The 57,671-nt window shown below is 66.9% G+C and carries 48 protein-coding genes and 1 pseudogene (1 of these 49 running past the window's edge); 29 read left to right on the top strand and 20 right to left on the bottom strand.

The annotated features are described in order from the left end of the window. Positions 1-314, top strand: the final stretch of a protein-coding gene (locus AB0M15_RS28100) for an endonuclease/exonuclease/phosphatase family protein (protein WP_363824451.1). Its footprint begins 709 nt before the window's first position; the window shows 314 of its 1,023 coding nt (coding positions 710-1,023); its start codon lies off the left edge, out of view; the stop codon is at positions 312-314. A 119-nt stretch (positions 315-433) separates the two neighbouring features. On the opposite strand, the gene AB0M15_RS28095 is transcribed toward AB0M15_RS28100, so the two are convergent. Both AB0M15_RS28095 and AB0M15_RS28090 read right to left on the bottom strand, forming a co-directional pair. Then, positions 434-1,078 carry a response regulator transcription factor gene (locus AB0M15_RS28095; RefSeq protein ID WP_363824450.1) on the bottom strand — a complete coding sequence of 215 codons (645 nt, stop codon included), beginning with the start codon at positions 1,076-1,078 and terminating at the stop codon, positions 434-436. Positions 1,079-1,104: 26 nt separating this feature from the next. Then, on the bottom strand, positions 1,105-2,235 hold the full coding sequence (locus tag AB0M15_RS28090; protein WP_363824449.1) for a histidine kinase: 1,131 nt from the start codon (positions 2,233-2,235) through the stop codon (positions 1,105-1,107). 167 nt (positions 2,236-2,402) lie between these two features. On the opposite strand from AB0M15_RS28090, the gene AB0M15_RS28085 reads away from it, so the two are divergent. The 7 genes from AB0M15_RS28085 to AB0M15_RS28055 all read left to right on the top strand — a co-directional run bounded on the left by AB0M15_RS28085 (position 2,403) and on the right by AB0M15_RS28055 (position 10,383). After that, positions 2,403-4,085 (top strand): sodium:solute symporter family protein, encoded by a 1,683-nt coding sequence (locus tag AB0M15_RS28085; RefSeq protein WP_363824448.1) that lies wholly within the window; start codon positions 2,403-2,405, stop codon positions 4,083-4,085. A gap of 12 nt (positions 4,086-4,097) precedes the next feature. Further along, the gene (locus AB0M15_RS28080; RefSeq protein WP_363824447.1) at positions 4,098-4,346 is read left to right on the top strand and encodes a hypothetical protein; all 249 of its coding nucleotides are present in this window, start codon (positions 4,098-4,100) and stop codon (positions 4,344-4,346) included. 100 nt (positions 4,347-4,446) lie between these two features. After that, positions 4,447-5,340 (top strand): hypothetical protein, encoded by an 894-nt coding sequence (locus AB0M15_RS28075; RefSeq protein ID WP_363824446.1) that lies wholly within the window; start codon positions 4,447-4,449, stop codon positions 5,338-5,340. After that, on the top strand, positions 5,340-7,115 hold the full coding sequence (locus AB0M15_RS28070; RefSeq protein ID WP_363824445.1) for a GMC family oxidoreductase N-terminal domain-containing protein: 1,776 nt from the start codon (positions 5,340-5,342) through the stop codon (positions 7,113-7,115). Before AB0M15_RS28075 ends, AB0M15_RS28070 begins: the two co-directional genes overlap by 1 nt. A gap of 80 nt (positions 7,116-7,195) precedes the next feature. Next, positions 7,196-8,596 carry a CHRD domain-containing protein gene (locus tag AB0M15_RS28065; RefSeq protein ID WP_363824444.1) on the top strand — a complete coding sequence of 467 codons (1,401 nt, stop codon included), beginning with the start codon at positions 7,196-7,198 and terminating at the stop codon, positions 8,594-8,596. 97 nt (positions 8,597-8,693) lie between these two features. Continuing rightward, complete coding sequence (locus AB0M15_RS28060) at positions 8,694-9,461, top strand: phytanoyl-CoA dioxygenase family protein (protein ID WP_363824443.1); 768 nt, start codon at positions 8,694-8,696, stop codon at positions 9,459-9,461. A gap of 25 nt (positions 9,462-9,486) precedes the next feature. Continuing rightward, on the top strand, positions 9,487-10,383 hold the full coding sequence (locus AB0M15_RS28055) for an AraC family transcriptional regulator (RefSeq protein ID WP_363824442.1): 897 nt from the start codon (positions 9,487-9,489) through the stop codon (positions 10,381-10,383). On the opposite strand, the gene AB0M15_RS28050 is transcribed toward AB0M15_RS28055, so the two are convergent. After that, positions 10,380-10,682 carry a DUF3574 domain-containing protein gene (locus AB0M15_RS28050; protein WP_363824874.1) on the bottom strand — a complete coding sequence of 101 codons (303 nt, stop codon included), beginning with the start codon at positions 10,680-10,682 and terminating at the stop codon, positions 10,380-10,382. The two genes, AB0M15_RS28055 and AB0M15_RS28050, sit on opposite strands and share 4 nt — an antisense overlap. A gap of 243 nt (positions 10,683-10,925) precedes the next feature. On the opposite strand from AB0M15_RS28050, the gene leuS reads away from it, so the two are divergent. From leuS to AB0M15_RS28030, 4 genes are all read left to right on the top strand, one after another. Continuing rightward, positions 10,926-13,412 (top strand): leucine--tRNA ligase, encoded by a 2,487-nt coding sequence (gene leuS, locus AB0M15_RS28045; protein WP_363824441.1) that lies wholly within the window; start codon positions 10,926-10,928, stop codon positions 13,410-13,412. Positions 13,413-13,424: 12 nt separating this feature from the next. Further along, positions 13,425-13,844: a YjbQ family protein gene (locus tag AB0M15_RS28040; RefSeq protein ID WP_363824440.1), complete on the top strand. Its 420-nt coding sequence runs from the start codon at positions 13,425-13,427 to the stop codon at positions 13,842-13,844. A gap of 96 nt (positions 13,845-13,940) precedes the next feature. Then, positions 13,941-14,147 carry a hypothetical protein gene (locus tag AB0M15_RS28035; RefSeq protein WP_363824439.1) on the top strand — a complete coding sequence of 69 codons (207 nt, stop codon included), beginning with the start codon at positions 13,941-13,943 and terminating at the stop codon, positions 14,145-14,147. Positions 14,148-14,322: 175 nt separating this feature from the next. Next, a complete protein-coding gene (locus tag AB0M15_RS28030; protein WP_363824438.1) occupies positions 14,323-16,833 on the top strand; it encodes a helix-turn-helix domain-containing protein in 2,511 nt (836 codons plus the stop codon). 862 nt (positions 16,834-17,695) lie between these two features. Here the strand turns inward: AB0M15_RS28030 and AB0M15_RS28025 are convergent. Continuing rightward, positions 17,696-18,205: a pyridoxamine 5'-phosphate oxidase family protein gene (locus AB0M15_RS28025; protein ID WP_363824437.1), complete on the bottom strand. Its 510-nt coding sequence runs from the start codon at positions 18,203-18,205 to the stop codon at positions 17,696-17,698. A gap of 52 nt (positions 18,206-18,257) precedes the next feature. On the opposite strand from AB0M15_RS28025, the gene AB0M15_RS28020 reads away from it, so the two are divergent. From AB0M15_RS28020 to holA, 5 genes are all read left to right on the top strand, one after another. Next, the gene (locus AB0M15_RS28020) at positions 18,258-19,100 is read left to right on the top strand and encodes a DegV family protein (protein ID WP_363824436.1); all 843 of its coding nucleotides are present in this window, start codon (positions 18,258-18,260) and stop codon (positions 19,098-19,100) included. Positions 19,101-19,243: 143 nt separating this feature from the next. After that, positions 19,244-20,416 carry a VOC family protein gene (locus tag AB0M15_RS28015; protein ID WP_363824435.1) on the top strand — a complete coding sequence of 391 codons (1,173 nt, stop codon included), beginning with the start codon at positions 19,244-19,246 and terminating at the stop codon, positions 20,414-20,416. 65 nt (positions 20,417-20,481) lie between these two features. Continuing rightward, positions 20,482-21,288 (top strand): ComEA family DNA-binding protein, encoded by an 807-nt coding sequence (locus tag AB0M15_RS28010; RefSeq protein ID WP_363824434.1) that lies wholly within the window; start codon positions 20,482-20,484, stop codon positions 21,286-21,288. 142 nt (positions 21,289-21,430) lie between these two features. Continuing rightward, the gene (locus AB0M15_RS28005; protein WP_363824872.1) at positions 21,431-23,764 is read left to right on the top strand and encodes a ComEC/Rec2 family competence protein; all 2,334 of its coding nucleotides are present in this window, start codon (positions 21,431-21,433) and stop codon (positions 23,762-23,764) included. Between the two features lie 50 nt (positions 23,765-23,814). After that, complete coding sequence (holA, locus tag AB0M15_RS28000; RefSeq protein WP_363824433.1) at positions 23,815-24,807, top strand: DNA polymerase III subunit delta; 993 nt, start codon at positions 23,815-23,817, stop codon at positions 24,805-24,807. Positions 24,808-24,909: 102 nt separating this feature from the next. Here the strand turns inward: holA and rpsT are convergent, their stop codons facing one another. The 6 genes from rpsT to AB0M15_RS27970 form a co-directional block, all read right to left on the bottom strand. Beyond that, entirely contained in the window at positions 24,910-25,170 is a 261-nt protein-coding gene (rpsT, locus tag AB0M15_RS27995; protein ID WP_328321396.1) for a 30S ribosomal protein S20, read from the bottom strand. 167 nt (positions 25,171-25,337) lie between these two features. Then, the gene (locus tag AB0M15_RS27990; RefSeq protein ID WP_363824432.1) at positions 25,338-25,790 is read right to left on the bottom strand and encodes an SRPBCC family protein; all 453 of its coding nucleotides are present in this window, start codon (positions 25,788-25,790) and stop codon (positions 25,338-25,340) included. 17 nt (positions 25,791-25,807) lie between these two features. Next, positions 25,808-27,055, bottom strand: coding sequence for a hypothetical protein (locus tag AB0M15_RS27985; RefSeq protein ID WP_363824431.1), 1,248 nt, complete (start codon positions 27,053-27,055; stop codon positions 25,808-25,810). After that, positions 27,052-27,597, bottom strand: coding sequence for a SigE family RNA polymerase sigma factor (locus AB0M15_RS27980; RefSeq protein WP_363824430.1), 546 nt, complete (start codon positions 27,595-27,597; stop codon positions 27,052-27,054). The genes AB0M15_RS27985 and AB0M15_RS27980 overlap by 4 nt, the downstream gene beginning before the upstream one ends. A gap of 76 nt (positions 27,598-27,673) precedes the next feature. After that, positions 27,674-28,825, bottom strand: a complete 1,152-nt coding sequence (locus tag AB0M15_RS27975; protein WP_363824429.1) for a hypothetical protein — start codon at positions 28,823-28,825, stop codon at positions 27,674-27,676. Beyond that, entirely contained in the window at positions 28,822-29,361 is a 540-nt protein-coding gene (locus AB0M15_RS27970; protein ID WP_363824428.1) for a SigE family RNA polymerase sigma factor, read from the bottom strand. The genes AB0M15_RS27975 and AB0M15_RS27970 overlap by 4 nt, the downstream gene beginning before the upstream one ends. Before the next feature lie 156 nt (positions 29,362-29,517). On the opposite strand from AB0M15_RS27970, the gene lepA reads away from it, so the two are divergent. The 3 genes from lepA to AB0M15_RS27955 are packed head-to-tail and all read left to right on the top strand — an operon-like array spanning position 29,518 to position 33,016. After that, the gene (gene lepA, locus AB0M15_RS27965) at positions 29,518-31,404 is read left to right on the top strand and encodes a translation elongation factor 4 (RefSeq protein ID WP_328321404.1); all 1,887 of its coding nucleotides are present in this window, start codon (positions 29,518-29,520) and stop codon (positions 31,402-31,404) included. After that, on the top strand, positions 31,404-32,315 hold the full coding sequence (locus AB0M15_RS27960; RefSeq protein WP_363824427.1) for an aminoglycoside phosphotransferase family protein: 912 nt from the start codon (positions 31,404-31,406) through the stop codon (positions 32,313-32,315). The genes lepA and AB0M15_RS27960 overlap by 1 nt, the downstream gene beginning before the upstream one ends. Positions 32,316-32,356: 41 nt before the next feature. After that, positions 32,357-33,016 carry an MOSC domain-containing protein gene (locus tag AB0M15_RS27955; protein WP_363824426.1) on the top strand — a complete coding sequence of 220 codons (660 nt, stop codon included), beginning with the start codon at positions 32,357-32,359 and terminating at the stop codon, positions 33,014-33,016. Between the two features lie 39 nt (positions 33,017-33,055). Here AB0M15_RS27955 and AB0M15_RS27950 read toward each other — a convergent pair whose 3' ends face one another. The 4 genes from AB0M15_RS27950 to kduI all read right to left on the bottom strand — a co-directional run bounded on the left by AB0M15_RS27950 (position 33,056) and on the right by kduI (position 38,612). After that, a complete protein-coding gene (locus tag AB0M15_RS27950; RefSeq protein ID WP_363824425.1) occupies positions 33,056-36,112 on the bottom strand; it encodes a CBM35 domain-containing protein in 3,057 nt (1,018 codons plus the stop codon). Between the two features lie 117 nt (positions 36,113-36,229). Beyond that, positions 36,230-36,985, bottom strand: coding sequence for an IclR family transcriptional regulator (locus AB0M15_RS27945; protein WP_363824424.1), 756 nt, complete (start codon positions 36,983-36,985; stop codon positions 36,230-36,232). Positions 36,986-37,005: 20 nt separating this feature from the next. Continuing rightward, on the bottom strand, positions 37,006-37,785 hold the full coding sequence (locus AB0M15_RS27940; protein ID WP_363824423.1) for an SDR family oxidoreductase: 780 nt from the start codon (positions 37,783-37,785) through the stop codon (positions 37,006-37,008). Beyond that, positions 37,782-38,612 (bottom strand): 5-dehydro-4-deoxy-D-glucuronate isomerase, encoded by an 831-nt coding sequence (gene kduI / locus AB0M15_RS27935; protein WP_363824422.1) that lies wholly within the window; start codon positions 38,610-38,612, stop codon positions 37,782-37,784. The genes AB0M15_RS27940 and kduI overlap by 4 nt, the downstream gene beginning before the upstream one ends. 103 nt (positions 38,613-38,715) lie before the next feature. Here kduI and AB0M15_RS27930 point away from each other — a divergent pair, with 103 nt between their 5' ends. Together AB0M15_RS27930 and AB0M15_RS27925 are read left to right on the top strand one after the other, a co-directional pair. Further along, on the top strand, positions 38,716-40,230 hold the full coding sequence (locus AB0M15_RS27930; RefSeq protein ID WP_363824421.1) for a sodium:solute symporter family protein: 1,515 nt from the start codon (positions 38,716-38,718) through the stop codon (positions 40,228-40,230). A 41-nt stretch (positions 40,231-40,271) separates the two neighbouring features. After that, the gene (locus tag AB0M15_RS27925; RefSeq protein ID WP_132194310.1) at positions 40,272-40,457 is read left to right on the top strand and encodes a tautomerase family protein; all 186 of its coding nucleotides are present in this window, start codon (positions 40,272-40,274) and stop codon (positions 40,455-40,457) included. Positions 40,458-40,580: 123 nt separating this feature from the next. On the opposite strand, the gene add is transcribed toward AB0M15_RS27925, so the two are convergent. Next, entirely contained in the window at positions 40,581-41,558 is a 978-nt protein-coding gene (add, locus tag AB0M15_RS27920; protein ID WP_363824420.1) for an adenosine deaminase, read from the bottom strand. A 308-nt stretch (positions 41,559-41,866) separates the two neighbouring features. On the opposite strand from add, the gene AB0M15_RS27915 reads away from it, so the two are divergent. The 6 genes and pseudogenes from AB0M15_RS27915 to AB0M15_RS27890 all read left to right on the top strand — a co-directional run bounded on the left by AB0M15_RS27915 (position 41,867) and on the right by AB0M15_RS27890 (position 49,111). After that, positions 41,867-42,133, top strand: coding sequence for a hypothetical protein (locus AB0M15_RS27915; protein WP_363824419.1), 267 nt, complete (start codon positions 41,867-41,869; stop codon positions 42,131-42,133). A gap of 3 nt (positions 42,134-42,136) precedes the next feature. Beyond that, complete coding sequence (locus AB0M15_RS27910) at positions 42,137-43,342, top strand: FxsB family cyclophane-forming radical SAM/SPASM peptide maturase (RefSeq protein WP_363824418.1); 1,206 nt, start codon at positions 42,137-42,139, stop codon at positions 43,340-43,342. Next, a complete protein-coding gene (locus tag AB0M15_RS27905; protein WP_363824417.1) occupies positions 43,339-44,655 on the top strand; it encodes a class I SAM-dependent methyltransferase in 1,317 nt (438 codons plus the stop codon). Before AB0M15_RS27910 ends, AB0M15_RS27905 begins: the two co-directional genes overlap by 4 nt. Continuing rightward, positions 44,655-46,358 (top strand): HEXXH motif-containing putative peptide modification protein, encoded by a 1,704-nt coding sequence (locus AB0M15_RS27900; protein WP_363824416.1) that lies wholly within the window; start codon positions 44,655-44,657, stop codon positions 46,356-46,358. The genes AB0M15_RS27905 and AB0M15_RS27900 overlap by 1 nt, the downstream gene beginning before the upstream one ends. Further along, positions 46,351-48,063, top strand: coding sequence for a hypothetical protein (locus AB0M15_RS27895; protein ID WP_363824415.1), 1,713 nt, complete (start codon positions 46,351-46,353; stop codon positions 48,061-48,063). The genes AB0M15_RS27900 and AB0M15_RS27895 overlap by 8 nt, the downstream gene beginning before the upstream one ends. Before the next feature lie 20 nt (positions 48,064-48,083). Continuing rightward, a pseudogene (locus AB0M15_RS27890) lies at positions 48,084-49,111 on the top strand (aspartate-semialdehyde dehydrogenase). A 2-nt stretch (positions 49,112-49,113) separates the two neighbouring features. Here AB0M15_RS27890 and AB0M15_RS27885 read toward each other — a convergent pair. After that, a complete protein-coding gene (locus tag AB0M15_RS27885; RefSeq protein ID WP_363824414.1) occupies positions 49,114-50,739 on the bottom strand; it encodes a peptide-N4-asparagine amidase in 1,626 nt (541 codons plus the stop codon). 107 nt (positions 50,740-50,846) lie between these two features. Between AB0M15_RS27885 and AB0M15_RS27880 the strand changes: the two genes are divergently transcribed. Further along, positions 50,847-52,685 (top strand): long-chain fatty acid--CoA ligase, encoded by a 1,839-nt coding sequence (locus tag AB0M15_RS27880; protein WP_363824413.1) that lies wholly within the window; start codon positions 50,847-50,849, stop codon positions 52,683-52,685. 476 nt (positions 52,686-53,161) lie between these two features. Here the strand turns inward: AB0M15_RS27880 and AB0M15_RS27875 are convergent, their stop codons facing one another. From AB0M15_RS27875 to AB0M15_RS27860, 4 genes are all read right to left on the bottom strand, one after another. Further along, positions 53,162-54,925 carry a M36 family metallopeptidase gene (locus AB0M15_RS27875; RefSeq protein WP_363824412.1) on the bottom strand — a complete coding sequence of 588 codons (1,764 nt, stop codon included), beginning with the start codon at positions 54,923-54,925 and terminating at the stop codon, positions 53,162-53,164. Continuing rightward, positions 54,862-56,061: a hypothetical protein gene (locus AB0M15_RS27870; RefSeq protein WP_363824411.1), complete on the bottom strand. Its 1,200-nt coding sequence runs from the start codon at positions 56,059-56,061 to the stop codon at positions 54,862-54,864. Before AB0M15_RS27870 ends, AB0M15_RS27875 begins: the two co-directional genes overlap by 64 nt. Before the next feature lie 2 nt (positions 56,062-56,063). Further along, positions 56,064-56,534 carry a hypothetical protein gene (locus AB0M15_RS27865; RefSeq protein ID WP_363824410.1) on the bottom strand — a complete coding sequence of 157 codons (471 nt, stop codon included), beginning with the start codon at positions 56,532-56,534 and terminating at the stop codon, positions 56,064-56,066. Positions 56,535-56,582: 48 nt separating this feature from the next. Further along, a partial coding sequence (locus AB0M15_RS27860) for a redoxin domain-containing protein (protein ID WP_363824409.1) occupies positions 56,583-57,671 on the bottom strand: 1,089 nt, incomplete at its 5' end.

The following is a 57,671-nucleotide window of genomic DNA, read 5'->3' as shown; positions in this document are numbered from 1 at the left end:
GGTTCACGTCAGACCAGCGCAACAACACCATCAAGCAACTGGGCCAGCAGATCGCCCAGGAGAAGGTCGCCGGTGTGATCGTGATGGGCGACTTCAACGGCACCGCCAACGACCGCAGCCTGGCGCCCCTCACCTACGGCCTCCGCTCAGCCCAAGGAGCCGCCGGCTTCGGCTTCGGCTTCACCTGGCCCGCAAAGTTCCCGATGGCCCGAATCGACCACATCCTCGTCCGAGGAGTCACACCTACGAAGGCGTGGGTCATGGACTCGACGGGCAGCGACCACCGCCCGGTGGTAGCCGAACTCCGCATCTGACGCGCGGTGGGGTGGCTCGGCGCGGGGGTTCCCGGCCGGCCGGCCCAGCCGGGCTGGCAGGTTTTGGTGCCGCTGGCGTGATGCAGCGCGCCAGCGGCGCGATAACCCGCTAGTGCTCGTCAGGAGTCGGCGAGGCCGTGGCGGTAGGCGTAGCGAACTGCCTCGGCTCGGTGGCGGGCGCCTATTTTGGCGAAGGTGTTGTTGATGTGGGTTTTGACGGTGGTTTCGCCGATGAAGAGTTGTTCGGCGATCTCGGTGTTGCTGAGGCCGCGGGCGATGAGTTTCAGGACTTCGCTTTCGCGGGCGGTCAGGCCGTCGTTGCGGGGGACCGGCGTCGGGTTGAGGCCGGCGATCAGTTTGCGGGATACCTCCGGGTCGAAGGTCGACTGGCCCGCGGCCGTCGCATGCAGCGCGGCTCCGATTTCCACCCGACCTGCGTCCTTGGTCAGGTAGCCGCGCGCTCCAGCTCGCAACGCCAGCGCGATCGACTCGTCGTCCGCATAGGTCGTCAACACCAGCACCGCAACCTCCGGGTACTCCGCGGTGATCCGCGCCGTCGCCTTCACCCCGTCGAGCACCGGCATTCGCAGATCCATCAACACCACATCCACGTTGCCACCAGCAACAATCTCGATCGCCTGCACCCCGTTGCCGGCCGCGCCAACCACCTCGACCCCATCGATCAACCCGAGCAACGCCACCAACCCTTCCCGCACCACCTGCTGATCATCCGCTACCACCACCCGCACCAACTGCTCAGGCATCCGCAACCACCACCCGCACCAACTGCTCAGGCATCCGCCACCTCCGCGATGACCAGCCAGCCGTCGCCGTCCGGTCCGGCCTCCAGGCTGCCACCGACCAGGGCCAGCCGCTCCCGCATCCCAGCCAACCCGAACCCGGCCGGCCCAGCAGTACGGGAACCTTGTCCCACGGCAGCCGGGTTGCGGATGGCCAGTCGGATCGTGTCGTCGTAGGTCAGCCTGACATCGATCGGTTGGCTGGGAGCGTGTTTGCCAGCGTTGGTGAGCGCCTCTCGAGCAGCGCCCAGGAGCGCGACGGTGATACCCGAGGCGATCGGGCGGGGAGTACCGGATGTCGTCACAGTCACCTTTGTCTGGTGGTCCTTTTCGTGCTGGTCGGCTTGAGCGCCCAAGGCTTCGGGGAGGGCGGGCGCTTCATCGGAGCGGAGAGCGGCGACAGCGGATCGCGCTTCGACCAGGCCTTGGACGGCCAGGCGGCGGGAGCGGCGTACTCGGTCCAGAGCACCGGCGGTGTCGTTGCGATCGGCAAGGAGGGCTTCGGCCAGCTCCAGTTGGACTGACAGGGCACCCAGCGAGTGGGCCAGTACGTCGTGGAGATCACGGGCGATTCGACCGCGTTCGTCGAGGGCCGCGGCCCGGGCGTGTTCCTGTTGGGCCAGCTGGGTCTGCACGAGCAGCTGAGCAGTCTGACGAGCCTGTACTTCGTACTGCCGGCGATTGAGCCCGAACGCGACCAGGATCGCGATCCACATCAGCTGCGTCAGGTACCAGCTGGTCGAGCGGTCCCACCACCAGGCGGAGACGGCGACCGCCCCGGCGCAGCTGAGTCCGACGGCGATGATAGGCCGGTTGCGCCAGGGATGCGCCATCACGGCGACGTCGGTGAGCGGGACGAGTACCAGTACGAGCGCGTTGGACCCGGAGACTCCAGTGACGAGTGCCGAGCTGATCGAGGCATACGCGAGGAACCCGAGCGCCCAGTGCGGCCGCCAGTTCATCAGAAAGGTACCGGCGAGGAAGGCGACCAACCCGGCTCCGAGCACCACCCAAACCCACCGCTGCTCAGGCCGCGCCGTCGCCAGCACTCCGATCGACACGGCCGACGTCATCGCCCGCCCGAGCCACCCGGTCTCCCCGAAGATCGCCCTCGTGTTCACCACCCCGAGGGTAGGAGACGGCGGCGACGTTTCGATCCATCCTGGGATGGACATCGGGATGGAGACCTCGCCCGGCGCGGTCGGGTGGGCTTGTGTCGGTGCGGCGGGGTAACGTTCCTCACCGGTAGCGTCACTAAGCGTCATGACGACGATGCGGAGGCCGGCTTGTGTTAGCGCAAGACTCGATCCTGCGGCTGGATGCCACAGCGATCGACTACATCATCATCGCGTTGTACTTCACCTTCGTCCTCGGCATCGGATACCTCGCCAAACGCGCGGTCTCGAACAGCCTCGACTTCTTCCTCTCCGGGCGATCACTGCCCGCCTGGGTGACCGGCCTGGCGTTCATCTCGGCCAACCTGGGCGCGATCGAGATCATGGGCATGTCGGCCAACGGCGCGCAGTACGGGATGCCGACCGTGCACTACTTCTGGATCGGCGCCATCCCGGCGATGCTGTTCCTCGGCGTCGTGATGATGCCGTTCTACTACGGCTCCAAGGTGCGCAGCGTGCCGGAGTTCATGCTGCGCCGGTTCGGTAAACCCGCCCACCTGGTGAACGCGATCAGCTTCGCCCTCGCGCAGGTGCTGATCGCGGGCGTGAACCTGTTCCTGCTCGCGACGATCGTCAACGTGCTGCTCGGCTGGCCGATCTGGCTGTCGACGATCCTCGCCGCCGTGATCGTGCTCAGCTACATCACCCTGGGCGGGCTGTCGGCCGCCATCTACAACGAGGTGCTGCAGTTCTTCGTGATCGTGGCCGCGCTGCTGCCGCTGACCATCATCGGCCTGCACAAGGTCGGTGGCTGGCAAGGGCTGGTCGACAAGGTCACGGCCGCACCGAAGGGTGGCTCCGAGCAGATTCACGCCTGGCCGGGCAACCAGCTGAGCGGCTTCACCCAGGACTGGCTGTCCGTGGTCGGGCTGGTGTTCGGTCTCGGTTTCGTCCTGTCCTTCGGATACTGGACGACGAACTTCGTCGAGGTCCAGCGGGCGCTCGCGAGCAAGAACATGTCGGCCGCCCGGCGGACCCCGATCATCGGCTCGTTCCCGAAGATGTTCATCCCGTTCATCGTCATCATCCCCGGCATGATCGCCGCGGTCTCGGTGCCGGAGCTGCAGCAGTTCAAGCTCGACGGCAGCGGGTCGGTGACCTACAACGACGCCCTGCTGCTGCTGATGCGCGACCTGCTGCCGAACGGCATGCTCGGGCTGGCGATCACCGGTCTGCTGGCCTCGTTCATGGCCGGGATGGCGGCGAACCTGAGCTCGTTCAACACGGTCTTCACCTACGACCTGGTCGAGCGGTACATCCTCAAGGACCGCGACGACGCGTTCTACCTGCGCCTCGGCCGCTGGGCGACCGTCGGCGGCACCATCGTGGCGGTCGGCACGGCCGCGATCGCGTCCGGCTACAGCAACCTGATGGACTACCTGCAACAGCTGTTCTCGTTCTTCAACGCGCCGCTGTTCGCCACCTTCATCCTCGGTATGTTCTGGAAACGGATGACGGCGACGGCCGGCTGGGTCGGCCTGGTCTCGGGGACGTCGACGGCGATCCTGGTCTTCATCCTGTCCGAGAACGGCGTGATCAACCTGCCCGGCCAGGGTGCGAGCTTCGTCGGGGCCGGTGCGGCCTTCGTCGTCGACATCCTGGTCAGCGTCGTGGTCAGCCTGGTGACGAGACCGAAGACCGACGCCGAGCTGAAGGGGCTGGTCTATTCGCTGACCCCGAAGGAGGACCGGACCGAGGTCGCGCAGGAAGGCGATCACGGCTGGTACCGCAAGCCGACCGTACTGGCCGGCATCTCGCTGGCGCTGGTCGTCGTCCTCAACGTCGTCTTCGGATAGGAGCAGCTCGAGATGGCAGAGAAGAAGAAGGCCGGAGCCTTCGACATCCGGATCGTGATCGCGGCGCTGATCGCGATCTACGGCGTGCTGCTGACGATCCTCGGCATCATCGCGAAGCAGTCGGAGGTCGACAAGGCCGACGGCATCAACATCAACCTGTGGGGCGGCCTCGCGATGCTCGTCTTCGCAGGCATCTTCATCCTGTGGGCGAGGCTGCGGCCGATCGTCGTACCGGTGGAGAAGGCCGAAACAAGCGAGTGACCTGTCGGCACCACTGGTCGTTGTAGGACCAGTGGTGCCGGTGGTCCTTCCCTGAAGTGGGCTTCCGGCGTGACCCCCATTTCACTGCGAAGGACCCCGTATGCCTGCTGCAGTTCCTCTTGCCCGAAGGGCCTTCCTGGCCCGGATCGGCGTCCTCGGCGCGGCACTGGGTGGGGGCGGACTGCTGACCCGCAGCCTGCTCAACCCCGCCGACGCCGCGACGAACCCGCTCCTCCCGCCCGCGGTCGACCTCGTCCGCCCTGTCCTCGCGGCGCTCGCCCGCGACACCCTCAACGGCCTGACCGCCTTCTGCCTGCCCGGCCCGGACCAGTACTCCCGGACCCAGCGCGCCTCCAGCAGTACTCCGGGTGCGATGGAGGCCGGCGCGACCGACTTCATGATCGCCGCGCTCGACAACTTCGTCCCGTTCCCCGACGCGCTCGCCCAGCCGATCAGTGCCGCTCTGGTGACGGGACTGGCCGACACGGGCATCAGCCTGCCGGGTCTCGAAGTGCTCCCTGCCGAGCTGCGTAGTCTCGACCGGGCGTTCGCCGCGATCCTGCAGAGTGACGAGGCGATCCCGTTGTCGTTCCCGATCGCCGGCCTGCTCAACCTGATGGCGACCCAGGTCAATCCGGCCGCGGTCAACGGCCCGCACCTGTCACCGTTCGCGCGACTCACGTACGCCGAGAAGGCGAAGGCGTTCGAGCTGATCGAGAAGACCGACTCGGACCTGGTCGCGTTGCTGGACGTGCAGTTCCCCGAGCCGTTGAAGGAGTCCGTGTCGGGGCTGCTCAAGTTCGTCGGCGGCGCGCTGATCGAGTTCGGCACCTTCGGCGCGTACGGCGAGTTCGCAGTACTGGACCGGAAGACCAAGACGCTGCGCAAGCGGCCGGTCGGCTGGACTCTCACCGGTTACCAGCCGCACGGGCCCGTCGAGGGCTGGGACGACTTCATCGGCTACTACCAAGGGCGTAAAGAGGTGCACGACTGATGCGCGACGTGATCATCATCGGAGCCGGCGGTGGTGGACCGGTGGTCGCCAAGGAGCTGGCCGCGAAGGGGCTCGACGTCCTGCTGCTCGAGGCCGGACCGCGGCACGCGAAGCCGCGCGAGGAGTGGTCGACGTTCGAGGAGGACGCGAACAACCCGCTCACCGGGTACTTCCGGCTCGGCCCGACCGACCGGTCCAAGCCGGCCTGGTACCGGGAATGGCCGCAGAACTCGTTCGTCTGGCAGCTGTCCGGGGTCGGCGGCACGACCCAGCACTTCTACGGCAACTACCCGCGCGCATACCCCGGGGTCTTCAAGGGGTATGACGGCGCCGACCGCAACGAGTACGACGTGAACCACCGGTTCCCGTTCACGTACTCGGAGATGGTCCCGTACTTCGAATGGGTCGAGGCGATCATGCCCGTCCAGACGGCCGCGATGGGACACAAGGAGCAGCTGTTCTTCAAGGGCGCCGAGACCCTCGGGCTGCCCGTCCAGACCACGAAGACGACGCTCAGGCAGTCGTACCGCCCGCAGGAGAACGCGATCCTGCAACCCGGTGGCACGGCCGGCAAGACGACGGACAAGAACCTTCTCAACTACCCGCAGGCGACCGGTTGCACCTTCTGCGGCTACTGCTTCCAGGGCTGCATGCGGCCGAATGGTGCCCCACGCAACCAATTCGCCAAGCGGTCGACGGACAACAGCTACGTCCCGATGGCGCTGACCGCCGAGGTCTGGTCGCGGGGCGGCAAGCCGGTGGAGTTGATCGCCGACGCGTACGTGACCAGGGTGCACACGGAGTCGCGGCACGGAGTACTGACCGCGTCCGGTGTGACGTGGCGGGACAACGTGACGGGTGACGAGCACCGTGAGGACGCGAAGGTCGTCGTGATGTCCGGTGGGTGCACCGAGAATCCACGGCTTTGGTTCAACAGCGGGCTGCCGAACCAGAACGGCTGGGTCGGGCGCGGGTACACCGATCACTTCTTCGACTGGATGATCGGGTCGTTCGACGACTACACCGGCAACCCCAAGGGCGTCGGGTCGAGCGCGCGGCTGGACTACCCGCCGTATGGGGGTCTGGAGAACGTCGGGCTGCCGCCGGCGCTGAACGCGTTCGCCGGCACGCTGTCGGACAGCGGGATCCGCGGACAGTACAAGAACGGCCGTGGGCAGACCGGGCCGTGGGACGGACCGGCCGGACGGCTGATGGGGCCGGAGCTCAAGGAGGTGCTGGCCGGTGGCATCGACAAGCTGCTCACCGTGCTGGTGATCACCGACGACGACGTCGAGGCGCAGAACCGGGTCACCACGTCGGCGCTGCCGGCCGACGAGAACGGGCCGATCCCGAAGGTCACCTTCCAGCAGCGCAAGCGCACCAAGCGGACCCTGAACAACCGCGAGGTGATGGCCCGCAAGGCCGCCGAGCTGCTGCGCGGGGCCGGCGCGAAGAAGGTCTACCGGATCGATTGGGCGCCGCTCATCCTGCACGTCCAGTCGTCGATGCGGATGGGTGAGTCCGAGCAGAACTCGGTCCTCGACTCCCGCGGCGAGACGCGCGCGGTCAAGCGCCTCTTCATCGCCGACAACTCAGCCCTGTCCAACGGCCTCGGCGGCCCCAACCCAACCCTCACCAGCCAGGCCCTGGCGACGCGGACCGCCGAGAAGATCTTCGAGACGTACTTCGACGGCGACCCGTGGGTCCGCACGGAGTCTCCGGTGGTCTCGACGGATCCGCGGATCAGCGTCCGGCTGGGCCAACTGGGGTTGTAGAAAGTTGATTTGAACCGATCCAGAAAACCTTACGTGCTGTTGGTCGAGGGCACTGAAGACCAACTACGAAAGGCTTTCCGATGTCTGTTCGCAAGTACGTCCTGCCTGCTGTCGTCACGGGTGTGGCGGCGTCGACGATCGTCGCCGGCGTCGCCTTCGCCCACGACGGCCACCCTGCTCAGGACGCTGTCGCCGCCCACAACAGTCACCAAGCAGCCGACGCCGGACCGCCGGCGTACGAGACGACCAGCAAGGCGCCGGCGGTGTACTTCGCAGCCGGGCTGAGCGGGCGCAACGAAGTACCGGTCACGGGCGGCCCGGCCGTCGACGACCCGGACGGGCGGGCGACCGCCGTCGTCCGGATCAAGGGCGACCAGGTCTCGTACGCCGTGCGCTGGCAGAACATCACCGCGCCGCAGGCGTTCCACATCCATCAGGGCGCGGCCGGTACGAACGGCGGCGTGAAGATCGACTTCCTCGGCTCGGACATTCCGGCTGGAGCCTCAGCCGTCACCGGCAGCGTGAAGGTGACCGACAAGGCGCTGCTCGACTCGATCCGCGCCAACCCGGCCGGCTTCTACCTGAACCTGCACACCGCCGAGTTCCCGGGTGGCGCAGTCCGCGGTCAGACCCACGCGCTGAGCCGCGCGGTCGACCTCAACGGAGTACTGAACGGAGCGGTGGCGGACAACCTGCAGGCCGTTGCTGATGGCAAGCAGGAGGTGCCGGGCCCGAAACCGTCCGGCGACAAGGATGGCCGGGCCGAGTGGTTGCTGCGGGCAAGCGGTGACAAGGTCTCGTACGCGGCTGTCTGGAGTGGTATCGGTGCGCCGACCAACGGGCACATCCACTCCGGCGCCAAGGGTGTCAACGGCGGCGTGGCGGCCGACCTGTTCGCCGACGCGGACGGCCTGCCGGCCTCAGTGACCGGTATCGCCGGTACTGCGACGGTTGGCGCCGACCTGGCGGGGCGGCTCGCGAAGAACCCGGCCGCGTTCTACACCAACCTGCACACCGCCGAGTTCAGCGGTGGCGCCGTGCGGGGACAGTTGGCGAAGAACACCCACGGACAGCCGCGTGCGCTCCAAGCGGCGGTCGTCGGTGGGTCGCAGATCTACCAGTGCGTCGCGCAGCCCGGTGGTGGCTTCGCCTACGGCCAGTTCGGCGTCGCCGCGGTACTGCGGGAAGGCATCTTGCACTCGTTCTCGAAGCCGGTCGACGGCCCGCCGCAGTGGATCGCGCCGGACGGCACCGCGGTCACCGGCAAGCTGATCACCAAGTCGGCCAACGGCCAGGGCAACATCCCGGAACTGCTGCTGGACGCCACCCGGACCGGCGGCCGGTTCGGCATCCTCGCCGACACCACCCAGATCCTGCGGCTGAACACGGTCGGCGGCGTCGCCCCGGCCGGTAGCTGCGACCCGGAGAAGGACACCATCGCGACGGTTCCCTACCAGGCGGACTACCTCTTCCTCGGGTAACCGTGTCCGTTTCGCGAACATCGGCGTCCGGGTAGGTCCTGCTACCCGGACGCCGCTGTTCGTAGGCTCGGTACTACCCGAACAGGAGGAATCCGAGATGACGATCACGCAGAGCCGGCCGGATCTGCCGGCCCTGGCCAGCCAGTACGCCGAGCAGGGGTTCGTACTGGTGAAAGGCCTGCTCAGCAAGGAAGAAGCGGCTGCCTATCGGTCGGCCAGCCATGCGTTGCTGGCTCGGTTGAACCGGGATGACGACCCGACCTGGCAGTCGGCGATGGGGATGTCGAGCGCGAAGACGCGGCTGCAGCATCTGCATGATGCGCAGTTCTACGACGCGGCCTTCTCGAAGCTGTTGGTGGACCCGCGGTTCACCGACGTGGCCGCTGCGGTGATGGGGGTGGAGGACGTCCAGCTGCACCACACCAAGCTGTTCGTGAAGCCGCCGGAGAACGGGTCGCCGTTCCCGTTGCACCAGGACTATCCGTTCTTCCCGCACAAGTACCACCGGGTCGGCGCCGCGATCTTCCACTTCGACGACGCGCCGGAGGAGAAGGGGTGCGTGCGGGTGATCCCGGGCAGCCACCTCGCCGGGCCTCGTGAGCACGACCCCGAGGGGGCGTTCCACCTTCCCGACGTACCGTTCGACGACGCCGTTCCGCAGCCCGCCGAGGCCGGCGATGTCCTCTTCTTCACCTACCTGACCGTCCACGGCTCCGGCGTCAACGTCAGCAGCGAACCGCGGACGACCTGGCTGGTCCAGTACCGCGACCCGTCCGACCCGCCGGCCGTGAAGACCCACGATCACTCCCTCGGGCAGGGCATGATCCTGAGAGGGATAGACCCCACTGGGCGCGGTTCCGTCTAGTCGGGGTTCGGTCTGGGAGGTTTGCTTGAGCCTGGCAACGGTCGGGGCGGCGGAGCGGTTCGTCGACCTCTGGGGGCTTTTGGAGTCCTGCGAGGTCGGCGAGTTCCGTGCTGACTTCGTGAGCTGGGGGCATTACCGGCCGGAGTACTGGCGCAACTACTGGCACAGCCACTCGTTCTACGAGGTGTGTCTGGCCTACTCCGGTGAAGGGCGGTTCAACTGCGGCTCGGCGGAGTACGACGTCAGCGCGGGGGACCTGTTCCTGGCGCGGCCGGGCGACGTGCACGAGATCGAGTCCAGTCGGTCGTCGCCGTTGGGGATCGCCTTCTGGGGGTTCACCTTCCGGCCGACGTCGGTTGTCTCCGGTACCGGCTGGTGGTCGGGGCTGAATCGGCCTGACGGGCCAGTGATGTCGCGCGAGCTGGGTGGGCTGCCTGCTGTCGTCACTGCTCTTGCAGCGGAGGCTGCGGAGCCGCGGTCCGGGTACGGCGAGGCAGTGGCTGCTCTGGGGTCCGCATTGGTGCTGGACACGGCGCGGGCGTTCGCGCTCGACCAGGATCTCTCGGTGGCTCCCGTCGTACGGGAGAGAGGGCTAGTGGTGGTCGAGGCGATGCAGCGGCATCTGCTGGACAACCTGGCTCGCCCGGTGACCGTGCGGGAGGTGGCGGCCGCAGTACACCTGTCCGAGCGGCATGCGGAGCGGCTCTTCCGGCAGGTGATCGGGGCGTCGATGATGTCGACGCTGCGACGGATGCGGCTGGAGCTCGCCGCGCAGCTACTGCTGGAACCTACTCGCAGCATCACCCAGATAGCGCACGCCTGCGGCTACTCCGACGTACGGCCGTTCTCAACCGCGTTCAAGCGGCAATACGGCCGTACACCGGGAGAGTTCCGGCGCACCGGCGGCACGTCCTTCGTCTAGAAGGAGACGTGCTCCGTGCTGTCGGTGCGCAGTACGGACTCCTGTAGGAACTTCTTCTCGTACTGGTCGCGGATCTCCTCGATCTTCTTGTTGCTGTCCTGCTCCCCGTCCTTGGGGTAGAGCAGGACGACGATCTTGGAGCGCTCCTTGACGATCTTGCCGTTGTCGTCCTTCCACTGCCCGCTGCCGGCCAGCACGGTCAGCCCGTCCGGGAAGCGCGGCGTGACCACGTCGTTGACGAACCGCTCGAACTGGTGATCCGTCACATCCGGCCCCGGCTTGTCGGTCCCGAAGAACAGCTCGGTCCGGTTCCAGGCGTCGTCGTCGCTACTCTGGATGCTGGCCTGGTGGCCCTGGGAGTGTGCCCGTTCGGCCTGCCCGCAGGGATGCGGTAATCTGGTGGTATGCGAGTGACCCTGCTCCTTATTTAGCCGTACTGGCGCCTTCTGAGCGCTGACCAGTACGGCGTCCCCTCCTGTGTGAGGGGTTTTTTCATTTAAAGCAGGGTTCCCATGACATCTCTAGGACGCAGGAGTACGACGGTGAGCGAGCACGAGCACGAGCCGGACGACGCTATCGACCGCGGCGGCTACGACTTCAATGCCATGCAGGCCAAGTGGCGGCCGGTGTGGGAGAAGCTCGACCCGTTCAAGGCGCGCGACGACGGCAAGTCCGAGCGCCGGTACGCGCTGACGATGTTCTCCTACCCGTCCGGCGACCTGCACATGGGCCACGGCGAGGTGTTCGCGCTGCACGACGTGCTGTCCCGGTTCTGGTTCCAGCAGGGCTACGACGTGCTGAACCCGATCGGCTGGGACTCCTTCGGGCTGCCCGCCGAGAACGCGGCGATCAAGCGCAACGAGCACCCGGCGACGTACACGTACGCCAACATCGAGACCCAGGCGGAGTCGATCCGGCGGTACGCGCTGAGCTTCGACTGGTCGCGGCGGCTGCACACCTCCGACCCGGAGTACTACCGCTGGACCCAGTGGCTGTTCCTGCGGTTCTTCGAGAAGGGGCTGGCCTACCGCAAGGCGTCGTACGTGAACTGGTGCCCCAACGACCAGACCGTGCTGGCCAACGAGCAGGTCGTCCAGGGCCGCTGCGAGCGCTGCGGCTTCGAGGTGACCAAGCGCGAGCTGACCCAGTGGTACTTCAAGACCACCGACTACGCCCAGCGGCTGCTGGACGACATGGACCAACTGCAGTGGCCGGAGGAGATCCTGCTGCAGCAGCGGAACTGGATCGGACGCTCCGAGGGCGCCTTCACCGGCTTCCAGGTCGAGGGCCGCGAAGAGCCGATCAAGGTCTTCACCACCCGTCCGGACACCCTGTTCGGGGCGACCTTCCTGGTCGTCGCGCCGGATTCCAAGCTGGCCGCGGATCTGGTCACGCCGGATCAGCAGGAGGCCTTCGACGAGTACCTGAAGGCCGTCAAGGCGTCGACCGAGATCGAGCGGCTGAGCACCGACCGGGAGAAGACCGGCGTCTTCCTGGGGTCGTACGCGACCAACCCGGTGACCGGCGAGCGGATCCCGATCTGGGCGGCCGACTACGTGCTGTCCGACTACGGCACCGGCGCGATCATGGCCGTACCCGGCCAGGACTCGCGTGACTGGGAGTTCGCCGAGAAGTTCGGCCTGCCGATCGTCCGTACCGTCCAGCCGGAAGAGGGCTTCGACGGCAAGGCGTTCACCGGCGAGGGCCCGGCGATCAACAGCTCCAACGCCGAGATCAGCCTGGACGGGCTGGGCGTCACCGAGGCCAAGTCGACGATCATCGACTGGCTGGAGGACAAGGGCCTGGGCGAGCGGACGATCAACTACCGGCTGCGCGACTGGCTGCTGAGCCGGCAGCGCTACTGGGGTGCGCCGATCCCGATCATCCACTGCCCGGTCGACGGCGAAGTACCGGTACCTGACGACCAGCTGCCGGTCGAGCTGCCGGACCTGCGCGGTGCGGCTCTCGCTCCCCGGGGTACCTCGCCGCTGGCGTCGGCCCGCGACTGGGTCGAGGTCGCCTGCCCGAAGTGTGGCGGTCCGGCCGAGCGGGACACCGACACGATGGACACCTTCGTCGACTCGTCCTGGTACTTCCTGCGCTACACCTCGCCGGACTACACCGAGGGCCCGTTCGACCGGGACGCGGTGGACCGGTGGATGCCGACGTACCAGTACGTCGGTGGCAAGGAGCACGCCGTCCTGCACCTGCTGTACGCGCGCTTCTTCGTCAAGGCGCTGAACGACATGGGGCTGCTGTCGGCGACCGAGCCCTTCACCCGGCTGATGAACCAGGGCCAGGTGATCAACGAGGGCAAGTCGATGAGCAAGTCGCTGGGCAACGGGGTGAACCTGGGCGAGCAGCTGGACGAGTTCGGTGTCGACGCCATCCGGCTGACGATGGTCTTCGCCGGTCCGCCCGGGGACGACATCGACTGGGCCGACCTGTCGCCCGGTGGCTCGCTGAAGTTCCTGCAGCGGGCCTGGCGGCTGAGCGGGTCGGTCGAGTCCGAGGTCGGGGTCGACTTCACCAAGGGCGACCTGGCGCTGCGCAAGCTGACCCACAAGACGGTCCACGACGCGGCCGAGCTGATCGACTCGTACCGGTTCAACGTGATGGTCGCCCGGGTGATGGAGCTGGTGAACGCCACCCGCAAGGCGATCGACTCCGGACCGGGTGCGGCCGACCCGGCCGTCCGCGAGGCGGTCGAGACGGTGGCGATCCTGCTGAGCCTGGTGACGCCGTACACGGCCGAGGACATGTGGGAGAACCTGGGCCACGAGCCCACGGTCGCCCGGGCCGGCTGGCCGAAGGTCGACCCGGCGCTGCTGGTCGAGGACTCGGTCATCGCGATCGTCCAGATCGCCGGCAAGGTGAAGGACCGGCTGGAGGTGTCGCCCGACATCTCCGACGCCGACCTGGAGCAGCTGGCACTGGCGTCCGAGGCGGTCCAGAAGGCGCTGGACGGCCGCGGAACCCGCAAGGTCATCGTCCGCGCGCCGAAGCTGGTCAACATCGTCCCTGCCTGAGACGCTGCACGGATGCGTTCAGAGCTGATCGACATCCCGACCGGCGGCCGCGAGGTCGTGTTCGATCTGACGAGCAGGTGTGAGCAGTTCGTCGCCGCTGAGGCCCACCAGGCCCAGGGCGACGGACTGCTCCATCTGTTCGTGCCGCACGCGACCGCCGGGATCGCGATCCTGGAGACGGGTGCGGGCAGCGACACGGACCTGCTCGCGGTACTGGAGGAGCTGCTGCCCCGCGACTTCCGCTGGCAGCACCGGCACGGTACGCCGGGGCACGGGCGCGATCACGTGCTGCCCGCGCTGATCCCGCCGTACGCGTCGATCCCGGTGATCGGCGGCCGGCTCACGCTCGGCACCTGGCAGTCGATCTGTCTGGTCGACACCAATGTGGACAATCCGCAACGGCAGGTACGGCTTTCCTGGTTGCCGAGTTAGCTGTTTTTTCAATGGTTTCGCGGATTGTTCGTGACTTATTGCGATGTTGCCGAATGCGTTACGTATGCGAAACACGTCTCCGCTTGAATACTCGGCATGGCGGCCCTGGAGAACCTGCGTGAGCACTGGCTCGTGGTTGGTACCGAGCTCCTGGTCCGCGCGACCCGGGGCATTTGCGACGGCAGTCTGCTGAATGCGGAAACCGGGCGGACCGATACCCGGGCGCGGATCGAGGAATGGTCCTCGGTGCTGGCTTTGTATACACCGGTGAATGAATCGGATTCAGTTCGCGTCAGTGCCTGACGCGGCAATCAATCGCTTGTCTTGGCTCTGTCCCAAACCCTGGTCACTGGGTGCGTACGGCGCCCACGCCCCTGTCACGCTATGTTGTGGGGGGACTGTGAGGCTCTGAATGGGGTGACGGGCTTTGTCGGACGCGGATGGCCGGGCTGAGGGAAGGCGTGGTTTTGCCGATCTCTTGCTTGACCTGAGGGTCCAGGCAGGGCTGTCGCAGGAGGAGCTGGCCGACAAGGCCGGGCTCAGCGTGAGGACCATCCGCGAGCTCGAGGCCGGCCGGGTCGCACGGCCGCGGAAGGACTCTGTACGGCTGCTGGCCGAAGGTCTTGGGCTGCGTGACGGGGATGCGTTGCAGTTCTTGGCCGCTGCCGGTCACGCGACTGTGCGGCCGGTGATCGCGGTGGCCGATGCTGCGCCGACCGGGTTGCGATGGCGAGGGACCAGGCCGATTCCCGATGGTCTCGTCGGGCGCGATGACGAGCTGGCGGAGATCGAGACGCTGCTCCGGCAGAACCGGCTGGTGACGCTGGTCGGGCCGGGTGGCGTCGGCAAGACGGAGCTGGCGCTGGCCGCTGCCGATCGGGTCTCGTCGGTGGACACGGCCGTGGTGGTCGTCGACCTCACGACGGTGCAGCGCGATGCCGCAGTACCGTCGGCGATTCTCGATGCGTTCGGGACGGCTCCGGGGACTTCGGATCTGGATGACGTGCTGTCCGGGCGCAAGCCGGGTGACTTGGTGATCGTCGAGGACAACGCCGAGCACGTGCTCGACGGGGTCGCGACCGTGGCCAACCGGATGGTGCGGAGCTTCCCGGGAATCGGCGTACTGGTGACTTCGCGGATTCCGCTGGGGTTGCCGGATGAGGTGGTGCGTCGAGTGCAGGTGCTCGGCGTACCGGCCAATGACAAGGATCTGGACGAGATCGCGGCGTCGCCCGCGGTGGAGATGTTCTGCCGGCGGGCGGCTCGGGTGCGGCCTGACTTCGCACTGACTGCTGAGAACGCTGCGACTGTGGCTCGGCTCTGCCAACGACTTGATGGGCTGCCGTTGGCTTTGGAGCTGGCGGCCGCGCGGGCTGGGTCGTTGTCGGTGGAGACGATTCTGGCGGCGCTGGATGATCGGTTCCGGCTGTTGTCGGGGCCGCGGCGTTTCGGGGCGCCGCACCAGCGGACGTTGGCGGACACGATCGCGTGGAGTGTCGACGCGCTGTCGGATCCTGCGCGGCAGTTGCTGTATCGCGCGTCGATGCTGGGGTCGCCGTTCACGTTGGATGCGGTGGTGGGGGTGTGCACCGGGGATCCGATCGATCCGCTGGACGTGCCGATGCTGCTCGCCGAGTTGGTGGACAAGTCGCTGCTGCAGCCGGTGCACGAGTTCGAGGCGTTGTACGGCGCTCGGTACAAGATGCTCGAGACGATCCGTGAGCACGCCTATGCGGGGTTGTCGTCGCAGGGGACCGATCTGGTCGAATTCAAGGATCGGACGGTCGCGTGGTGCTCGACGTACGTCGAGGGGCTGGACGGCGCTTGGTCGAGTCCGGACCGGGATCGGCGCTATCGGGCGGCCAATGCGAACTCGGCAACCTTCGAGGTGGCGCTCGAGCGTGCTTCGGCGCTGGGGGACTGGGACACGGCTGCGGCCGTCGTGCTCGGGTTCCGGATCGCGTGGCAGTACCAGGCGAGCCTGGCCGAGAGTGGGATCCAGTGGGCGAGCCTGTGCGCTGAGAACGTCCAGGACAAGGAGGTCAGCGGGCGGCTGCTCGCCATCGCCGGGCGGCTCTCCAACCTGACCGGTGACGTCCGCGCTGCCCGCCGGTACTACGGGGAGGCGCGGAATCTCATCTCGCCGTCCTCGGAGATGGGGCTGATGGCTCGTGGCGGGTGGGTGTCCTCCGGGTCACTGCTGCTCGACACGCTGAGCTTGGCGGAGATACCGGCCCTGGTTGACGACGCTTTGAAGCATGGCGACGTGCAGAGGTCTGCGACTGTGCAGGCGATCTGTGGGCTGGCACTGGCTCGCTGGGGGCGGCTGCCTGAGGCCAAGGAGCTGCTGCTCGCCTGGGAGGCTGCGCTGGTCAATCCGGGGGTGTATCCGGATGAGATCGCGTATATGGCTTTGAGCCGGGTCGAGCTGGAGCTGGGGAACCTGTCGGAGGCCCGGCGATGGGCTGAGCTGGCGCGTGACAGCCAGGCGTCCGATGACCCGGAGCGGACCAAGGTGGCTGGGTGCCTGGCGATGGTCGAGTTCCAGGCTGGGCGGTTCGAGCTGGCTCAGGCGCTGATCGATGAGGCCGATGCGGACATCCGGGGGCACCGGGGGTACTTCGACTACCTGGTGATGCTCTACCGGAGCCGGCTGGCCCGGCGTACCGGGGATCTGGAGCAGGCCAGGTCATCCATCCGCGACGCCGTGAACCGCTTGCTGGTCGAGGGCCGAGTCGTCTACCTCCTGGACGTCATGCCCGAGGCCGTGGCTGTCCTGCATGCACTCGGCCAGCACGAGCAGGCCGACGCCCTCTGCGGCCAGCTACTGGCCTGGCAACGAACGATGGACCCACCGATGCTCCCTACGGCGTGGGCAGTACTACAGGAGTCCTGCGAGAGCGCCCCGATGGCGAACGGCTGGCCCCTACCCGACCCCGCCGAAGCAGTCCGCCAAATGGCCGACGACCTCCTCACCGCCCTGTCATAACCCGCACCCCTCGCCGCACCCCGCACCCCGCACCTGCGCTCCGCGCCCCCGCGGTCCCTCCCCGCCCCACGCCAGCGCCTGCCGACCGTTCCTCCTCCCTTCGCCTTCCTTCCCTTGCGTGGCTCGACGGGTGCTGGCGTCTGACGAGTTGTGGGCGGATTCGTGACGCGGATCGGTGGAAGCTGCCGGGGAACTGCCGGTGCTTCTGCCTCGTCCGGACCTGCTCGCCGGAACCAGAATTACAGCCGTAGGACAGGTTCCACGAGACAGAGATCCGAGACCGGGATTCGAGCGATACGGAAGGAGGCGATGACCATGAAGAGGCAACCATGGCTCGCCGGACTACCGGGCAGCTCTTCGAACCCGGAGCAGGCGACGCGGAGGACCTCCGGCAGTCGGACGGTGGGGGCGCCGAACAACTGCCGAGATCTCCGGAGTGCTGGCTCGTGCGGAGCTGTCCTACCTCACACCGGGGGCCGTGCACCGTCAGGGCACGTGACCCGGGGTGGAGTCCCAGCAGCGACCAGGCACACGACACAGGGGACGAGTGCCGGTCCGGTCGACACGGGGAAGCCGGCGGGTTTGGTCACCCGCCGGTGGGTCGACCGCTGGGGCTCCCCGGGGGATTGCGGTGAGACGCACAGGGGACGGCTCACCGCACAGCCGGTACCACGCCAAGTGAGCTGACACCGAGGGGGAGTCAGCTCAACCGCGAGGTGGAGGACCACACAGGGGATGGTCCCTCCACCTCGCCGCGGCGTCCAGAAGCAGCCCAGCCGGCCACCACCAGTCGACTGGGCTCGTGACGCTCGGCGTCACACCCAGGCGGGTTGGCCGGTGCAACGGCCAACCCGCTGGTGTCTTATTTGCCGAGTACTGCCGACTTGTCGAAGGCGTAGCCGACCATCCAGTGGGGTTGGAGGCGGCAGTACGCGATCTCGGCGGCCCAGCTGGAGGGGGAGCTGCCGTAGTGGGCCACCAGATGCGCCTCGATCTCGGCGAAGTCGGGGTGGTCGGTGGTGAGGAACTCGACCTGGCCGTGGCTGAAGACGCCGAGTCGCTCGCCGTCGACGTACGAGATGCTTGCGGCCGGTCTGGCCTTCAGTTGGCGTGCCTTGGCCGCCTGCATCGAGGTCGTGAACACCCAGCGGGCGTGCAGGAAGTGCCCGTCGACCGCGCTGATCCGCGGCTCGCCCTTCGCCGTCACGGTGGCGAGGTTGAGCGTGCACATGCCTTGCAGGACCTGGACCAGCTCTTCGGCGGTCAGGCGGCGGTCGTCGTTGATGATCTCCCGCAGATGCTCCGTGGAGCGCTCGTAGGCCGCCTCGAGCAGCCGTTGCAGTTCCGCGACTTCCTCGCTCGTCTCCTTCATTGACCGAGTCTGACACCAGGCGCCGACTAAAACTGTCCGGTAACCTCGCTGCATGTCAGCCCGCGTCCACGTCGTCACCGACTCCACTGCGGGTCTGTCGGCGCACGAGGTGCTCCGGCTCCCGCTGACCGTCGTACCGCTGCAGGTGGTGATCGGCGGGACGGCGTACGACGACGGCGCGACCAGCTCGGATGCGGTCGCGGAGGCGCTCAAGACGTTCACGCCGGTGTCGACCAGCCGGCCGTCTCCGCAGTCGTTCGCGGACACGTACGCGGAGTGTGCGGCGGCCGGCGCCGAAGCGATCGTGTCGATTCATCTGTCGGGCGATATGTCAGGCACTTTCGAGGCGGCGATGATCGGGGCCAAGGAGTCGCCGATTCCGGTGCGGGTGGTGGACTCGCGCTCGTTGGGGATGGGGTTGGGTTTCCCGGTGCTCGCCGCGGCGGCCGCGGCTGCTGACGGCGCCGACCAGGCGGGGGTCGAGGCGGCTGCTCGGGCGCGAATGGCGGCCGTCTCGTCGTACTTCTATGTCGACACGCTGGAGTATCTGCGTCGAGGCGGGCGGATCGGTGCTGCCCAAGCACTCCTCGGTACGGCGCTCGCGGTCAAGCCGCTGCTCACCATCAGCGGCGGCCGGATCGTGCCTCTGGAGAAGGTCCGTACGTCGAGCCGTGCGATCGCCCGACTGGCTGACATCGCCGTCCAGCGCGCCGGCGACGGTCCGGTCCAGGTCGCCGTCCATCACCTCGCCAACCTCGACAAGGCGCACACCCTGGCCGACGGCCTCGCCGAACGCCTTCCCCAAGCAGACGAGATCGTTCTTCGCGAGGTGGGCGCAGTAATCGGCGCCCACGTGGGCCCCGGCATGCTCGCCGTCGTCATCGCTCCCCGCTGACCCGCTCGGGGATTGGGAGGGTCGTCGCTCGCCGGCGCGATCGCTTCAGGGTGATTCCGGACGGGGATCGTCCGCTAACGGTTCTACGCTGAGGCATGGCTAGGGCAGATGGTGTTGACGGATGGCGGGTTCTTGAGGGTGGCTTGAGCGCTTGGTTCGATGCGGCGTCGCTGAGGGTGGGGGCGGAGTTGGCTCGGCGCGTTGTCGAGCTGGTGGGCGAGGGGGAGTTGCCCGACTTCGATCTGCGGGCTGGTGGGGTTCGGGTGCGTATCGGCGTACCGGGAGGTGAGCCGAGTCGGGCGGAGGTGGCGCTGGCCGGTGGGATCTCGGCGGCGGCCCGGGAGCTTGGGATGGTTGCGGATCCGGCGGGGTTGCAGGTCATGCGGGTGGCGGTTTCGTCGTGTGAGTTGCCTTCGGTGGTTTCGTTCTGGGGTTCTGCGTTCGGGTATGAGTCGGCCGGGGATGACCGCTTCGGCGATGCGTTGCGGCGGGATCCGGCGATCTCGTTCTACCGGTTGGATGAGCCGCGGCCGTTGCGCAATCGGATTCATGTCGATGTGAGCCGGACGGCGGATGCGGTGGAGGCGTTCAGGGCAGCCGTTGGTCAGGAGCCGTACGGCCCGTGGGGTGTCGCGCTCGCTGACCCGGATGGGAACGAGATCGACCTCGTACCGGGCGGCGAACTGACGGACGAGAGCGAGCCCGCGGAGGCGACCGCGGACTGGCGGGTGTTGTTCGGTGCGATGACCTTCTATCCGACGACCTCCTCCGCACAAGCGGCTCGGCTGGCTGCGGCTGTTGCGAGTCTCGCCGATGAGGCGGGGCGGCCTTTGCTGGTGGATCTGCGGCCGGACGGCGTCACGATCGACAGCGGGAAGGATCAGTGGGAGAACGACGTCGCCGGGTTTGTGAGGCTGGCGGCCCGGATCCAGTCGGCGGCGCGGGAGCTTGGGTTGTGGGCGGATCCGGCGCGGCTGCGCTTCGTACAGTTCGGCATGGATGCGGTCGACGTGGCCGCCGTAAAGGACTTCTGGAAGACCGCGCTCGGCTATCAGGAAGACCCTCGCGGCTTCGACCTGTACGACCCACGCCGACTCGACCCGACCTTCATCTTCCAGCAGATGGACGCCGCGGAGACGGACCGCCGCAGTCAGCGCAACCGCACCCACTTCGAACTCCTGGTCCCTGCCGACCTCGTGAACTCTCGCCTCGACACCGCCGTAGCCGCAGGCGGAAAGCTCCTTCCAACCGACCGCCCCGGCACCCACACCGTCGCCGACCCGGAAGGCAACGAACTCATCTTCGTCCTGTCCTGACTGGGTTGTCCCCAGGCTGAGAAGTCCATCCGTCGGATACCGGAAAGGCTCGTACTTTCCCTGGTGTGAAGCTCTCCCGCCAACCCCCACCGCCGGACCCGGACCCCCGCCGGCCACCCCTCTCCCGCCTCCACACCACCCCCACCCACCAGCGCGGCGCGCCATCGCGCGAAGCACCCGACCCCGAAGAGGTCCGAGGCGGCTGGACTCCACCGGTCCCGCTACCCGACCGCCTGAAAGGACCGCTATGGACCCTGTCACCTCGCCACGTCGTCGTTCTCGCCCTGATCCTGCTCGCCGGCCTGCTCTGGGCGGGCTACGCACTCTTCCGCACCAACCCTGAGCCGATCCCCAACTCACCGGGCACCTTCACCTCCGGTACGCCGGTAGCAACTCCGTCGCCTCAGCCCTCGAGCACGCCGAAATCCCCCGTCACAGTCGTGGTCGACGTCGCCGGCAAGGTGCGCCGTCCCGGCCTGGTCCACGCCCCGGCCGGCTCACGCGTCGCCGACGTCCTAGCGGCGGCAGGCGGAGCCCTGCCCGGAGTAGACCTGACCACCCTCAACCTCGCCCGCCAAGTCACCGACGGCGAACAGATCATCGTCGGAGCCCCCACACCCGCACCCGCCGCCCCACCCACCCCAGCCCAACCACCCGGTGCTCCGCGAACCCCCACCAACACCCCAATCGACCTCAACACAGCCACCCTCGCCCAACTCGACTCCCTACCCGGAGTAGGCCCCGTCCTGGCCCAACGCATCCTCGACTGGCGTAACGAACACGGCCGCTTCACCACCACCGACGAACTCCAGGAGATCCCAGGAGTGGGCCCCAAGAAATACGAATCCCTAAAACCCCATGTCCGAATCTGACCCCACCTCCCCGCCTGCGCCCGAGTCAGAGCCCGAAGCCACGCTCACGGCGGAGGCCGCGCCTGCGTCTGCGGCCGAGGTGGAGGAGCTTGGTGTTGATTTGCGGCTGCTTGTTCCGGCTGGTGCGGGGTGGTTGACGGCCGTGCTGTTGGTGGGTGCGGGCAGCTCAAGCGCCTTCTGGACGGCTGCGGGGGTGATGGCGGCGACTGTGTTTGTGGTTGTGGTCGGTGTGGTGTGGGGGCGGTCGCGGAGGTGGGGTGGGCTGCTGGTGGGGGGTGAGCAGGTGTGGCGCGGGGTGAGTACTGGGGTTGGGGTTGGGGTTGTTGTGGTGGGGATGGCGGTGGCGGCGGGGCTGCAGGTGGAGAGGTTGCAGGCGGGGCCGGTGATGGAGTTGGCGCAGTCGGGGGCGGCTGTGAAGGTGCGGTTGAAGGTGGTGGGGGATCCGGCGGTTCGGAGTACGCCGGGGAGTAGGCGGCCGCCGTATGTGGTGGTTCGGGCGAACGTGGAGGAGGTGAGTGGCAGGGGAGCGGCGACGCGGGTTCGTACGCCGGTGTTGGTGATCGGGTCGCTGCAATGGAAGGAGGTGAGGTTTGGGCAGCACGTCGAGGCGAGCGGGCGGCTCGAGTCGGTCGACAAGGGTGGCGAGGTGGCGGCGACGTTGTCGTCGCGGGTCGCGCCGCGAGTGCTTGACGAGCCAGCCTGGTGGTTGAGAGCAGCCGAGCGGGTGCGAGCAGGGCTGAGGCAAGCAGTCGCCGGCGAGCCAGAGGCAGTGCGCGGCCTCGTACCGGCGCTGGTCATGGGCGACGAGTCAGCTCTGCCACCTGAGCTGGCCGAGGACTTCAAGACGACCGGGCTGACGCATTTGTCGGCGGTATCCGGTACCAACCTCACGCTCCTGTTGGCGTTCGTGCTCCCACTCGCGCGCCTGCTCGGCGTACGAGCGCGCGGCCTGACCGTCGTCGGCCTCGCCATGGTGGTGGTGTTCGTCGTGCTCGCCAGGCCGCAACCGAGCGTTCTCAGAGCAGCCGTGATGGGCCTCGTCGCCTTGGCCGCGATGGCGGGGAGCGGCGGCACCCGGCGAGCAGCGCGGAGCCTTTCGGTAGCAGTCATCGCGTTGCTACTGATCGACACCTCGCTCGCCAGATCCGCCGGGTTCGCCCTGTCGGTGCTGGCCACCGCAGGCATCGTCCTGCTCGGACCGAGCTGGCGCGACGCACTCGCCCGCTGGATGCCAGTACGCCTCGCGGAAGCAGTCGCCTGCCCACTCGCCGCCCAACTTGCCTGTACGCCGGTAGTCGCATACCTCTCCGGCCAGGTATCAATGGTCGCCGTCGCAGCCAACCTGCTAGCGGGACCGGCAGTAGGCCCAGCAACAATCCTCGGCTTCGGGGCAGCCGGAATCGCCTTACTGAGCGCCGATCTGGCCCATCTTCTCGGCTGGCTAGCAGGCTGGCCGGCGCGCTGGATCATTCTCGTCGCGGAGAAGGGCGCCGACCTGCCCGGCGCCTCCAGCAGTTGGCCCGCGACGGTGATCGGCATCGCCGTACTGACCGCGCTCTGCCTCGCGTTGGTGATCGGCCTGCACCGAATACTCGCGCGCCCGATCGCCATGCTGCTCGCTCTAGTCCTGCTGGCCGTTGTCATCCTCCGACCGATCCGCTCCCTGGGCTGGCCGCCCGCGGGTTGGCTCATGGTCGCCTGCGACGTCGGCCAGGGCGACGGGCTCGCACTGCACGCCGGACGCAGTACCGCGATAGTCGTCGACACCGGCCCAGACCCGGCAGCCATCGATCGGTGCTTGAGGCAGCTCGACGTGAAGTACGTGCCTGTCGTCGTGCTCACTCACTTCCACGCAGACCATGCGGGCGGCCTGGCGGGCGTACTGCGGGGAAGGACGGTCGGCGAGATCGAGGTGACGCCGTACTTCTCCCCGCCCGCGGAGTACAAGCGCGTTCTCCAACTGGCCGCCCAACACAGGATCCCCATCCGCACCGTCAGCTACCAGGAGAAGCGCATAGTCGGCCCAGTCAGCTGGACCTCACTCTGGCCGGCCCGAGTCCCAGCACTCACCGGCAAATCTGCTGCGACCCCAACCGACGAAGGCTCACCCGAGAACAACGCCAGCATCGCCCTGATGACCGAGGTAGCCGGCCTCCGCCTGCTCCTCACCGGCGACCTCGAACCCGAATCCCAACGCGCCGTCCTCGCCACCGGCGCCGACCTCCGAGCAGACGTCCTGAAGGTCCCGCATCACGGCTCCGGCCAACAGGACCCCACCTTCATCGCCGCAACGAAGGCCAGACTCGCGATCATCTCGTCCGGCCTCAACAACGACTACGGCCACCCAGCACCCCGGACCCTCGACCTCCTGACCCACCAAGGCATGAAGATCGCCCGCACCGACACCTCCGGCTCGATCGCCGTACTGGCCCCCGACCACCAGCTAGCAATCACCACCAGCAGTACCGCCCCGTGAAAAGGGCAATGGTGGGGGATGTCGGTGGGGCGTGGGATGCTTGCGGGGTTATGGCTGCTCGACGGAGTTCTGCGCCCAAGCTTGGGGATGTCCTGCTCGTCACCGGCCCGGAGGCGTTTCTCGCTGACCGGGCTGTTCGGTCTGCGATCGCTGCTGTGTCCAAGGGCGGCACGGAGATCGAGGTCACCGAGCTTGGTGGGGCGGAGCTCGACGTCGGGGTGTTCGCCGAGCTGACCGGGCCGTCGTTGTTCGCGGCTGAGCGGGTCATGGTGCTGCGGACCTTGGAGAACCTGCCGGCCGAGATGGTCCCGCACCTGCTCGAGTACGCGGGCGCGCCGTCCGAGGACGTCCTGGTCGTGCTGGTCCACTCGGGCGGGCAGAAGGGCAAGGGCGTTCTCGACAAGTTGCGGAAGGCCTCGGTGAACGAGGTCGTCGCGACCGCGCCGAAGACGTGGGAGTTGCCGCAGTTCGTACTGGGCGAGATCCGGCTGCTCGGCGGCAGCATCGACGAGCGCGCGGCGACGGCGTTGGTCGATGCGGTCGGGCATGACTTGCGGGCGCTGGCGGGGGCCTGTTCCCAGCTGGTGTCGGACTCAGGCGGCCAGGCGGTGAGTACTGAGCTCATCAGCCAGTACTTCGGTGGTCGCGCCGAGGTCACGAGTTTCGCCGTCGCGGATGCGGCGATCGCAGGGCGGACCGAACCGGCGCTGGAGCAACTGCGCTGGGCCTTGGACTGCGGCGTCGCAGCGGTGCTGGTGACGAGCGCGATGGCCGGCGGGCTGCGCGGGCTGGCGAAGTACACGAGTGCGCCGAGTGGTCTGCGCGAGGCGGATCTGGCACGCGAGGTCGGCGTACCGCCGTGGAAGCTGAAGACGCTGAAGCAGCAGGCGCGTGGCTGGACCGCGGGTGGTCTCGCGGCGGCGATCAAGGCGGTCGCTCAGGCCGACGCGGACGTCAAAGGCGCCTCCGGCGACGCCGGCTACGCGCTGGAGCGGATGGTCATCACCGTCAGCCGGGCCCACGGCCGCCGCCAACCCGCCTGATCCCACCGCGCCCGTATCAACTTCCGGGCGCGTCAACTTCCGGGCGCGCAAAAACGACCGGCCTCGTTCCAAGCGGAGGAGAGGCCGATCGTCAGGCGTAAATCAGAGGGAAGCGGCCTTCTTGAAGATGGACGACTTCCGGTTGGCGGCCTGGTTGGCGTGAATGACGCCCTTGCTGGCAGCCTTGTCGAGCAGGCGGGCGGCAACGCGGGCCTGCTCCTGCGCCTTCGCGGTGTCGCCGGTGTCAGCAGCCTCGCGGAAGCGGCGAACAGCCGTCTTCAGGGTCGACTTCACCGACTTGTTGCGAAGCCGCGCCGCCTCGTTCTGGCGGTTGCGCTTGATCTGGGACTTGATGTTCGCCACGGATGCAGAGCCTCGATCAGTGTTTGGGATCAGTACAGGAAAAGTTTGGTGCCGTGCACGGGTGAGTACCAACGCACACGCGCGAATGAACAGATTACCAACAAGCCGCCGTCAGCACCAAACCGAGTGATCACCGGCACAGCCGACGCAGCCGACGCAGCCGACGCTCAGGACACCGACTCCAGGCTCGCCTTCAGATTACCCAGCGTCTGGTGGATGCCGTACCGGTTGATCTTGACCCGATCCCCGAACATCCACCCCGAAACGGCCCGCATCGCCGTCGGCCGCCGATCGGTCCACGACTCAGTCACCGTGCACCCCGAGTCCGTAGCGGCGAACTCATACGTCCACAGAGCGATCGGCACCGCCCCGAACCCGATCCGGAACGAGAACCGCTCACCCGGCACCGCCTCGAGCACCTCACCCTGCGTGAACCACCGAAACACCCCGGACCGGTTGAGCCCGATGAACCGCGACCCCACCCCCGGCACCCCGCTCGTACTCCACCGAACCCCGGTGCACTCCGGACTCCAGTCGGCCATCCGGGACAGCTCGCTCACCTGCCCATAGACCTCCAGAGGCGAGGCAGCCACCTCGATCGACTCACTGACATCCGCCACGTCGAATCCTCCAGCGCCTAGGGGTAGCCGAGCTCCGGTCCCACCGGTACGTCCTGCTGCGGCCCGTCCTGGATTCTCTCGCAGGCGCCACTGATCACATCGCACCGCACTGTCATCTGGCGATCCGTACCCAGCCCGGCCGAGTTCAGCAAGTGGGTCGAGTCCTCCCAAATCGCCTCGTGATCCGCGGTGACGAGCATCGAGGAGACCCGGAAGTCGGTCTTCGAGCCGTCGTCGACCAGATAGGCCTGGACGCCGCCTCCGCTGTCAGCCACCAGGACCTGGCCGTCCGGGGACAAGGTCGCGCCCGCGCCTCCACACACCTGCAAGGTCGTGCTCAGCTTGTCCGCCGGCCCCAGTGTGACCACCCGCACGCACAGATCCGCGGTGGTGGTGCCGTCGGCCGGCTGGGCCTGGTCACTGAGCAGCATCCGGTCGGTTCCCCGGTACGCCGTGAGCAGGCGCCCGTCCGTGTCCACCGTGACCGGCTTCTCGCGACCGCCCGGCTGCCAGACCTGTGTCAGCTCCTTATCCCGGTCGCGCATGAACCAGACCCCGTCACTGTTCCAGCCGACGAGCTGGGCATTGCTGGTCGCAGGTGTCGCCGCCAACCGCTTGCCGCTAGCAACCGACACGGTGACGACCGACGCCGTGCCCTTGCCGGTTGGAGCGACATACGCCAACTCACTGCCGTCCTGCGACAACGACGCACCATCACCGGTGACCAGCCCAAACGACCGGTACTTCCCGTCAGTACTCAGTACCCCGACCTCAGCCGCGTCGCCACTCACCCCCGACTGCCGATAGGCCACCCAGCCACAGGTAACCCGCCCGATGCTGAACAGCTCCTGCCCGTCCTGCAGCGGCACCCGGACGCCGCGGTCCTCGAGATAGCCACCGTGCCGATCGACATCGCGAGCCATCGTGAACGGCACAGACGGCGGCGGCCCAAAGGGCAGCTTGTCCAGATCCGGATAGTCCGACCCGCTGTACTGCCGCTGCGAGAACTTCAGCGCCTCAACAGCAGGCGACGCCGGGCACAGACTGCCCGCAGGCGCCGAGTGCTCCCGCGAGATCGCAAGCGGCACAACCACCGCAGCGATCACCGCTGCCATCGCCAGCCCACCCACCAGTACCGGCACCCAGCGCCGCTCGGACGACGGCTCCTCGCCAGGGAACAGCTCCGGCGGTACCGCGTTGTCCGGCACGGTCCGGGCGGCGGCGTCGAGGGCCTCCGACAATCGTTCTTCTAGATGCTTGGTCATCGGTCCTCCTTCAGCTTGTGGCCCAGACTCTTCAACGCGCGGGACGCGGTCGATCGCACGGAGACCTCGCTGATGCCGAGGGTCTGGGCGATGTCCGCGTCGGACAGATGCAGATAGAACCGCATCACCAGTACTTCGCGCCGCCGGGCGGGCAGCGTCGCGAGTGCCGCGAGCACCTCCCGGCGGTCCTCGCCGATCATTGCCGCGCTCTCGGCGGACCAAACGGCCGGTTCGGGCTGGCCCCGGTGCAGCAGCGCGAGCTTGCGCCGTCGGAGTACGGATCGGCTCGTGTTCAGGACCGCTGACCGCAGGTAGGCCTCGACCCGGGTGCCGTCCTTGATGCTGTCCCACCGCCGGTACATCGCCGCGAAGGACTCCTGGACGGCGTCCTCGGCCGACGGCCGGTCGCCGAGCATCAGCAGCGAGAGCCGCACCATCCCGGCCCACTGCTCCCGGTACAACCGCGTGATCGCGGCCTCCCGATCAGTGTCCGACGCAGCCCCAGGCGGCGCCGACGCTCTGCTTCCCCCACCAAGCATCATGTCGCTCACAGTAAAGAGACACCGGCTCAGCGCATTTGTTGCACGCTGAGCCGGTGCCTGTATCGACGAGCCAGGATCAAGGGCGAACCAGCGCCAGGATCTCCTTGGCCTTGGCGGTCACGATCGGAACGCAGTCCCCGTTCGCGATGCCACACCGGAAGATCTTCTGATCCTTCGCGGAACTGGCCAGCAGAATCACCGTGCCGGAGTCCTCGAAGACCGGCGCGAACGACGACTCGAACCCGTCCGGCAATCGCAGCTTGGCGACCCTGCCGCTGGCCACGTCGAGCACATCCCCGGTGTCGAGGGCCATCAAGGCACCGTTCGACGAGAGCGCCGGGTAGGGATACGCTCCGCCGCCGGCACAGAACTCCCGGATCGCGACGAGCCCCTGCGCACCCAGCGTGCTGGGCTTGAGGCAATAGCCGCGCTCGCGACTGTACGTCGTCTGGATGACCGTGCCGCTGCCACGAGCCACCTCCAGCGGTACGACGAGGTCGCCGACCTCCCGTACCTCCGCCGACCCGGGGCGCCACACGGACGTCGGCTGCGGATCAGTCGGTGGGGCGGGCGGCTGCATCCAGATCCCGTCCTTGTTCCAGCCGACGAGCATCATCATCGGTGTCGGGACCTTGACCTCGGACACCTGCCGGCGGTCCGCGACGTTCAGCACCACCACCCGGCTCTCCTTCGCCCCGTACGGCGCGATCACGACAGCGATCTGCCGTCCGTCCGGGGAGAGGACGGGATCGTCGACGCCGGCCGGTCCGATCGGTCTGACCTTGCCGGTCGGACCGATGACGACAGCCTGTGCCTTCTTCGGATCGAGGTCGCCCGTCTTCCCGAGCCAGCCCTGGTCGAGGCGATCGAGGACCGAACCCTCCACGCCCGGGTTCTTGATCGTCTGTTCGCCGTCGTGGAGGGCCACCCACCAGGTGTCCAGCGGCTGGTCCGGCTTGTTGTTGATGATCACCGTGTAGGGGATCCGCAGCGGCCCGGTGGAGACCGGCGCCGAAGTCGCGGGGGAATCGTTGATCAGGTTGTCGAGGAAGGGCACGACCAGGATGAGTACTGCGCCGATGCTGGCGGCGGCCAGGACCATCGGGGCCCAGCGGCGGCGAGGGGTGCCGGTGGCGGCCGGTTCCAGGCCGGGGCCCTGGGCGGAATCAGGTACTTCGCCGGCCTTGGTCTGCAGGTAGTCGCGCAGGCGGGTCTCGGTGTCGTTCATCGGGCTTCCTTCAGCTTCTTGGTAAGGGCTGTGAGGGCGCGAGACGCGGTCGATCGCGCGGTGGAGGCGCTGATCCCGAGGGTCTGCGCGATCTCGTCGAAGGGGAGATCGAGGTAGTAGCGCAGGACCAGGACCTCGCGGGCGCGGGTAGGGAGGGACTGCAGCGCTCGCTGTACTTCGAGGCGCTGCTCACCGAGCAATGCGGTGTTCTCGGCGGACTCCTCGGGCGCCTGGTGGGGCGGGGAGTAGAGCCGGGCGACCTTGCGCCGCCGCAGGGTCGAGCGGCCCCCGTTGAGGACGATCGTCCGCAGGTACGCGAGTGCCTTGTCGGACTCCTTGAGTGGCCATCGCCGGTACAGCTGGGCGAAGGCCTCCTGGACTATGTCTTCGGCGGTCTGCCGGTCATCGATCACCAGGACGGCCAGGCGCACCAGGCCACGCCAATGCAGGCCGTACAGCTCCGAGACGGCGGCATGCGCGCCGTCGGGGCCCGGCGCCTGGTGAGGATGGCTGGTACTCACCACTAGGTTCGTCACACCCTTAGAGACGTCCAGGCTCCCGAAACGCTGTGATATCACTCCAGAAGGCCAGGCCGTGACCAGGAGTGATCAACACCTGGTCGGAAATGGTTGGCCTGTCATGGGATGATTAGGCAGTTGCCCGACTCCTCAGACGACGAACTGGAATTCTCCGTGCCCGCTGGCCCCACGTCCGTTCCGCAGCCCGGTCGCACCGACCCGACGCTGATCCGGAACTTCTGCATCATCGCCCACATCGACCACGGCAAGTCGACGCTGGCCGACCGGATGCTGCAGATCACCGGTGTCGTCGACGGCCGGGCGATGCGCGCGCAGTACCTGGACCGGATGGACATCGAGCGCGAGCGCGGCATCACGATCAAGTCGCAGGCCGTGCGGCTGCCGTACGCCCCGCAGCCGGACAGCCCGGGTGGACTGCTCGCCCCGGACGGCACGACGTACATCCTGAACATGATCGACACCCCCGGGCACGTGGACTTCACCTACGAGGTGTCCCGGTCGCTGGAGGCGTGTGAGGGCGCGGTGCTGCTGGTCGACGCGGCGCAGGGGATCGAGGCGCAGACACTGGCCAACCTGTATCTCGCGCTGAACGCGGACCTGCACATCATCCCGGTCCTCAACAAGATCGACCTGCCGGGCGCCCAGCCGGAGAAGTACGCCGCCGAGCTGGCGCACATCATCGGCTGCAAGGAGTCCGACGTCCTGCGGGTCTCGGCGAAGACCGGCGAGGGCGTCGAGGCGTTGCTGAGCGAGATCGTCGCCCAGGTGGAGCCGCCCAAGGGCGTGAAGGACGCACCGCCGCGGGCGCTGATCTTCGACTCGGTCTACGACACCTACCGCGGCGTGGTCACCTACGTCCGGGTCGTCGACGGCGAGCTGACCCACCGCGACAAGATCAAGATGATGTCGTCCGGCGCCGTGCACGAGATGCTCGAGGTCGGCGTCATCTCCCCGGAGCCGATGAAGTCGCCGAGCATCGGCGTCGGCGAGGTCGGCTACCTGATCACCGGCGTGAAGGACGTCCGCCAGTCCCGGGTCGGTGACACCGTCACCGCGGCCATCCGTGGCGCCACCGAGGCGCTCGGCGGCTACAAGCACCCCCAGCCGATGGTGTACTCCGGGCTGTTCCCGATCGACGGCGACGACTACCCGACGCTGCGCGACGCACTGGAACGGCTGCAGCTCAACGACGCGGCCCTGCAGTACGAGCCGGAGAGCTCGGGCGCGCTCGGATTCGGCTTCCGCTGCGGCTTCCTCGGTCTGCTGCACATGGAGATCGTCCGTGAGCGGCTCGAGCGCGAGTTCGACCTGGACCTGATCTCGACCGCGCCGAACGTGGTCTACCGGGTCACCATGGAGGACGGCAAGGAACACGTCGTCACCAACCCGAGCGAGTTCCCCGACGGCAAGATCGACGAGATCTACGAGCCGGTCGTCCGGGCCACGATCCTCAGCCCGAAGGACTTCATCGGCGTCATCATGGAGCTGTGCCAGACCAAGCGGGGCAACCTGCTCGGGATGGAGTACCTGTCCGAGGACCGGGTCGAGCTGCGGTACACGCTGCCGCTGGCCGAGATCGTCTTCGACTTCTTCGACCAGCTGAAGTCGAAGACCAAGGGCTACGCGTCGCTGGACTACGAACCGACCGGCGAGCAGGCGGCCAACCTGGTCAAGGTCGACATCCTGCTGCAGGGTGAGACGGTCGACGCGTTCTCCGCGATCGTGCACCGCGACAACGCCTACGGGTACGGCGTGGCGCTGGCCGGAAAGCTCAAGGAGCTGATCCCGCGGCAGCAGTTCGAGGTGCCGATCCAGGCCGCGATCGGCTCCCGGATCATCGCCCGCGAGTCGATCCGGGCGATCCGCAAGGACGTGCTGGCCAAGTGCTACGGCGGTGACATCACCCGGAAGCGCAAGCTGCTCGAGAAGCAGAAGGAGGGCAAGAAGCGGATGAAGATGGTGGGCCGGGTCGAGGTCCCCCAGGAAGCCTTCATCGCCGCCCTCAAGACCAACGAGCCGTCGGAGAAGGCCAAGAAGTAGTGCCGGTCGAGATCCCCGCAGAGTTCCGCAAGGTCGGTTCGCGCGGTCCCGAGTGGGCCGATTGGCTCGACCGGCTGCCGAAGCTGGTGGGCGAGTTGCTCGCGCAGTGGGAGTTGCGGGTCGACGGCGGTTCGGCGTACGGGGAATGTGCCTTGGTGGTGCCCGTGCTCGCCAAGGACGGTACGCCGGCGGTGCTCAAGGTCCAGTTTCCGCACGTGGAGGCGGAGACCGAGCATCTCGCGCTGCGCGCCTGGGACGGGAACGGTGCGGTCAAACTGCTGCGGGCCGATCCGCGCCGGTTCGCCTTGCTGCTGGAGCGTCTACAGCCTCGTGACCTGACGACGGTCGGCGATCTCGAGGCCTGCGAGATCGTTGCCGCCAGCTACAAGAAGCTGCATGTCGCCGCGGGGCCGCAGTACCGGGCCTTGTCGGACGAGGTGAAGCGGTGGATCGAGGGCTTCCGTCAACTGCCCGCGTCGGCGCCGGTGCCTCACCGGTACGTCGAACAGGCGATCTCGCTGGCCACCGATTTCGCCTCCGACCCGGCCTGCGACGGCAAACTGATCCACACCGACCTGCACTACGAGAACGTGCTGGCGGCGGACCGTGAGCCGTGGCTGGTGATCGATCCCAAGCCGCTGTCCGGCGACCCGTACTTCGAAGTCGCGCCGCTGATCTGGAACCGCTGGGACGAGGTCGTCGCCACCGGTGACATCCGCTTCCGGGTCCGCCAGCGCTTCTACGCCGCCATCGACACCGCCGAACTGGACGAAGAGCGGGCCCGCGACTGGATCATCGTCCGCCAGATGATCAATGTCCTCAACGTCCTGCGAGCCGCCACCCTCGACGCGTTCCTCCCGCAGGACTGGCTGACCCGCAACATCGCCATCGTGAAGGCGATCCAGGACTAAATCGCTAGCCGGGCGGTCTCGCGCGAGGGACCATGGCTGGTATGCGCGTGCTGACGGTGAATGTGGTCGAAGAGCTGATTCCGGGGCCCAAGGAGACGGGGTTCACGGCGATCGACAAGCGGCCGCAGAGCCGGCGGGTGCCGGTGGGGGAGCTGGGTCTGGAGGGTGACCGGGTCTGTGATGTGCAGAACCATGGGGGACCGGACCAGGCGCTCTATGCCTACGCCGAGGAGGACGCGCGCTGGTGGAGTGACCAGCTCGGGCGGGAGATTCCGACCGGGTTGTTCGGGGAGAATCTTCGGACCGAAGGGCTCGATATCACCAACGCGCTGATCGGTGAGGTCTGGCGGATCGGTGACGAGGTCGAGGTGATGGTGCGGGCGCCGCGCGTCCCGTGTATCACCTTCCAGCACCGGATGGAGATCAAAGGCTGGGTCAAGCGGTTCCATCAGGCAGGGTGCCCGGGCGCCTATCTGAAGGTGCTCCGGACCGGCACCGTCGGCGCGGACGACAGCATCACAGTCCTGTCGAAGCCGGACCACGAGGTCACCGTCGCGGTCATGTTCGCCGCCCAGGACAGCGTCAAGATGCAAGGAATGCTCGACTCCGACGCAGACCTGGTCGACGAGCTCCGGGAGACCGCCCAACGGGTGGCCGACCGCCGTTCGGTCGGCATCGGCGCGGAGTACCGGGAGCTGTGAAAGCCGCCACCTGCTGAGGCAGGTGGCGGCCGAAATCACTTAGGAAACGGTCAGGCTGTCCGCGTTCGGACCGCCGTTGGCGGTGGTCGCCACCGTCTTGATCTTGTTGCTCCCGGCCACCAAATTGACCGTGAGGGTCTTGGTCTGCCAGGTGTCCCAGTTGCCGGTACCAGCGAACGCCAGCCCTGAGGACACGACCGTGCCGTTGACGGAGACGTTCATCGGCCGGTTCGTGGTCGTGCCGTTGGCGTACCGGAGTACGACGGTGGCGGGCCCGGCAGTAGCGGCGTTGACCGTCCACTCGACCGCGCTGCCGACCACGTTGTCGTAGTTCACGAAGCCACGCCCGGTGAAGCCCGCGTGGTTCGACTCGACCAGACCGGACGTGATCGTCGCGTCCTCGGCCTCGTAGACCACCGGCTGCGGATCAGTCGGTCCACCGCCGTTGCCGGGGACCGTCTGCGTCGCCGTGTTCCACCCGGACACCCGCACCGAAGGCGCCGCGCCTTGGAGATCCGAAGTACGGTACGACGCCCGCAGCACAACCGTCTCGCCCGGCCAGAGTGAGACCGCGTTGTCGTTCCACTGCACCGGCAGTACAGGCTTCCCGCTAGCCCCGACGATGTGCGCGTCGAGGTAGAACGCCGGCGTCTTCGCCGTCGACGTGTTCTTCAGCGTCACCGTGGTCGTCGTGGTGTCACCAGCAGCGGTTGTCGAAGCGTTCGCCGAGACAGCCGTCTGGGCCAGGCTCGACAGACCGGTCAGGTCGGCGTAGCTGGTGGTCGGCGTGTAGTACCAGTCGGTGTTGTTCCAGTCGAGCGTGTCCGCCTTGGTGGACAGCCAGTAAACGTTGCGACTGACCTCGACGCCGGACGAGTTCGTCAGTACCAACTTCGCCAGGTACGTCGTCGAGAGCCCGCTGACCGCTGGGATCGTGAGCGCGGTCGTCTTGCCGCCGTCGCCAGGCACGGTGACTGCCGCCGACTGGGAGAACTTCTCCGTGCCGTCGATGTTGTAGAGCTTGACCGAAGCCGTCAGCCCGGAGGCCGCGGCATGGTTCTGGTTGATCACGGCAACGGACTTGTTGTCGTAGGAGTACTGGATGTGCAGCGGCTCGTTCGCCTTCTTGGCACCGTAGTACGCGCCGTTCTGGTCGAGATACGTGTCGAACAGCTGCCAGTGCAGCGAGGTCCAGCCGCTGTTGAGCATCCAGTAGATCAACCCGGTCGACGGATTCGACGAGTCGGTGAAGTTCCGGTTGTGCGACTCGAACTCGGACCGCACGTTCTCGTACGCCGCCAGCTGAGCCTTCTTGACGTAGTCGGCCAAGCCAGAAGGAGCACCGTACCGGCCGGACAACGCGTTGCCGAACAACTTCAGGTTGCCGAACGTCGAGGACGAGGACCGGTGGTACTGCGTCGCCGCCGGGTTCTTCCACAACACCTCGAGCTCAGCCGGCGTGAGCATCCGGTTCAGCGTGTCCAGCGTCGGGATGTCCGGCCCGGCCGAGGTCTCCGAGTTGAAACCCCACGCGCCGCCGGAGTCGGTGTGCGCCTTGTCGTACCAGTAGTTCGGCGGGATCCAGTCGTACGGCCCGTTCATCTTCATCCCGGAGCTGCCGAGCTGCGGTGACGACTTCGCCGACGCGGCTGGGATCACCGGAGTCTTCCAGTCCGCGGCGTTCAGCGCGTCCAGGTAGTTCTTCTCGATCGTCGCGTTCGGCGCGAAGTCGCTGCCGATCAGGAACGTCAGCACGCTCGGGTGGTTCCGCAGCCGCTCGGCCTCGGCCGTCATCGACGACTTGGCGGTCACGTAGTCCTCGGCGGTCCAGGTGTTGCCCTGCTCGCCGCCGTTGACCTGGCCTTCCCACTTGTCGCAGCATTCCCAGCCGGGCATGGTCAGTACGCCCAGCTGGTCAGCCATCTCGAAGAACTCGTCCGGCTCGATGTGTCCTTCGAGCCGGACCGTGTTGAGGCCCAGATCCTTGACGTACTTGAGCTTGTCGGCCGCATACGTCGCGTCCCAGCGCAGGAACAGATCCGGCGACCAGCCACCACCCTTGACCAGCAACGGCCGGCCGTTGATCGAGTACGCCCGCCCGCCACTGCTGTTGAGCGGCGCCTTCACATCCCGTACGCCGAACTTCTCCGACGCCGTGTCAGACGTCGTACCGGAGACCGACGCCGTCACGTCGAAGGAGTAGAGCGGCTGCCCGCCCATCCCGGCCGGCCACCACACGTTCGGGTTGTCCAGCCCGACTCCTGCGAACGTGACCGTCTTCTTCTCCTTGGCCGCAAGGGAAACCGACTGACTGACCGGTACGCCGGCCACCGTGCCGTGGACCGTCGTCGTCACGGCAGCCGCCGAGTCGTTGCGCACGTCGACCTTCGGAGTGAGGTCCACGTGGTTGAGCGCCGGCACGGTCAACTTGGTGACCACGTGAGCGCCACGCAGCGCGACCGGACCGCTGTGCCGGACGACGACGTCGCGGACGATACCCATGTTCTGATCGGGCGGCGTCTGGGCCCAGTCGATCCAGCCCATCGTGAGGTCGTTGTTGGGGTCGTTGGGGTAGACCTTGAACGCGACCGCGTTGCTGCCGGCGTGCACCTGCGCGGTGATGTCGAGGTCGTGCCGGGTGTAGGCGCCGGCCGTCTGAGTCTTGTCGGCCACCCGGACGCCATTGACCCAGACGTCGGTGCGGGACAGCACGCCGCTGAAGTCGAGGTACGTGCGCTGTGTGGTGTCGGTGACCTGGATCTCCGAGCGGTACCACCAGGGCACGGTGAACTGGGCTTTGTCGACGTTCTTCATGTTGGTCGACACGAACGGGTCCGGGTACTTGTCGTTCTGCAGCAACCCGGCGAACACGGTCGAGCGCGACGACACCGGCAGCCAGCCGCTGGTCGGGAAGCCCGGCTTGGTGACGGCGGAGTCGTCGGAGACCTGGGCAGAGGTCTGCAACAGGAAGCTCGGGATCGCAGCGGCCGAGGGTGCTGCCTCTGCTCTGGGTAGGGCGCCGGCGGCGGGGATCGCCGTACAGACGCCGGCGACCAACGCTGTCGCCAGTAACCAGTGGGGTAGTCGTCGTCTCATGGATGGGCCTCCTGGGGCGGGAGTGGGCCTCTGATCGTTAAGAAAGTTTCCTAATAATCAAAGCCGATGCTAACGCCGCGGAGACCCAGTGACAACGGACCGCGCAGGATTGAGAACTCAGTGTGTGGGTTCCATGTAGCCGAGCGCCGCCGAGATCTTCCGGGCCGCCTCGATCGCGGCGGGCGCCATCAAGGCGACCTGGGCGATGGACTGCTCCAGCGACAACGTCGAGATGCTGACGGCCGCGATCGCCGTACCGGTGTGGTCGTGGATGACGGCCGCGACGCAGCGGATGCCGGGCTCGTTCTCCTCGTCGTCCAGCGCGTAGCCGCGGGCCCGGACCTGGGTGAGATCCGCCTTCAGCGAGGCGGCGGTCGTGTGGGTCAGGGGAGTACGGGCCGGCAGGCCGGTCCGGGTGACGAGCGCATCGAGCGCCTCGTCGTCCTTCTCGGCGAGCAGCGCCTTGCCGATGCCGGTGCAGTGCAGCCAGAACGCCTTGCCCACCCGCGACGGCATCCGGTACGGCTTGGGGCCGTCCAGCCGGGCGACGTAGATCGCCTCGTCGCCGTTCAGCAGCCCGACGTGCACCGTGCAGCGGGTCTGCGCGACCAGGTCGGCCAGTACCGGCCGGGCGACCGTGGCCAGGTCGACGTTGGTGAGCGCGTGGCCGGCCAGCCGCAGCGCCTTCGGGCCCGGATGGTACGAACCGTCTTCCGACTGCGCGACGAAGTCGTGTTCGACGAGCGAGGCCATGATCCGGTGCACGGTCGATTTGGCCAGGCCGGTGGCCGTCACCACGTCGGTGAACCGGGAGTGCTCGAGGACGGCGTCGAGCACCATCAGCGTCTTGTCGATGGCCGAGGGCGAACTCATGTCGCTCATCCTGTCACCTCTTATCTGGCTAGCCAGCCACCGTCGACGGCCAGTACGTGTCCGTTGACGTAGCCGGACGCCGCCGAGGCCAGGAAGACCGCGGCGCCGATCAGGTCTTCGGGCCGGCCCCAGCGACCGGCCGGGATGCGGTCGCGGATGGCCGCTTCCCGCTCCACGTCGGCCCGCAGGTCGGTCGTGTTGTCGGTACTGATATACCCCGGCGCGATCGCGTTCACCTGGACACCGGCCGCGCCCCACTCGTTGGCCAGCGCCTTCGTGAGCCCGGCCACCGCATGCTTGCTCGCCGTGTACGCCGGAACGTTGATCCCACCCTGAAAGCTCAGCAGGGAAGCGATCGTGATGATCTTGCCACTGCCGCGCGCCACCATCGCCGCACCGATCGGACGGGTCACCGCCCAGGTGGAGTTGAGGTTCACGTCGATCACGTGCTGCCAGTCAGCCGCCCCCGTGGCTGCCGCTGGCGCACGCCGGATGGCGCCGGCGTTGTTGACCAGGATGTCGATCTGACGGCCCGCCGCAGCAGCTCCCTCCACCGCTGCGATCGCCGCCTGCTCGACTGCGGCCGGGTCGGCGAAGTCGGCCGTCACGATGGTCGCCGCGCCGCCGCCGTTCTCCTTGATCGCTTCGAGCGTGTCTTCCAGTGCGGCATCGCGTGCCATCAGGATCAGGTCCGCGCCGGCCGCCGCCAGTCCGGCCGCGATGGCGGCGCCGATGCCCCGGCGCGCGCCTGTCACGAGTGCGGTTTTTCCCTTGAGCGAGAAGGACGACGGCTGCGTCACCGCAGATCCTTCACGTCGACACCGTCCATGTCCGCGAAGGCCTGGTTCTCGCCGGCCATCGCCCAGACGAAGCTGTACGCCGCGGTGCCGACGCCGGAGTGCAGCGACCAGCTGGGGGAGATGATGGCCTCGCGGTCGGCGATGATCAGGTGCCGGGTCTCCTCGGGCTCGCCGAGCAGGTGCACGATCCGGTCCGATTCGGGCAGCCCGAAGTACAGGTAGCACTCGGTCCGGCGGTCGTGGGTGTGCGCGGGCATCGTGTTCCAGGTGGAGCCCGCGTGCAGGGTCGTCACGCCGAGCACGATCTGGCAGCTCTTCACGCCGTCGGCATGGATGTACTGGTCGATGGTGCGGCGGTTCGCGGTCTGCTGGTCGCCGAGCTCGAGCCGGTTGCCCTCGCCGGGCTGGACGAGGGTGGTCGGGAAGTCGGTGTGTGCTGCCGCGGAGAACAGGTAGAACGCGGCGTCGGTCCCTTCGAAGACGACCTCGCGGGCGCCGCGGCCGGCGTACAGGCAGGCGCCGGTGACGAGCTCGAACTTGGTGCCGTCGACCGTCACCGTGCCGGCGCCGCCGACGTTGACGATGCCGGCCTCGCGGCGCTCGAGGAAGAACTCGCTGCGCAGCTCCGGCCAGGTGCCCAGGGTGAGCGGGCCGCTGACCGGGCGGGCGCCGGCCAGCACGATCCGGTCGTGGTGGGTGAGCACCGCGGTGATCGTGTCCGGGGTGAACAGGTCGTCGACCAGGTAGTGCTCGCGGAGAGCGGCGGTGTCGAACCCCGGAACCTGTGCGGGGTGGGTCGCATGCCGGACCTGAAGAGGCGAATTCATGGAACCAAGTTCTACTAGACAGAACCTCAAGTCAAGAGTACAAATGCTTTCCTAGTAGAAGTTCCGTCTCGTGATACCAAGTTCCGCCCTCTTGGAGGTTCACATGACAGCGCTCGACTGGACGGTGCTGGCCGGCTATTTCGTGCTGATGGTGCTGATCGGCCTCTGGTCGCGCACCAAGATCAAGACGGTGGTGGACTACTTCACCACCGGTGGCCGGATTCCCTGGTGGCTGTCCGGCATCTCGCACCACATGTCCGGCTACAGCGCGGTCATGTTCGTCGCCTTCGCGGCGGTCGCCTACACCTACGGCATCACCGTGTACGTCTGGTGGGCCGTCTCCATCGGTGTCGGTGTCGGCATCGGCGCGTTTCTCTTCGCCGCCCGATGGAACCGGCTCCGCGCGAAACACGGTGTGGTCTCGCCACTGGAGTACCTGGCCAAGCGGTACAACCTGCCGACGCAGCAGGTGCTCGCGTACTCCGGCGCGGCGCTCAAGGTGGTCGACATCGCCGCCAAGTGGGTCGCGATCGCCGTGTTGCTGAACGGCTTCACCGGCGTACCGATGCGCTGGGGCATCCTGCTCACCGGCGTGGTGACGATGCTGTACGCGACGCTGGGCGGACTGTGGGCCGACGTGCTCACCGACTTCGGTCAGTTCATCATCCAGGCCGCGGCGGGGATCGCGATGTTCGTCGGCGTTCTCTCGCAGCTGGACGGGATTCCCACGCTGTGGAAGATGTGGGGTCAGCTGCCCGAGGGGCATGGGTCGGCGCTGAACGGGCCGTACACACCGGTCTTCCTGATCGCGTTCCTGTTCATCAAGACCTTCGAGTACAACGGCGGCATGTGGAACCTGGCGCAGCGCTACATGGCCGCGCCGTCCGGTTCCGAGGCGAAGCGGTCCGCGCTGTTGTCGTCGATCCTCTGGCTGGTCTGGCCGCTGGTGCTCTTCATCCCGATGTGCGCCGCGCCGCTGCTCGTCCCCGATCTGGCCAAGCCGGAGCAGTCCTACGTCCAGCTGGCGCAACTGCTGCTGCCGAGCGGGCTGATCGGGCTGGTCCTGGCCGGGTTCTTCTCGCACACGATGGCGATGGTCGCCTCCGACGCGAACGTGATCTCGTCCGTGATCACCCGCGACATCGGCCCGGTGCTGGTACCGAAGCTGCGCAAGCTGTCCGACGTGGCGACCCTGAAGTTCGCCCGGATCACCACCTTCACCTTCGTCACGCTGAGCATGCTGATCGCGATCATCACCAACGGTCAGGGCGTGGTGCTGAAGATCGTCGTGGACCTGGTGGCCGCGACGATGGGACCGATCTCGATCCCGCTGATGCTCGGCCTGCTGCCATGGTTCCGGCGCTCCGGCTCCCGGGCGGCGATCGCCTCCTGGGCGTCCGGCCTGATCGTCTGGGCGGTGGTCAAGTGGATCATCGAGTCGAAGGACACCACGATGGTGGTCGCGCTGCCGCTGGCGGTATCGCTGGTCGTGTACGTCGGCCTCGGCCTGCTCCTGCCGGAACGCCGCGAGTCCGTCGACGAGCTACTCGACTCCCTGAACTCCGACCCCGACGATTCCGACGAGGTGCTCGCCCGACGAGCAGCCGCAGTCAGCTAGCCATCACCAACCAAATCAACTGATCTCCAAGGAGCCTCTTTATGCCGAACATCACCGTTGAACTGCTCTCCGGCCGCACCCTCGACCAGCGCCGAGAGTTCGTCGCCGCCGTCACCGACTCCGCAATCGCCATCCTTGGCGCCAAGCGCGAAGCAGTCCGGATCGTCTTCCAGGAAATCGAAAAGTCCGACGTAGCCAACGGCGGCGTCCTGGTCTCCGACAGCTGACCCCCTCCAGTGCGCCCCTCCAGGCGCACGCCGCCGGCCCGGTCTCCCTCCCGTCCCTAGGGAAGCCCGGGCCGGCTCGGGTTCAACAACCCGCGCCGGCCGCGCCTCGCTCCGCGCCCGCCTTCAGCGCTCGTTGCCGAGCGTGCCCACATCGCCGAAGGCGGCTGCCGCTGACTGACGTGCGACCAGCGCTAGCTGTTCGGCAGTCAGACCGACCTCGACCACCGCCGCACGGTGCTCCTGCGACAGCTTGACGTCGCTTACTCGTGGGTTGTCGGTGTTCAGCGTGACCGGCACTCCAGCGGCCAGCAGCTTGTGGATCTGGTGGTCTGCGTAGCTCGGAGCCGCCCCGGTCTGCGTATTGCTAGTCAGCGACACCTCCAGCGTGACGCCATGCGCAGCCAACCACTCCATCAACGCCGGATCCTCAGCAGCTCGTACGCCGTGCCCGATGCGCTCGGCTCCGAGGTGGTTGACCGCATCCCACACGCTCTGCGGACCGGACGCCTCGCCCGCGTGGATGGTGACGTGCAACCCCGCCTCCCGTGCCTTGGCGAAAGCATCTGCGAACAGCTCCGCCGGGAAGTTCGCCTCGTCGCCCGCCAGATCGACCGCACAGAAGGTCTCCCGGCGCGACAGCAACGTCGCCATCTGCTGCTCGGCCGAGTCCGCGCCGAGATGCCGGACCACGATCCCGATCAACCCGACCGGCAACCCCCACCTGGCCGACCGCTCCACCACCGCACCCGACACCGCATCGATCACCGCTTCAGGCGCCAGACCGGTGTCATGGGCAATGATCCCCGGGCAGTACCGCAACTCCAGATAGTCCAGCCCGTCGTCGAAGGCGTCATCGACAGCCTCGCCCGCCGCGCGACTCCAGTCATCCAATCCGGACAGTACGCCGATCGCGACGTCGACCTTGTCCAGGTACGGAAGCAGCCCGCCCTCGGAGCCATCAGCGACGAGCGCAGTACGAGGCTTCACCCGGCCAGCGAGCTCGTGCCCGGTGCGCTCGGCGATGTCGAGCACCGTACTCGTCCGGATCGACCCTTCGAGGTGCCGGTGCAGGTCGACGAGTGGCAAGGAAAGGTCATGCATGAGTAATCCTTTGCAGCGCAAGAAAGAAGGTAGGGGTTGGCTCGGTGAAAAGCCGGCCCTACTGGTACAGATCGCTGCGATACGAGTGGTCACCGAAGATCACCGCGGCCCGCACGGCAGCTCGATCGGTCACTCTCGACACGCTGGCACCTTAGCCCGTCCGGATCATTCCGGCCAAGTCGGCGCCACGCCTCGACCGTCGGTGGCACTGGTCACCTGGCTCGTCTTTCATGCGTTGGTTTGTCTTGATATTCGGTCGGGGGCCGTCTCATGTTTTTGAAATCGGCCGGTCGGTGCGAGTGCGGTAAATGTCCGTGGCTGTCCAGGGCGTCCAGCTCGTTGACCCTCAGGAGCCCCGGTCCTATAGTCCAGGGATATTCGGGCACGTAATTCCTGAGGGGGACATGATGGATGAGGTAGTAGCAGTCGACGGTGTCAAGCTTTCAGATCTGGTCAAGGCTTCGCAGGATAACGACGCCATACTCAAGAACGCGGTGAAGCGGCTTGAGGAGGAAGAGCTGGGTGAGGCTCCGGACTTCTTCAAGCACGGTCAATTCGGCAGTCACAATTCCTGACGCGTGGCGAGCTGGCCGTATGACGGCACCGTTCGGTATGCGGAGCTCTTGGCGTCCGGTTGGCGTCCGACTCCGCTCAACGAATTTATTTTCAAGGTAGAGACGCGATGTAACCTGAATTGCGACTACTGCTATGTTTACAATCTCGGCGACGAATCCTGGAAGACCGCACCACGATTCATGGAACCGGTTGTCGTCGAGCGGGCGGCGGCCAGGGTCCGTGAGCATGCGATGGCGCACGGCCTGTCCCGAGTCGGGGTTTCGCTGCACGGTGGTGAGCCACTGCTGCGCGGTGCCCGTCCCATCACGGAATTCGTGGAACTGATGCGTGCCCGGCTCGCTCCGGTCGAGGTGGAATTCTCGATGCAGACCAACGCGACGCTGGCGACCGAGACGGTCGCGGTCGAACTCGGCCGGCTGGGTATCAAACTGGGGATCAGCATCGACGGCGACGAGTTCGCCAATAGGCATCGTGTCGATCTGGGTGGCAAGTCGTCCTATTTGCGGACCAAGTCGGGTATTCAAGTGCTTGCTGGGGTCGATGGCCTGGTTCAGGGTGCCCTTGCCGTCATAGACATCGAGTCCGATCCGGTCGGGGTCTATCGCGCGGTCGCGGACCTGGGATTCACCAGTGTCGATTTCCTGCTTCCGCATGGGACCTGGAATTCGTTGCCGCCGGGCAAAAGTGCGGACCGCGGAGTTTTCGCGGCCGCGCCCTACGCGGACTGGCTGATCAGGATCTACGACCACTGGGCCGGTGCCGAGCAGCGGATGCAGGTGCGGATATTCGAAGACCTGATCAACCTCCTGATCGGAGGTCTGGCCAGCTTCGAGGCGCTGGGCCTGGCGCCGGCGAGTCTCGCGGTGATCGAGGCAGACGGGGCCATCGAACTGGTCGACCACATCGGCATCGCTTATGGCGGTGCCGAGACCACCGGAGCCAACGTGATCGACCATTCACTGGATGATGTTCTCGCCCATCCGGGCATCATTTCGCGACAGATCGGGCTTGCTGCCCTGAGCGATGAATGTCTTGCCTGTCCGGTCCGCGAGATCTGTGGGGCCGGGCTCATCACTCACCGCTGGGACGACGTCCACGGATTCAAGAACAAGACGGTGTACTGCGCGGATCTCTACAAGTTGATCGCGCATATCCGGGCGGATCTGCTGCGCAGAGCCACACCTCGTACGGGCTCACTGGTTCCATGAGTAGATGGGCAGGCCAACTCGACGCACTGCGCTCGGGATTGGCTCAGGCATGGGAACAACGCGATATCTGGTACCTGATGACATCGGCGGGCCTCAGGCCGGACAGCCTCGCTGAAGCCAGGCCGGCCGTGGAGTTGGTGCTGGCCAGGACCGGAACTCTGGAGGGTAAGAGGCTCGCCGATCTGGGCTGTGGGGTCGGTAGACATCTCTACTGGTTCGATCGGCTGGCAGGATCGAAGAACCTCGGACTGGACTCTTCCCGGATGCTGGCTGAACACGCGTCATCGGCTGTTCCCGCGGTCGACGTCGTCGTACAAGATTTCGCCGGCCTGGCCGAGTTCGGAGCGTTCGATGTCGTCTGTGCTTTCGCTCATTCCCTCTTCCTGACGGATTCGATGGACTCGTTCAGACAGAGTCTGCGAGCTATCCGGGGTGCGATGCCGGACTATGGCGTACTCGTGATCGAGCAGCAGCCGGTCAGCGTCGGCCGGTTGGAGTGGACCACCGCCGACGGTCTCAGCATCACCCAACTGATCGACCGCCAGGACGCCGAAAGCTTCTCCCATCAGCTGACGGTCGAGTACCGCGGTGCCGTACATCAGGACCGGCTGTCGTCGATCGAACTGCCGGCCTCGGCGATGGCCGCGGTCGCGGCAGAGGCAGGCTTCCTTCTGGAGGCGACGGAGCAGCTCGACCAGAAGGGCGGCTTCTTGACCACGGTGTACTTCCTCCGGGCACAGCGCGGCTACAACTACCTCAGTGATCTGCCCGACTTCCTTCGCTCCTGGACCGATCCTGACCACTGGCGGAACTCGGAACGGGTCATCTGGGACACGGGATCGGAATCCCGGCGGAAGCCAGTCGGCGAGCTTGCCCTCCAGCAGGGTGCCTCGCTGTCCCGGCATCATCAGGACTTCGCCTACTCGATCGAACCCCGGATTCGTCCGCTCGTGCTCGAGCTGGTCCGCGGGTGGGACTTCGTGACCTATTCGAGTTGCGAGGCCCACCTTGTCGACTCGGTACCGGTCGAGGTCTTCTCGGAGGCGTACTGCGGCGTCGTGACGTTCTCGAACCGCCAGATCGCCGTCGTCGAGGAATTGGTGCGCCGCAGTGCTGAATTCGTCACAGCCACGCACCTACGAGTGTGTACGAGCCGCCGCAACCTCTACGGACCGGACTGCCTCTATACAGCGGTCGACGTCAGGTTCGAGCCGTCCTCGAACCTGACGAGGTGGGTGGACTACCGGATCGATCTGGACCGAGTGATCGCCGAGCTGGGCGTTGCCTTGACGAGCATCCGGTCGGTGCGGTGATGACCTTCGGTGGCTGGGCTGAAGTCTCCCGGCTGGATGTCGATCCGCTCACCTGCTTCACCATCTACGAAGAGTTCGGCAGCCTGGTCCAGCAGTCATTTTCGACGCTGGCGGGCATCCTTTCGGCGGTGCCCGATCTGACCCTCGCTGAACGGATCGGAGCAGTAGCAGAGGCTGCGCCGCAGGTGATCTCGGGTGGTGCGGCCTACCTGTGGCTGACCGAGATGTACGCCGCGCTGTCGGCCGATGACATCGGCCTCGTCCGTCGGCTCGATGCCGACTTCGGCCGTTTCGAGCTTGCAGCCGCAGTGGCTTCCGGTGCCGATCACAGCTGCAAGGTGAGGTTGGGGGAGAAATGGATCTCGTTGCCGGCCACCGGTCTCGCCGTCCGCAGTTCAGCCGGATGCGTTTCCGTGCGGCAAGGCCAACTCGACTGTGAAGCGATCGAGCTTCCGCAGATCGGCGCTCTGACGGTCGACCGGTATGAGGACCTCTACCGGACGCCGCGCTCACGGTCGCAGTTCGACCTCGCACCGCCGGGGACAGTACTCACCGCGACCACGGAACTGGAGGACGCGGCCAAGCTCGGACAGGTGGTCGTACCAGGGCTCTTCGAACGGTATCTGACCAGCCTGGTCCCGCTGGCCGCGCGATCGGGGATGGCGGACGCGGGAACAGACGACGCCGCGCCCTTCACGGTGTACTCGTCGTTCGGCCGCGAATCCTCGGATCTTCTCGCGGCGTTGGCCCACGAAGAAGCCCATGCTCTGATCCAGACGCTGGAGAAGCTCCGCCCGAACCTGTTGCCGACATCGGTGCTGGACATGCCGGTTCCCTGGAAGCCGGCCGTCCGCAGGAAGTTGCCGAACGTGATCCACGGGCTGGCTTCCTTCGCCCGCGCAGCTACCGTTCGGTCGCGGGTCGAGCGGCTTGGGTTGGGCTCCGGTGGGAACCGGGAGGCGCATGCCAGGGAGCGCGGCTGGGTCGAGGATGCGACGGCCGAGCTTCTGCAGGGCAGACTCGGCGAGTTGCCGGCGGGACTGGACAGGTGGCTCGACGCCAATCTTGCCCAGATCGAGGCCGAGTGGCGAGACGGCAGCGCGCTGACGGATGAGCCCAAGGTTGAAGTCGTCGCTGTCAGTCGACCGCCGCTGAGCTACCCCTGGGCGATCGCGGTCGGAGAATCCGCGCGAGCTGCCGCGGCTGAACTGTATGCGCCGGTCGCAACTGGCCATTGGCGGCGGGGTACCAGCAGCTACCCGGAACAAGACAGCCAGCTCATCACCCTGATGATCGAGAAACTTCCAATCGCCCAGCAGTTGATGGCTCTTACAATCCCTCGATTGCTGGAAGAAGAGTTCGGTACGTCCGTCGAGCTGGCCGCGGTCAAAGCGCACCGACTTCGTCCGGGTGACAGGATTCCGATCCACAGTGACGGCGGGCATCCGACCTTCACCCATCGCGCCGTCCTGGGGCTGTCCGGCAACCTCGGCGACAGCGGCCAGTTGGCCGTGTACACGACAGCGAAGACTCCTGTGATCCGACTCCAACCGGAGTACGGGCAGCTCTTCGTCTTCGCGATGGTGCCCGATTGCCACCACAGCGTCTCGCGCAACGAGTCGGCGCTGAGCAGGCTCACGGTGATCGCGTCGTATCGAGCTGCGCCGGCGCCTCTGGACGAGGGGACCGGTCCGCGTGTTTGAAGGCATCAAGCTGGTGGTCTGGGATCTCGACGAGACGTTGTGGAAAGGCACCTTGGACGAGGGAGACGGGATCGAACCGACGGATCTGATGGGTTGGATCGGGCCGCTGGCTTCGGCCGGGATCGTCAGCTCGGTGTGCTCGAACAACGACCTCGGCAGAGCCCGTGAGTCGCTTGTCCGGTACGAAATCTGGGACCTCGTGGTTCTCCCAGCCATCTCATGGAGTCCGAAGTCGATGATGATGCGGGAGTTGCTCGACCAGATCAACCTCCGGCCGGAGCAGGTCCTGTTCGTCGACGACAATGCCAGGATCCGCTCGGAAGTACGGGGAGCATGTGGTGTCGTTACCGCCGCCCCCGACGACCTGCGGCCGGTGTCTCCAGCGACCTTGGAGTTCGTTGATGCCGAGCGCACGCGCCTGGCGGCCTACAAGATCCTGGAGCGACGCGCGGCGGCTCGTACTCGGCAACCCGCGACCAGCAACGCTGATTTCCTCCGACAGAGTCGAATCGTCGTCTCGATGCTGCCGGTGACCGATTTCGAAGAGCGGGTCGCCGAGCTGTCGCTGCGGAGTAACCAGCTGAACCTGACGAGCAGTCGGCTGTCCGTAGCGGAAGTACGGCAGCTCTCGGCGCGGCCGGACCTGACCTGCGGTTGTTTGTTCCTGCGCGATCAATATGGCGACTACGGACTGATCGGCTACTACGCGGTGATGGAGCCCGAACGGCGACTTCTGCACGCGTTCTTCTCCTGCCGAATCATGAACATGGGAGTCGAGCGGTGGTTGCTCCAGCGGCTCGGAGTACAGGCGCCGGAACTGGCGCGCGGCACCGGCGCCGACCCGATGCGAGACGAGGTCGTGGACTGGATCTCCGTCGGCACAGCCGTACCGGCCGTGAGGCCTCCGTCAGCGAGTGTGGATCACTTCTTTGTCGGCGGCTGTGATCTGCAGGCGATAGCCCCTTTGGTCAGCTCGAGCATTCAGGAGCGGTCCGATTGGCAGCTGATCGAGTCCTCAGGACCGGTGCAGCAGTACGGGCACAGTTCCTTGCTCGTTCTCGACCTCGTCTGGCGCTCGCGAGCCGGCATCCTGGATTCGCTTCCCTGGCTCACCAACTGGACCTGTGACATCTATCGGCCTTCGTTGCGGGTGGTGGTGCTGAGTCTGTGGGTGGATTACGCGTGCTTGACGATGAGACATCGCGAGACGGGAGAGCGGGTACCCAGCTACGTGCACCTGACGAGATCTTCATCGGAGGAGGACTGGGAGCACTGGTGGGGCTCCCGGTCAGGCCGGAAGCGTTTCCTGGATGAGTTCGAGCCGGACCAGCCTCTCACTCCGGATGAGATCGCCGACGGCATCGCTCAACTAGCCGGAAGGCTGGGCGAAACCCGGTTGCTGCTGCTGAACGCCCCCGAGTTCGTCTCGTCGATGACCTATGCCAACGGCGACAACCAGGCTCGCCGAAACCGGGCTGTGAACCGGGCTGTCGCCGAGGTCAGCGACAGCCACGAGACGGTGGACGTTGTCGACCTCCGTGGAGCCGTCGAGAGCCTCGCGGATCTCGCGTCCCCCGATCAGGGTCTGATCTTTCACTACCACAGGCAGGCCTACCTGCGGATCGCCGGCGCTTTGGAGGCGAAGCTGACGGCTGAGAATGGGCCCAGCTCGCCGCATCCTGGAATGGTCGCGCGGGAGTCCTGAGCCCGCACTAGGCTGTTTTCATGCGAGTAGGAGTGTTTGGGGCAACCGGTCAGGTCGGCGGCGTGATGCGGCAGTTGCTGGTGGAGCGGAAGTTTCCGGTCGATGAGATCCGGTACTTCGCGTCCGCCGCTCGGCCGGCAGCCAGTTGGCGTTCGGCGACGAGAAGATCACTGTCGAGGACTCGGCGACGGCCGACTTCACTGGACTCGACCTGGCGCTGTTCTCCAACGGGAAGACGGCCTCCAAGGAGTTCGCGCCGAAGGTCGCCGCGGCGGGCGCGGTTGTCGTCGACAACTCGAGCGGCTGGCGGATGGATCCCGAAGTACCGCTGGTCGTTGCCGAGGTCAACTCTGGCGATCTCGATCACCTGCCCAAGGGGATCGTCGCGAACCCCAACTGCACCACGATGGCCGCGATGCCGGTGCTCGCGCCGTTGCACCGCGAGGCCCGGCTCACCCGGCTGATCGTCTCCACCTATCAGGCTGTATCGGGATCGGGCGGCGTCGGCGTACGGGAGCTCGAGGAGCAGACCCACGCCCTGGTTGATGGTGCTGGACGGCTCGCGCTCGGCACCGATGGCGTCGTACTCCCTGAGCCTTCTGTCTATGCCGGACCGATCGCCTTCAACGTCCTCCCGCTCGCCGGCTCGATCGTTGCCGACGGCACCGGTGAGACCGACGAGGAGCAGAAGCTCCGCAACGAGAGCCGCAAGATCCTCCACATCCCGGACCTCCTGGTCGCCGGCACCTGCGTCCGCGTCCCCGTCTTCACCGGCCACTCGCTGAGCATCCACGCCGAGTTCGCCGACCCCATCACCCCCGAGCGGGCGACGGAGCTGCTGGCCGCCGCCCCCGGCGTCGAACTCACCGACCTCCCCACGCCCTTGCATGCCGCCGGCAACGACCCGTCCTACGTAGGCCGTATCCGCCAGGACCAGTCAGTCCCCGACAACCGAGGCCTCGTCCTCTTCATCTCCAACGACAACCTCCGCAAGGGCGCCGCCCTCAACGCAGTCCAGATCGCCGAACTACTCCAGCAACGCGCCTGACCTCAGCAGCGGTAGAAGTCCTTGGTGTAGATGCCGTTGACGGCTGACAGCGTGTGGTCGTAGCAGCCGTCGGTGCCGGTGATGCGGTAGCGGACCGTTTGGGTGCCGGTGGCGTGGCGTTGGTCGCGGGGGACGTTGTAGATCCAGGCGGCGCGGCCGTCGTAGGTTTCCTCGGTACGCCGATCCGCCAGCGTCACCGGGCCGAGCCGGCTCGTGGTGTGGCTGCGGTCGGCGATGTCGAGGTCGGTGATGACGTCGTAGCCGCCCGGGAGGGTTGCGTTGGGCAAGAAGCTGATGTAGCCGTTCTTGCTGTAGGTCAGGTCGGTACGGTCGACCCGGGCCCCGGTCGTCACCGTCGACAAGTCACGCCAGGACGCGTCGAGGGTGTCGCGGGATTCGCCGGCCGCCCAGACGTGCTTGCTGTCGTTCGTGAGCGAGCGTTCGACGGTCGTGCGGACACGGCCGGCCGACGTATCGACGTACCCGCTGATCTTCAGTGATCGGGAGGCCAACGTGTCGACGGATCCGGCCGCGTTGGGCTCGCCGGTGACGTTGTCCGTCTTGGTCAGCGGCGATACGGCGTACGAGGTGAGCTTGCCGTGGGTCTGCTTCGAGTGCGCGTCCGTCCAGACATGCAGGTTGGGCACAGTGAACCAGCCGCTCTGCCCGGCCGGCACGCCGATCACGTGGACGCGGAACTCGTGCGGCTTGCCATCGCTGACCAGGCCGGCGAAGGGCGTCAGGTCGTACGTCAGCGGCTTGATGTCGAACGCGCGCGGCGCGGGGGAGGGGCGCCAGGCGTACGGGTTCGACCAGCCGCCGGTGTAGATGTACGGGTACGGCAGGGCGACGCCGGCCGTCTTGCCGTCGATCTGTACTTCGACCTCGCGGTACGGCGACCCGTCCGGGCACGAGTAGCCCGTCTCGACCGGCGCCGAGGTGTCCCAGAACTCCTCGCAGCCGCCGCCGGAGCCGGTGACGTAGACCTCACCTAGCAGGCGAGAGGTGTTCCGCGGGAGCGTCGCAGTACCGACCAGGTCGGAGTCTTCGCGCCGCTGGTCCTGCAGGGGGAGGACGGCGTTCGCAGTACGGGCCGCTGGGGCGTCGTGGCCGGTTGTGTAGAAGTCGAGGGTGACCACGATGTCGAGGACGCCGGTATAGGTCTGGTCGACGACGTTGCCGAGCTCCATCACGACCGGCTGGGTGCTTCGGAGCAGTGGGCTGTACGAGGTGACGTCCTTCTCGACCTGCCAGCTGATGCCGTCCGGGCTCGGCTCGGGAGTCGAGGTGCGGAACACGCCCACGCCGCCGATCGTGATGTGGCCGAGGCGGTCGTACTGGACGCCCTTGACCGAGCCTTGCATCCGCAGGACCACCTTCGACCACGGACCGCGGCAGGCGGCCGGGGGCCTGTAGGTGGAGGTGTACGGGTCGAAGTTCTTGAAGCCGTTCCGGACGATTTCCACCGAGCAGTGCCGGGTGTGCGGCACCGCGACGGGCGGGGCCGGCGTACGGGGATCGGAATAGTCGCTGCCGAACTCGGGCGGCGGTGGGGCCGCCGTCGCCGGGGTCAGGATTCCCAGGAACAGGACGGACAGTGAGACGAGTGCCACAGACCGTGCGCGCATGTTGCGGAAACGTAATCGAGATGGTGCGCGCGGGCAAGCGATCGGCATGGTCAGCGCTGCGCTGGCCTATTACTGTTCGGTTACTTGACCCCCCGTGGAGGCCAGACATGAAGCCCGTTGCCGACGGTCCCCAGCTCGCGTTGCTCAGCAACCGCAAGGAACACCTCGCGCAGATGTTCCTCGATCGCGTCGCCGCGACGCCCGGCCGGGAGGCGTTCAGAGCCCCCACCGGCGACGGCGGCTGGCGATCCGTCACCTGGCAGGAGACCGAAGCCCTGGTACGCCGGCGCGCGGCCGGCCTGGTCGCGCTGGGCGTCGAGCCCGAGCAGCGGGTCGGCATCGCGGCCAGCACGCGGCTCGAATGGGTCCAGTGCTACCTCGCGTCGGTGCTCGCGGCCGCCGCGACCACGACGATCTACCCGACCACGATGGCCGCGGACGTCGCGTACATCGTGGCGGACGCCGAAGTACAGGTCGTCTTCGCCGAGGACGCCAGCCAGGTCGACAAGCTGCGCGCGCACCGGTCCGACACGCCGTCGCTGCACAAGATCGTCCTGCTCGACGGCGAGCCCGACGAGCGCGACGGCGACTGGGTGATCACGCTGGCCTCGCTGGATGAGTTGGGCACGAAGCAGCTCGAGGCCTCGGCGTCAGCGGTTGACGAGCGGATCGCGCAGGTACGGCCGGAACATCTGTGCACTCTGGTCTACACGTCGGGTACGACAGGCCGGCCAAAGGGTGTGCGGTTGCCGCACTCGGTCTGGACCTACGAGGGCGCCGCTGTCGAGGGGATCCGGGTGTTGAGCCCGGACGACCTGCAGTTGCTGTGGTTGCCGTTGTCGCACGTCTTCGGACAGGTGCTGCTGGCCGTGCAGTTCCAGATCGGGTTCGCTACTGCAATCGACGGGCGGGTCGACAAGATCGTCGAGAACGCGGCTGCTGTGCAGCCGACATTCATGGCGGCGGCGCCGCGCGTCTTCGAGAAGGCGCATGGCCGGATCGTGACGATGATGGAGTCCGAGGGCGGGATCAAGGCCAAGCTGTTCCACTGGGCCTTCGGGGTCGGTGCTTCTGTGTCGGCATTGCGGCAGCAGGGGAAGGAGCCAGGCGGCGTACTGGCTGCTCAATATGCTCTTGCCGACAAGCTCGTGCTGTCGAAGATCCGGGCGCGGTTCGGTGGGCGGATCCGGTTCTTCGTGTCGGGGTCGGCTGCTTTGGACAAGAAGCTGGCCGAGTGGTTCCACGCTGCTGGGCTGCTGATCCTCGAAGGCTATGGGCTGTCGGAGACCGCTGCCGGCTCCACTCTGAACCGGCCGGATCAGTACCGGCTCGGCAGCGTCGGGCCGATCTTCCCGGCGGCGGAGTTCAAGATCGCCGAGGACGGCGAGATCCTGATCAAGGGTCCTGGCGTGATGAGCGGCTACCACAACCTGCCGGAGCAGACGGCCGAGGTCATCGACGCCGACGGCTGGTTCCATACCGGCGACATCGGGCACTTCGAGGACGAGTTCCTCTTCATCACCGACCGGAAGAAGGACCTCTTCAAGACCTCCGGCGGCAAGTACGTCGCGCCGCAGGTGATCGAGGGCCGCTTCAAGATGATCTGCCCGTACGCCAGCCAGTTCCTTGTCCACGGCAACCAACGCAACTTCGTCAGCGCCCTGGTGACGCTCGACCCCGAAGCCATCCAGCCCTGGGCCGACGCCAACGGCCTGGCCGGCAAGTCGTACGCCGAAATCGTCACCTCTGCTGCGGCGCAGAAACTCGTCCAGGGCTACGTCGACGAACTGAACGCCGGCCTCAACCGCTGGGAAACCATCAAGAAATTCACCATCCTCGACCGCGATCTGACGGTGGAGGGTGGCGAGATGACGCCCAGCCTGAAGCTCAAGCGCAAGTACGTCGAAACTACCTACGGCGATCTCCTCGACAAGATGTACGACTGAGGCAACTCCCCACGCCGGCTCCGCCGTCCGCTCCTCCGTCGCGTCTCGCGTTCGCTAGCTCCCAGCCACCCTTTGTGCGCGGGTTCCTCCGTCACCCGCTTGGCGAGGGCGTTGCGGGGGAGCCGGGCGTTGCCGGTGACTGTGGCTGGGTGGTCGTTGGCGTGCAGCCAGCTTCGTACAGCCGGCGTGGACGAGTAGACCCCACGCCGGCTCCGCCGTCCGCTCCGCCGTCGCGTCCGCTCCACCGGCTCCCACCCATCCTGGACGCGGGTTCCTCCGTCACCCGCTGAGCGAGAGCGTCGCGCGCGGGCCCGGCGTTGCGGGGTAGCTGTAGTTGGTGGCCACTAGCGCTCAGCCAGCTTCGTGCGGCAAGCGCGTTGACGAGTTGCCCACGCCGGCTCCGCCGTCCGCTCCTTCGTCGCGTCCGCGTTCGCCGGGCCGGGAACCCAGGGAGGTTCCCGGCCTCGGCTGGTTGGTTACTGGGTGCCGAAGACCTCCAGTTCCATCATGTCCATGAATTGGCAGCCGGCGAAGGGGCCGGGGCAGTTGGTGGTGATGTCGGGGACCTGGGGGCTGAGCATCCAGAACTTGACGTACTTGACGCCGGTGGTGTTGCCGGTGGGGGTGACCTCGTTGTAGCGGAGGCGGTTGGCTGCGCCGAAGGTGCCTTCGGCGGCGGTGGCCCAGGTCGTACCGTCGGCCGATGTTTCGATCCGGTAGCCGGCGGTGGCCGCGCTGCCGGGGTCGCCGCAGGTTTGTGATGGGTCGACCGAGAAGGTGGTGATGTTCACCGTCGAAGGTAGTGCCACCACGATGAACTTCGGGATCGGAGTGTTGGTCGGCGTGCCCGCGTTGTCGCCGGTGGTGCTGCCCCAACCGGTGCCCTGGGACAGGTCGATCGCGTACGGCGGCGTACAGGCCGGTGCGAAGTCGGGGCCGTTGAAGTCCGTGATCGAGCCTCCGCCGGCGGCGGCTGCCCAGTCGCGGCGTGGGGTGAAGTTGACCGTCGAGCCACCGGCCGCGATGGTCACCGCCTGGTTCAGGATCTCGTACGAACCACCGGCGACGACCAGTTTCGGGTACGTCCCGGGCAGCACACCGTCGATCGAGTACTTGCCCTGGGCATCGGTTACGTCGGCGTAGTCGCCGGAGTAGCCGGAGTCGTGGCCGGCGATGAACACCAGCGCGTTCGGTACCGGTGCGCCGGTGAGCTTGTCCGTCACCGTGCCCTGCAGGGTGGCGCCAGCGCCGGTCGGCGGTACGTGGAAGTCTTCCGCCGGGGCGGTGTCACCAGCGTCGACGACGCCGGCGAACCAGCCCATGCCGCGAGTGGCGAAGATGCTCCAGAGAGCATTGACGTCCTTGCCGCGGTTGACGACCTGGTCGGCCTGCAGGATCGCGTTGCGCATGTCCAGCAGGGACGGGTCGGACGGGGACAGCTCCATCGCCCGGGTCACCAGCGAGGTCGTCCTGGTATGACCGAGGCGCTCGCGGACGTCCCACAGCACCTGCGCCCAGTACTCGCCGATGTCGTGCACCTCCGGCCCACGCAGGCCGAGGTTCGGGAAGTCGGCGAAGGTGTAGCCGCCCGGGGTACCGTCGAGTGCGACGCAGGTCGGGGCGGTCGAACCGACCCGGCAGTCCATCGCCTCCTTGCGGAACAGCCCGCCGGCGACGGTGTACGTGCCTTCCTTGACCTCGCCGTCGCCGCGGCTGTTCGGTTGGAGGCCTGTCGCGACGAGGTTGTCCATCGCGTAGAAGTCGCTCCAGCCCTCGCCCATGCCGCCGGCCTGCACACTGTTCAGGGTGGAGTTGCCGGAGGCATCGACCACGAGCCGGTTGGACAGGCCGTGGGTGTACTCGTGGAACAGGATGCTGGCGTCGTTCGCCGAACTGGTCGGCACGAACCGGTCGGCCGGGTTGGCCGGGTTGTGGAACAGGTACATCTGCATGGTCGGCGAGGTGCCGTCCGGTGGCGTGTTCATGTTCGCGTTGTCGACGTGCTGGCCGTTCGGCAGGCCGTTCGCGGTGTTGGCGCCGTCGATCGCGTTCAGCAGTACCGGGTCGCTGCCCTTGGCCTCGAAGTTCCCCGCCGCTGCGGTGAACCCGATCGGCGACTTCTGCAGGTAGTCGTGGAAGTTGCTGGCCAGGTAGAACGCCTGGGTGACGTCCTGGTTCAGGTTCGTCCGCCAGGAGTTCGCCGTTGCCGGATCCCAGGTGCAGACGAGGAGATCGAGCACTGCGGGTTGCTGGCGAACGGCACCAGCTTGTACTCCGCGGTGGTCCTCGTACCGGGCACCTTGACGGTCTCACCGGCGTTGGCCAGGTCATCGTCGTTGATGTCGGCGAACGCGTCGACCGACGTACCGTCCTGGAGCGTCTGAGCGCCCTTCTGGAGGTAGCCGGCCTTGAAGAAGTTGACCTTCCGCTGAGTACCGCCCTTGGCCGCGCCGGGGTAGTAGTCCGTCACCAGGCCGTCGCCGTTCGCGTGGTCGACCAGCGGGCGGCGGTACAGGACGTTGCCGGTCGACGCATCGATCACATGGCTGTAGATCAGTGTTCCGCCGGCTTGGGTGTACGTCGCCCAGCCAGCGCGCAGCCCGGCCGGTGTGTAGAACCAGACCCGTTTGGCGTAGTCGCCGTTGCCCCACTTCCTGCCGTCGGCGACGGTTTTCACACTGGTCGTCGCCGTCTTGCCACCGACGTCCTTGGCGGCGACCAGCCGGGCGCCGTCCGCGGTCACCGAAGGGGCACCCGCGGCCGCGGCGAGCCCGGCCAGACCCGGCACTGGCGAGCCCATGATGGCGATGAGTTCACCGCGCTTGGTGACGTGTCCGACGATGCCGTTGCCGAAAACCGGGGTGCCGTTCACCACCTGCTCCCAGGACAGGTGATGTGATCCCTCGACGTCGCGGTAGTCCTTGCGGAGCCGCAGCGTCCGCAGGTCGTTCTCGGACAGCCGGAAGATCTCCGGGTGTGCCCGGATGTAGTCGAGCACGATCCTGGCCGGTGGTTTGCTGCTGCGCCCGGTGAGGAACCCGTTCAGCTTGCCGATCTGCTTCGGCGTACCGGTCGCTGGGTCCACCGAGACGATGCCCTGCGGGCCCAGCGAGTCGCGGAACTTCTCCGCGGCAGCGCCCTCCTTGGCCATCGTCTTGGCGGCCTGGGCGTACTTCGCCCGCGCGCTCGGCGTGCGTGCGTCGTAGAACCCCTTCGCCTCTCGCTGCCCCGGTTCGGCCTGGACCGCGGGTGCGTCCGGGTCGGCCTTGGGCAGCGAGCCGGCGGCGTTCGCGCCTGAGCTCATGGTCATGGCGAGGACGGTGGTCGTCACCGCACCGATGGCCAGGAGCCCCCTCCCTGTACGTACAGTTCTCATGGCTACGCTCCGTCGAGATTGTCGCGGGCGGGCACAAAGACCCCTCGGCCGGACGATATGCCCGCATCCATCCGCCGTGAAGGGATCGCGCCAGGCGACGATCGGTCTGAGAGGCTTTGTGCATGAGACTTTCGTTGCGCGTCGTCCTCTGGATCTACGTCGCGTTCAACCTGCTGCAGGCCTTGGTTCTCACCTTCGACCCCGAACTCACCGACCGTGCCTATCTCGGTGGCGAGATGACGCCGACCCGGCACTTCCAGTGGTACGCCGTTGCCGGGTATCACGTGCTGATCATCGCCGTCACGATCATCGCGATGACGCTGTCCCGAGCAGCTGATCGGCGCAAGCTCATCATCGTCAACGCTTTGATGTACCTGCTCTGGGACGCCACCTCCCAACTCGTCTACTGGGGCCACGAGATCGGCATGGGCCACCTCCGACCTCGTGGTCAACGCCGGCGTCAGCATCATCACCGCCCTGATCCTCTTCACCGTCGCCTACCTCGACCGCGACCGGTCGGTTCAGCCGAAGCTGAAGGTGAAGGCGGAGATGCCGGGGGTGTAGGTCAGGGTCATGGTTTGGCGCTGTTGGGTGTTGTCGTCGAACAGTTGGTAGGCGTTCGGCGTACCGGAGACCTGGATCGTCTTGTCGAGCCGGCCGGGGATCGAGACGGTGACGGTGCCTTCGCCGGACAGGACGTGGAACACCTTGGCGGCGTTGAAGTTCAGCTTGGCCGTCGAGGCCTTGGTGGAGGTAACGCTCTGGGTGCCGACGGCCCAGTTGCCGCCTAGGCTGTAGGTGTCGTTCGGCTGGGTGGGGTTGATGCCGAAAGCAACGGTCTTGTTCGGCGTGAGCATTCCGGCGGCGCCCTTGAGGTTCGCGGACCGCGAGTAGCCGAGGTACGTCTCAGGGGTGGTGCCGTCCGCGCCGATCGTGTCGGCCTCGACCGTGCCGTCCACTGGGGCGGGCAGTTTGATCCCAGGGTTGGCGTCTGTCAGCAGTTGGCGGATCTGGTCCTCGGTCTGGCCGTAGCTGCCTTCGCCGAACTTGATCGACCGGACGGTGCCATTGGCGTCGACCAGGTACTTCGCGGGCCAGTACTGGTTGCGGTACGCCGTCCAGGTGGCGAGGTTGTTGTCCTGGCCGACGGGGTAGCCGATGCCCTCTTTGCTGATCGCCGACTGTAGGTTGCCGGCGGACTTCTCGAAGGCGAACTCCGGTGAGTGGATGCCGACGATCTGCAGGCCGAGGGACTTGTACGCCTTGTCCCAGGCGAGCAGGTGCGGGGTGGCGCGCTGGCAGTTGATGCATGAGTACGCCCAGAAGTCGACCAGGACGACCTTGCCCTTCAAGCCGGCCAGCGTCGCGGGCTGGCCGTCCAGGGTGTTGAACCATTTCTGCGTACCGCGGAACTCCGGTGCCGCCCCGCAAGAAGCGAGCTCGGCCGCGCCGGGGGTGCACTTGGCCAGGTCGGCGCTCGCGTCGTTGCCGATCGCCGGAGCGAGCGCTCCCTGCACGGTCTTGGAGTCGGCGACCTTCTTCTCGATGCCGCTGGTGTAGCTGGGCAGTGAGCGCTGGATGACGTCGGTGATGTTGAAGGCGAGGGCGAT

This window comes from Kribbella sp. NPDC051718 (assembly GCF_040681515.1).
In the GTDB taxonomy this organism is placed as follows: Bacteria; Actinomycetota; Actinomycetes; order Propionibacteriales; family Kribbellaceae; genus Kribbella.
The sequence above is the reverse complement of the archived record's forward strand: the minus strand, read 5'-3'. Positions and strand labels throughout refer to the sequence as shown.

What these genes read in the sequence shown, in the direction of transcription:
- add (WP_363824420.1), bottom strand. Translation starts at nt 41,558, where the DNA reads ATGCATGACCTTTCCTTGCCACTCGTCGACCTGCACCGGCACCTCGAA.
- AB0M15_RS28065 (WP_363824444.1), top strand. Translation starts at nt 7,196, where the DNA reads ATGTCTGTTCGCAAGTACGTCCTGCCTGCTGTCGTCACGGGTGTGGCG.
- AB0M15_RS28040 (WP_363824440.1), top strand. Translation starts at nt 13,425, where the DNA reads ATGCGTTCAGAGCTGATCGACATCCCGACCGGCGGCCGCGAGGTCGTG.
- AB0M15_RS27900 (WP_363824416.1), top strand. Translation starts at nt 44,655, where the DNA reads ATGACCTTCGGTGGCTGGGCTGAAGTCTCCCGGCTGGATGTCGATCCG.
- AB0M15_RS27870 (WP_363824411.1), bottom strand. Translation starts at nt 56,061, where the DNA reads ATGAGAACTGTACGTACAGGGAGGGGGCTCCTGGCCATCGGTGCGGTG.
- AB0M15_RS28075 (WP_363824446.1), top strand. Translation starts at nt 4,447, where the DNA reads ATGCCTGCTGCAGTTCCTCTTGCCCGAAGGGCCTTCCTGGCCCGGATC.
- AB0M15_RS27950 (WP_363824425.1), bottom strand. Translation starts at nt 36,112, where the DNA reads ATGAGACGACGACTACCCCACTGGTTACTGGCGACAGCGTTGGTCGCC.
- AB0M15_RS27980 (WP_363824430.1), bottom strand. Translation starts at nt 27,597, where the DNA reads ATGATGCTTGGTGGGGGAAGCAGAGCGTCGGCGCCGCCTGGGGCTGCG.
- AB0M15_RS28080 (WP_363824447.1), top strand. Translation starts at nt 4,098, where the DNA reads ATGGCAGAGAAGAAGAAGGCCGGAGCCTTCGACATCCGGATCGTGATC.
- AB0M15_RS28095 (WP_363824450.1), bottom strand. Translation starts at nt 1,078, where the DNA reads ATGCCTGAGCAGTTGGTGCGGGTGGTGGTAGCGGATGATCAGCAGGTG.
- AB0M15_RS27945 (WP_363824424.1), bottom strand. Translation starts at nt 36,985, where the DNA reads ATGAGTTCGCCCTCGGCCATCGACAAGACGCTGATGGTGCTCGACGCC.
- kduI (WP_363824422.1), bottom strand. Translation starts at nt 38,612, where the DNA reads ATGAATTCGCCTCTTCAGGTCCGGCATGCGACCCACCCCGCACAGGTT.
- AB0M15_RS27880 (WP_363824413.1), top strand. Translation starts at nt 50,847, where the DNA reads ATGAAGCCCGTTGCCGACGGTCCCCAGCTCGCGTTGCTCAGCAACCGC.
- holA (WP_363824433.1), top strand. Translation starts at nt 23,815, where the DNA reads ATGGCTGCTCGACGGAGTTCTGCGCCCAAGCTTGGGGATGTCCTGCTC.
- AB0M15_RS28060 (WP_363824443.1), top strand. Translation starts at nt 8,694, where the DNA reads ATGACGATCACGCAGAGCCGGCCGGATCTGCCGGCCCTGGCCAGCCAG.
- AB0M15_RS27930 (WP_363824421.1), top strand. Translation starts at nt 38,716, where the DNA reads ATGACAGCGCTCGACTGGACGGTGCTGGCCGGCTATTTCGTGCTGATG.
- AB0M15_RS28020 (WP_363824436.1), top strand. Translation starts at nt 18,258, where the DNA reads ATGTCAGCCCGCGTCCACGTCGTCACCGACTCCACTGCGGGTCTGTCG.
- AB0M15_RS28025 (WP_363824437.1), bottom strand. Translation starts at nt 18,205, where the DNA reads ATGAAGGAGACGAGCGAGGAAGTCGCGGAACTGCAACGGCTGCTCGAG.
- AB0M15_RS27905 (WP_363824417.1), top strand. Translation starts at nt 43,339, where the DNA reads ATGAGTAGATGGGCAGGCCAACTCGACGCACTGCGCTCGGGATTGGCT.
- AB0M15_RS27885 (WP_363824414.1), bottom strand. Translation starts at nt 50,739, where the DNA reads ATGCGCGCACGGTCTGTGGCACTCGTCTCACTGTCCGTCCTGTTCCTG.
- AB0M15_RS27985 (WP_363824431.1), bottom strand. Translation starts at nt 27,055, where the DNA reads ATGACCAAGCATCTAGAAGAACGATTGTCGGAGGCCCTCGACGCCGCC.
- AB0M15_RS27955 (WP_363824426.1), top strand. Translation starts at nt 32,357, where the DNA reads ATGCGCGTGCTGACGGTGAATGTGGTCGAAGAGCTGATTCCGGGGCCC.
- AB0M15_RS27925 (WP_132194310.1), top strand. Translation starts at nt 40,272, where the DNA reads ATGCCGAACATCACCGTTGAACTGCTCTCCGGCCGCACCCTCGACCAG.
- AB0M15_RS28035 (WP_363824439.1), top strand. Translation starts at nt 13,941, where the DNA reads ATGGCGGCCCTGGAGAACCTGCGTGAGCACTGGCTCGTGGTTGGTACC.
- AB0M15_RS27975 (WP_363824429.1), bottom strand. Translation starts at nt 28,825, where the DNA reads ATGAACGACACCGAGACCCGCCTGCGCGACTACCTGCAGACCAAGGCC.
- AB0M15_RS27915 (WP_363824419.1), top strand. Translation starts at nt 41,867, where the DNA reads ATGTCCGTGGCTGTCCAGGGCGTCCAGCTCGTTGACCCTCAGGAGCCC.
- AB0M15_RS28070 (WP_363824445.1), top strand. Translation starts at nt 5,340, where the DNA reads ATGCGCGACGTGATCATCATCGGAGCCGGCGGTGGTGGACCGGTGGTC.